The 57,321-nt window shown below is 73.5% G+C and carries 46 protein-coding genes and 2 pseudogenes (2 of these 48 cut by a window edge); 30 read left to right on the top strand and 18 right to left on the bottom strand.

Translation table 11 applies throughout. The annotated features are described in order from the left end of the window. Positions 1–1,162, bottom strand: partial view of a cytochrome P450 gene (locus ACFYYJ_RS03625; RefSeq protein ID WP_389128142.1) — the 5' portion only. The gene continues 140 nt to the left of window position 1, outside the view; the window shows 1,162 of its 1,302 coding nt (coding positions 1–1,162); its start codon is at positions 1,160–1,162; its stop codon lies beyond the left edge, outside the window. 308 nt (positions 1,163–1,470) lie between these two features. On the opposite strand from ACFYYJ_RS03625, the gene ACFYYJ_RS03630 reads away from it, so the two are divergent. Both ACFYYJ_RS03630 and ACFYYJ_RS03635 read left to right on the top strand, forming a co-directional pair. Next, entirely contained in the window at positions 1,471–2,046 is a 576-nt protein-coding gene (locus ACFYYJ_RS03630) for a hypothetical protein (RefSeq protein ID WP_389128144.1), read from the top strand. Then, the gene (locus ACFYYJ_RS03635) at positions 2,046–2,969 is read left to right on the top strand and encodes a 2'-5' RNA ligase family protein (protein ID WP_389128146.1); all 924 of its coding nucleotides are present in this window, start codon (positions 2,046–2,048) and stop codon (positions 2,967–2,969) included. The genes ACFYYJ_RS03630 and ACFYYJ_RS03635 overlap by 1 nt, the downstream gene beginning before the upstream one ends. Before the next feature lie 2 nt (positions 2,970–2,971). On the opposite strand, the gene ACFYYJ_RS03640 is transcribed toward ACFYYJ_RS03635, so the two are convergent. Beyond that, positions 2,972–3,658, bottom strand: a complete 687-nt coding sequence (locus ACFYYJ_RS03640; RefSeq protein ID WP_389128148.1) for a hypothetical protein — start codon at positions 3,656–3,658, stop codon at positions 2,972–2,974. 129 nt (positions 3,659–3,787) lie between these two features. Continuing rightward, positions 3,788–4,204 (bottom strand): hypothetical protein, encoded by a 417-nt coding sequence (locus tag ACFYYJ_RS03645; protein WP_385357837.1) that lies wholly within the window; start codon positions 4,202–4,204, stop codon positions 3,788–3,790. A 73-nt stretch (positions 4,205–4,277) separates the two neighbouring features. On the opposite strand from ACFYYJ_RS03645, the gene ACFYYJ_RS03650 reads away from it, so the two are divergent. The 6 genes from ACFYYJ_RS03650 (at position 4,278) to ACFYYJ_RS03675 (ending at position 12,380) form a co-directional block, all read left to right on the top strand. After that, entirely contained in the window at positions 4,278–4,619 is a 342-nt protein-coding gene (locus ACFYYJ_RS03650; RefSeq protein WP_389128150.1) for an alkylmercury lyase, read from the top strand. A 326-nt stretch (positions 4,620–4,945) separates the two neighbouring features. Next, positions 4,946–5,350 carry a hypothetical protein gene (locus tag ACFYYJ_RS03655; RefSeq protein WP_389128152.1) on the top strand — a complete coding sequence of 135 codons (405 nt, stop codon included), beginning with the start codon at positions 4,946–4,948 and terminating at the stop codon, positions 5,348–5,350. 122 nt (positions 5,351–5,472) lie between these two features. Continuing rightward, entirely contained in the window at positions 5,473–6,552 is a 1,080-nt protein-coding gene (locus ACFYYJ_RS03660; RefSeq protein ID WP_389128154.1) for a sulfite exporter TauE/SafE family protein, read from the top strand. Next, entirely contained in the window at positions 6,549–6,833 is a 285-nt protein-coding gene (locus ACFYYJ_RS03665) for a heavy metal-associated domain-containing protein (protein ID WP_389128156.1), read from the top strand. Before ACFYYJ_RS03660 ends, ACFYYJ_RS03665 begins: the two co-directional genes overlap by 4 nt. Before the next feature lie 175 nt (positions 6,834–7,008). Then, on the top strand, positions 7,009–10,998 hold the full coding sequence (locus ACFYYJ_RS03670) for a Pls/PosA family non-ribosomal peptide synthetase (RefSeq protein WP_389128158.1): 3,990 nt from the start codon (positions 7,009–7,011) through the stop codon (positions 10,996–10,998). Positions 10,999–11,054: 56 nt separating this feature from the next. Next, on the top strand, positions 11,055–12,380 hold the full coding sequence (locus ACFYYJ_RS03675; protein ID WP_385125297.1) for a M1 family metallopeptidase: 1,326 nt from the start codon (positions 11,055–11,057) through the stop codon (positions 12,378–12,380). On the opposite strand, the gene ACFYYJ_RS03680 is transcribed toward ACFYYJ_RS03675, so the two are convergent. After that, on the bottom strand, positions 12,377–12,664 hold the full coding sequence (locus ACFYYJ_RS03680; protein ID WP_389128160.1) for a SpoIIE family protein phosphatase: 288 nt from the start codon (positions 12,662–12,664) through the stop codon (positions 12,377–12,379). The genes ACFYYJ_RS03675 and ACFYYJ_RS03680 overlap by 4 nt on opposite strands. Positions 12,665–12,816: 152 nt before the next feature. Between ACFYYJ_RS03680 and ACFYYJ_RS03685 the strand changes: the two genes are divergently transcribed. Continuing rightward, complete coding sequence (locus tag ACFYYJ_RS03685) at positions 12,817–13,053, top strand: hypothetical protein (protein ID WP_385125295.1); 237 nt, start codon at positions 12,817–12,819, stop codon at positions 13,051–13,053. A 22-nt stretch (positions 13,054–13,075) separates the two neighbouring features. Further along, positions 13,076–14,101, top strand: a complete 1,026-nt coding sequence (locus tag ACFYYJ_RS03690) for an arylamine N-acetyltransferase (protein WP_389128162.1) — start codon at positions 13,076–13,078, stop codon at positions 14,099–14,101. Here ACFYYJ_RS03690 and ACFYYJ_RS03695 read toward each other — a convergent pair. Next, on the bottom strand, positions 14,095–14,577 hold the full coding sequence (locus ACFYYJ_RS03695) for a plastocyanin/azurin family copper-binding protein (protein WP_389128164.1): 483 nt from the start codon (positions 14,575–14,577) through the stop codon (positions 14,095–14,097). The two genes, ACFYYJ_RS03690 and ACFYYJ_RS03695, sit on opposite strands and share 7 nt — an antisense overlap. 147 nt (positions 14,578–14,724) lie before the next feature. Here ACFYYJ_RS03695 and ACFYYJ_RS03700 point away from each other — a divergent pair, with 147 nt between their 5' ends. The 14 genes and pseudogenes from ACFYYJ_RS03700 to ACFYYJ_RS03765 all read left to right on the top strand — a co-directional run bounded on the left by ACFYYJ_RS03700 (position 14,725) and on the right by ACFYYJ_RS03765 (position 32,854). After that, the gene (locus tag ACFYYJ_RS03700; protein WP_385125290.1) at positions 14,725–15,312 is read left to right on the top strand and encodes an RNA polymerase sigma factor; all 588 of its coding nucleotides are present in this window, start codon (positions 14,725–14,727) and stop codon (positions 15,310–15,312) included. Further along, the gene (locus ACFYYJ_RS03705) at positions 15,309–16,007 is read left to right on the top strand and encodes a hypothetical protein (RefSeq protein WP_385125289.1); all 699 of its coding nucleotides are present in this window, start codon (positions 15,309–15,311) and stop codon (positions 16,005–16,007) included. The genes ACFYYJ_RS03700 and ACFYYJ_RS03705 overlap by 4 nt, the downstream gene beginning before the upstream one ends. 16 nt (positions 16,008–16,023) lie before the next feature. Beyond that, the gene (locus ACFYYJ_RS03710) at positions 16,024–18,120 is read left to right on the top strand and encodes a SpoIIE family protein phosphatase (RefSeq protein ID WP_389128166.1); all 2,097 of its coding nucleotides are present in this window, start codon (positions 16,024–16,026) and stop codon (positions 18,118–18,120) included. 74 nt (positions 18,121–18,194) lie between these two features. Then, on the top strand, positions 18,195–20,264 hold the full coding sequence (locus ACFYYJ_RS03715; protein WP_389128168.1) for a SpoIIE family protein phosphatase: 2,070 nt from the start codon (positions 18,195–18,197) through the stop codon (positions 20,262–20,264). 176 nt (positions 20,265–20,440) lie between these two features. Continuing rightward, positions 20,441–22,306 carry a glycoside hydrolase family 3 protein gene (locus ACFYYJ_RS03720; RefSeq protein ID WP_389128170.1) on the top strand — a complete coding sequence of 622 codons (1,866 nt, stop codon included), beginning with the start codon at positions 20,441–20,443 and terminating at the stop codon, positions 22,304–22,306. Positions 22,307–22,516: 210 nt separating this feature from the next. After that, positions 22,517–24,148, top strand: a pseudogene (locus tag ACFYYJ_RS03725) (AMP-binding protein); the annotation flags it as partial. A gap of 111 nt (positions 24,149–24,259) precedes the next feature. Then, positions 24,260–24,634 (top strand): annotated as a pseudogene (locus ACFYYJ_RS03730) (acyl-CoA thioesterase); the annotation flags it as partial. Positions 24,635–24,704: 70 nt separating this feature from the next. Then, complete coding sequence (locus ACFYYJ_RS03735; RefSeq protein ID WP_389128172.1) at positions 24,705–27,113, top strand: bifunctional salicylyl-CoA 5-hydroxylase/oxidoreductase; 2,409 nt, start codon at positions 24,705–24,707, stop codon at positions 27,111–27,113. 12 nt (positions 27,114–27,125) lie between these two features. Further along, complete coding sequence (locus ACFYYJ_RS03740) at positions 27,126–28,166, top strand: carbon-nitrogen hydrolase family protein (protein ID WP_389128174.1); 1,041 nt, start codon at positions 27,126–27,128, stop codon at positions 28,164–28,166. Beyond that, positions 28,163–29,275: a cupin domain-containing protein gene (locus ACFYYJ_RS03745; protein ID WP_385357798.1), complete on the top strand. Its 1,113-nt coding sequence runs from the start codon at positions 28,163–28,165 to the stop codon at positions 29,273–29,275. Before ACFYYJ_RS03740 ends, ACFYYJ_RS03745 begins: the two co-directional genes overlap by 4 nt. 97 nt (positions 29,276–29,372) lie before the next feature. After that, a complete protein-coding gene (locus tag ACFYYJ_RS03750) occupies positions 29,373–30,284 on the top strand; it encodes a fumarylacetoacetate hydrolase family protein (protein ID WP_389128176.1) in 912 nt (303 codons plus the stop codon). A gap of 9 nt (positions 30,285–30,293) precedes the next feature. Next, positions 30,294–31,052, top strand: a complete 759-nt coding sequence (locus ACFYYJ_RS03755) for an Asp/Glu racemase (RefSeq protein WP_385125277.1) — start codon at positions 30,294–30,296, stop codon at positions 31,050–31,052. A gap of 117 nt (positions 31,053–31,169) precedes the next feature. Then, positions 31,170–32,009 carry a PaaX family transcriptional regulator C-terminal domain-containing protein gene (locus ACFYYJ_RS03760; RefSeq protein WP_389128178.1) on the top strand — a complete coding sequence of 280 codons (840 nt, stop codon included), beginning with the start codon at positions 31,170–31,172 and terminating at the stop codon, positions 32,007–32,009. 35 nt (positions 32,010–32,044) lie between these two features. Beyond that, positions 32,045–32,854 carry a crotonase/enoyl-CoA hydratase family protein gene (locus ACFYYJ_RS03765; RefSeq protein ID WP_389128180.1) on the top strand — a complete coding sequence of 270 codons (810 nt, stop codon included), beginning with the start codon at positions 32,045–32,047 and terminating at the stop codon, positions 32,852–32,854. 77 nt (positions 32,855–32,931) lie between these two features. On the opposite strand, the gene ACFYYJ_RS03770 is transcribed toward ACFYYJ_RS03765, so the two are convergent. From ACFYYJ_RS03770 to ACFYYJ_RS03795, 6 genes are all read right to left on the bottom strand, one after another. Further along, complete coding sequence (locus ACFYYJ_RS03770; RefSeq protein ID WP_389128182.1) at positions 32,932–34,842, bottom strand: beta-galactosidase; 1,911 nt, start codon at positions 34,840–34,842, stop codon at positions 32,932–32,934. After that, positions 34,839–35,876 carry a zinc-binding dehydrogenase gene (locus ACFYYJ_RS03775; RefSeq protein ID WP_385125269.1) on the bottom strand — a complete coding sequence of 346 codons (1,038 nt, stop codon included), beginning with the start codon at positions 35,874–35,876 and terminating at the stop codon, positions 34,839–34,841. The genes ACFYYJ_RS03770 and ACFYYJ_RS03775 overlap by 4 nt, the downstream gene beginning before the upstream one ends. Next, the gene (locus ACFYYJ_RS03780; protein WP_389128184.1) at positions 35,873–36,856 is read right to left on the bottom strand and encodes an inositol monophosphatase family protein; all 984 of its coding nucleotides are present in this window, start codon (positions 36,854–36,856) and stop codon (positions 35,873–35,875) included. The genes ACFYYJ_RS03775 and ACFYYJ_RS03780 overlap by 4 nt, the downstream gene beginning before the upstream one ends. Beyond that, positions 36,853–38,121: an aspartate aminotransferase family protein gene (locus ACFYYJ_RS03785; protein ID WP_384733689.1), complete on the bottom strand. Its 1,269-nt coding sequence runs from the start codon at positions 38,119–38,121 to the stop codon at positions 36,853–36,855. Before ACFYYJ_RS03785 ends, ACFYYJ_RS03780 begins: the two co-directional genes overlap by 4 nt. Before the next feature lie 244 nt (positions 38,122–38,365). Continuing rightward, positions 38,366–38,962 carry an HAD family hydrolase gene (locus ACFYYJ_RS03790; protein WP_389128186.1) on the bottom strand — a complete coding sequence of 199 codons (597 nt, stop codon included), beginning with the start codon at positions 38,960–38,962 and terminating at the stop codon, positions 38,366–38,368. Positions 38,963–38,988: 26 nt separating this feature from the next. Next, positions 38,989–40,215 carry an MFS transporter gene (locus ACFYYJ_RS03795; RefSeq protein WP_385357784.1) on the bottom strand — a complete coding sequence of 409 codons (1,227 nt, stop codon included), beginning with the start codon at positions 40,213–40,215 and terminating at the stop codon, positions 38,989–38,991. A gap of 170 nt (positions 40,216–40,385) precedes the next feature. Here ACFYYJ_RS03795 and ACFYYJ_RS03800 point away from each other — a divergent pair, with 170 nt between their 5' ends. Both ACFYYJ_RS03800 and ACFYYJ_RS03805 read left to right on the top strand, forming a co-directional pair. Next, positions 40,386–41,153 carry a DeoR/GlpR family DNA-binding transcription regulator gene (locus tag ACFYYJ_RS03800; protein ID WP_385357782.1) on the top strand — a complete coding sequence of 256 codons (768 nt, stop codon included), beginning with the start codon at positions 40,386–40,388 and terminating at the stop codon, positions 41,151–41,153. Between the two features lie 392 nt (positions 41,154–41,545). Then, complete coding sequence (locus ACFYYJ_RS03805; protein WP_385125263.1) at positions 41,546–42,604, top strand: LuxR C-terminal-related transcriptional regulator; 1,059 nt, start codon at positions 41,546–41,548, stop codon at positions 42,602–42,604. A gap of 33 nt (positions 42,605–42,637) precedes the next feature. Here ACFYYJ_RS03805 and ACFYYJ_RS03810 read toward each other — a convergent pair whose 3' ends face one another. The 4 genes from ACFYYJ_RS03810 to ACFYYJ_RS03825 form a co-directional block, all read right to left on the bottom strand. Then, positions 42,638–43,783 (bottom strand): ABC transporter substrate-binding protein, encoded by a 1,146-nt coding sequence (locus ACFYYJ_RS03810; protein ID WP_389128188.1) that lies wholly within the window; start codon positions 43,781–43,783, stop codon positions 42,638–42,640. 129 nt (positions 43,784–43,912) lie between these two features. Next, complete coding sequence (locus ACFYYJ_RS03815) at positions 43,913–46,579, bottom strand: SpoIIE family protein phosphatase (protein WP_389128190.1); 2,667 nt, start codon at positions 46,577–46,579, stop codon at positions 43,913–43,915. A gap of 290 nt (positions 46,580–46,869) precedes the next feature. After that, positions 46,870–47,568, bottom strand: coding sequence for a sigma-70 family RNA polymerase sigma factor (locus ACFYYJ_RS03820; protein ID WP_385125259.1), 699 nt, complete (start codon positions 47,566–47,568; stop codon positions 46,870–46,872). A 145-nt stretch (positions 47,569–47,713) separates the two neighbouring features. Continuing rightward, complete coding sequence (locus ACFYYJ_RS03825; protein WP_389128193.1) at positions 47,714–48,355, bottom strand: hypothetical protein; 642 nt, start codon at positions 48,353–48,355, stop codon at positions 47,714–47,716. A gap of 253 nt (positions 48,356–48,608) precedes the next feature. Between ACFYYJ_RS03825 and ACFYYJ_RS03830 the strand changes: the two genes are divergently transcribed. Next, on the top strand, positions 48,609–49,832 hold the full coding sequence (locus ACFYYJ_RS03830) for an MFS transporter (protein WP_389128195.1): 1,224 nt from the start codon (positions 48,609–48,611) through the stop codon (positions 49,830–49,832). Beyond that, positions 49,829–50,932 (top strand): sugar ABC transporter permease, encoded by a 1,104-nt coding sequence (locus tag ACFYYJ_RS03835; RefSeq protein WP_389128197.1) that lies wholly within the window; start codon positions 49,829–49,831, stop codon positions 50,930–50,932. Before ACFYYJ_RS03830 ends, ACFYYJ_RS03835 begins: the two co-directional genes overlap by 4 nt. 28 nt (positions 50,933–50,960) lie before the next feature. Here the strand turns inward: ACFYYJ_RS03835 and ACFYYJ_RS03840 are convergent, their stop codons facing one another. Beyond that, complete coding sequence (locus tag ACFYYJ_RS03840) at positions 50,961–52,124, bottom strand: acyl-CoA dehydrogenase family protein (protein WP_385125320.1); 1,164 nt, start codon at positions 52,122–52,124, stop codon at positions 50,961–50,963. Between the two features lie 188 nt (positions 52,125–52,312). On the opposite strand from ACFYYJ_RS03840, the gene ACFYYJ_RS03845 reads away from it, so the two are divergent. Both ACFYYJ_RS03845 and ACFYYJ_RS03850 read left to right on the top strand, forming a co-directional pair. Beyond that, a complete protein-coding gene (locus tag ACFYYJ_RS03845; protein WP_389128199.1) occupies positions 52,313–54,097 on the top strand; it encodes a CoA transferase in 1,785 nt (594 codons plus the stop codon). After that, positions 54,094–55,782: a class I adenylate-forming enzyme family protein gene (locus ACFYYJ_RS03850; protein ID WP_389128201.1), complete on the top strand. Its 1,689-nt coding sequence runs from the start codon at positions 54,094–54,096 to the stop codon at positions 55,780–55,782. The genes ACFYYJ_RS03845 and ACFYYJ_RS03850 overlap by 4 nt, the downstream gene beginning before the upstream one ends. Positions 55,783–55,851: 69 nt before the next feature. On the opposite strand, the gene ACFYYJ_RS03855 is transcribed toward ACFYYJ_RS03850, so the two are convergent. Beyond that, entirely contained in the window at positions 55,852–56,658 is an 807-nt protein-coding gene (locus ACFYYJ_RS03855; protein WP_389128203.1) for a metal ABC transporter solute-binding protein, Zn/Mn family, read from the bottom strand. Then, a protein-coding gene (locus tag ACFYYJ_RS03860; protein WP_389128206.1) for a metal ABC transporter permease crosses the window boundary here: on the bottom strand, positions 56,616–57,321 show its 3' portion. Its footprint extends 170 nt past the window's final position; only the last 706 of its 876 coding nucleotides appear in the window; its start codon lies beyond the right edge, outside the window; the stop codon is at positions 56,616–56,618. Before ACFYYJ_RS03860 ends, ACFYYJ_RS03855 begins: the two co-directional genes overlap by 43 nt.

Consider the following 57,321-nt stretch of genomic DNA (forward strand, 5'->3'; position numbering starts at 1 on the left):
GCGCCATCCCGGGGAAACGCCGCAGGAGCGCGGAGAGCGCGACCTCGAGTTCGAGCCGGGCCAGCGGCGCGCCCAGGCAGTAGTGCGTGCCGTGACCGAAGCCGAGGTGCGCGCTCTGGAGGCCCTCGCGCGTCACGTCCAGGACGTCGGGACGGTCGAACTTCTCCGGGTCCCGGTTCGCCGAGGAGATGGCGATCTGTACGAGTGACCCCTTGGGGATCCGCGTTCCCCGGATCTCGGCGTCCTCGGCCGCGTACCGGAAGGTCGACGTCTCCACCGACCCCTCGAACCGGACGCTCTCCTCCACCGCCTGCGGGATCAGCAGCGGGTCCGCGCGGAGCCGCTCCAGCTGATCGGGACGCAGCAGCAGGTTGAGGACCGTGTTGCCGATCTGGAACGCGGTCGTCTTGTGCCCGGCGAAGAACACGACCCACAGCGAGGACAGGAGCTCCGTCTCGTCGAGTCCCTCCTCCGCCCGGATCAGGTCGCTCAGGAAGCAGTCCGACGGGTGCTCGCGCGTGTACGAGATCAGCCGAGCGAAGCGGCCGCGCAGCCACTCCTCGGCCGCCAGCAGCTCGGCCTTCAGCCGGGGATCGAACCGGGAGCGCGCCACGATCGAGAACTGCTCCGTGATCTCCGCGCGTTCGCCGTCGGGGATGCCGATCAGTTCGCACAGCACCGCGATGGGCAGCGGGAACGCGAACTGCGACATCAGGTCGACCGGCTCGCCGCCCTCGCACGCGTCGAGGAGGCGCTCGGCGATGCCGGTGATCCCCGCCCGCATCTCCTCCACCCGGCGGGGGGTGAACGCGGTTCGCAGGCTGCGCCGGAGCCGGGTGTGCCGGGGCGGGTCGGCGAACAGCACGTTGTCGTCCAGTGCGTCGAAGACGCTGCCGTACACCGCGTGATAGGTGTCGAGGGCTCCGTGCATGTCCTTGCTGAACCGCGGGTCCGACAGGGCGTCCCGGGCGTCGTCGTAGCGGGTGATGAGGTACGTGTCGATCCCGTGCGGAGGCGTCAGCCTGCACACCGGCGCCTGCTCGCGCAGGGCGGCGTAGGCGGGATGCGGACACGTCCGGTATCCCGGAGCCCCGCCGGCCACGGCCGCCACGATCCCGTCGAGGGTGTCGCCACCCGCCGGTGCCGTCTTCTCCTGCGCCATGCTCCGCACCTTCCGTCACGCTCGCGTTTTCGGCGACACACCGGTTCCCTGCGCGGACGGCCCGCGAAACGTCGGCGGTCCCGTTCGAGTGGTCTTGTCCGCGCCGGATGCGGGCCCTTCGCGCGTGGTGGCCCGCGAGGGCACGCGCCCGGCGGTCGGCCGATCGGCCGTCGGCCGTCCGGTCGGGCGGTGTGGCACGCCGGGCCGGCCGGGGACATGCACCCAGTCCACCCGCCCCACCCGCCCCCGTCCCGTCCGCCCGGCTCGACCATCCCCTTCGTTCGGCCGGCGTCCCAAGGAGTCCGCGCATGCTCCGAAGCCTCGCCCTGGTGCTCACGACCGCCGCCTCGCTCGCCCTGCCGGCACCCGCCGCCAACGCCACCGTCTCCGCCGCCTCCGACGCGGACGCCGCCCGGGCCGCCGCGGCCCGCGCCGCCGTCTACGGGGCGACCGCCCGCTATCAACGGCACTCCGAGGCGGTGCGGGCCGGCTACGTACCGGACAAGTACTGCGTCGCCAACCGCAGCGGTGCGGGCGCACTCGGCTACCCGCACTTCAACCACGCCCACGACAACTCCGTCGACCCGACCAATCCCGCCGCGCTGTACTACGAGGACGACGGCCACGGCGGCAAGCGCCTCGTCGGCGTCCAGTGGGTGGTCTACGACCGCGACCAGAACCCGGCGACGGACGACGACCGTCCCGCCTTGTTCGGAAAGTCCTTCACGGGCCCGCACCGCGGCAACTTCCCCGGCCAGCCGGTCCACTACGCCCTGCACCTGTGGCTCTGGAAGAAGAACCCCCTGGGGGCGTACGAGACCTTCAACCCGGCGGTGACCTGCCTCCCCGGAACCACGCGTCCCGCACCCGCGCCCCCGGCGTAGTGCGGCTCCCGCGGGGAGCGGCGGACGTCCTCGCGGCCGGCGGCACACCGAGGACCGCCGTCGCCTGGATCCCGCCGGCGGAGCTGTGGCCCGTGATCCAGCGCATCCGCGAGGAGCACGATCCGCAGATCCGCCGGTGGCCCCCGCACGTGAACCTCCTCTTCGGCTTCGTCCCGGAGTCGGACTTCGAGGCGGCCGCCGCCCCGCTCGCGGCCGCGGCGGCCGAGTGCGCGCCGTTCGGCGCGCGGCTCGCCGGGGTCCACAGCTTCCGGCACCGCGCCTACTCGACCGTCTGGCTCGACCCGGCCGCGGCCGGCCCGGCCCCCTGGACCGGGCTCGAACGCGCGCTGGTGGAACACTTCCCGCTCTGCCGGGGCCGCGCTGCCCGCTTCACCCCGCACCTCTCCCTCGGCAGGACCCGGGATCCCCGCCGGTTGGCCGCCGAGTGCGCCGCACGGCTGGGCGGCATGCCGGTGCGGGTCGACGAGCTCGTCGTCCTCTCACGCCGCGGCTCCGAGCCGATGCGCTCCCGCGCCACCGTCGTCCTCGGTACGGGAGAGGTGCGATGGGTGGAGCCCGCCCCCGGCGCCCCGGGCGGACCCCCCTCCCACCGGCACCATGCCGCATGGGCCGTACTGACCGTGCGTACGGGGCCGGGCGAGGAACCCGGCGCGCGCCTGGACCTCGTACGGGAACGGCTTCCCGAGCTGCTCGCCGCTCTGGCGGGGGCGGGAACGGCCGACGCCGACGCGTGGCCCCGGCCGTTCGAGACCGGCCCCGACGGGGCACTGTTGGCGGTCGGCCTGGGCCGGACCCCGCCGGACGGGGCCCGGCTCGCCGGGATCACCGCCGACTGGTTGGGGCGGCTGCCCGGCGTGGAGATCGGCTGGGCCGAGGGCGGAGCCGTCCCGACGCTCGGCTGACCTCAGTGGCCGTGGCCGGGACCGTCGTCGTGGGCCGCCGGCGTCGGGGCGGGCCGGGGCGACGGGGATCCGGGGGCCGCAGGGGCCGCGGGGGCCGTCGGTTCCCCGGGTTCGGCGGTGCCGTGGCTGTGGCCGCCCGGGGCGGTTCCGGCGGTCTCCATGGACGCGGCGATCTGGCGCAGGCCCACGAAGGCGAGGGCGGCCGAGATCAGGACCGCCAGGCCGATGAGGCTGAAGACCCGGTGCCAGGGGGTGTCGGCGTCCTTCACGACGTAGGCGACGAACGAGACGACGAGGCCGAGCGGTACGAGGACGGCGCCGCGGGCCGGGAAGTCGTCGAAGTGCTGGAGGCCGCCGCTGAGCATGCCGATGCCGAAGGACAGCAGCAGCGAGGATCCGATGACGAGCAGCACGCGGGGGAGTCCGGGCCGCTCCCGGGTGAGCAGGAACTCGTTGAGCACGGTCGCGGCGAGGAAGACGAGCGCGCCGTAGCCCGCTATGCGGGTGTAGCGGTCGGGGTCCAGGGGGTGGTGGACGACGGCGCCGCTGATGAGGCCGGCGCCGACGAAGTAGCCGACGTATCCGAGGTAGCGGGCGGCGAGCGAGCGCCGGTGGGTGCGCTGGGCACGGCGGCGGGAGGTCCGGCCGGTGACGGCCGTCGGGGCGTGGACGAGATGGTTCGCGGTCACGTGTGCGTGTCCTTCGGTGGTGCGAGAGGCGTGGCTCATCACCCGGTCCGCCCGCGATCGAGGATCGGCGGCGGCCGGGGTCGGCGATGAGTTTTCAGGTCGGATCCGGGCGGAACACCTGGACGGGACCTATACGCGCTGCACCATGGAACCGACGGAACTCCGCAGGGCGGGCAGTGCGGCCGGCGAGGTGCGGGCCCACGGCCACGGCGTCCTCGCGGCGCGGTCGGCGGCGGCCGGTTCCCCGAGGGGTGCCGACGGCGGCTCGGGGAGGTCCACGCCTTGCGGCGGGTGGCCCGAGGCGCACGCCTCGGCGGGGTGGCCATGGCCGTGGCCGCCGTCCTCCTCGCCCGCGTCGGGCGCGGGCTCGCCGTACACCTCGGCCGCGGTCACGGCGCCGCCGGTGACGTGCGCGGAGGCGGTGTCGGCCCCGGCGGCGTGGGTGTAGAGGAAGGCGAAGAGCAGGGCGGCCGCCCACAACAGCCGCAGCGGGCCCGCCGGACGGCGGGTCCGGGGCGCGCGGGATGCAGCACGGGCCGTGACCATGCGGTGACCATATCGGGCTGGGGTGAACGACCGGCGGGCGGGGCGCCGGAGAACGCCGAAGGACCGGGAGGACGTGACGATGCGGATCAGGGTGCTGGTCGTACCGGGGTGCCCGAACGCCGGGCCGGCCGTGGAACGCGTCGTGGCGGCGACGGCCGGCCGGGAGGCCGAGGTGGAACTGGTCGAGGTGCGCGACCGGACGGGGGCTGCCGCGTACGGGATGAACGGCTCGCCGACGATCCTGCTCGACGGCGTCGACCCGTTCGCCCCGGCGGACGCGGAACCGAGCCTGTCGTGCCGGCTGTACCGCGGGGCGGACGGCACCCTGTCCGGCGTACCGAGCGAAGCGGCCCTGACCGAAGCCCTCGCCGCCGCCGGCCTGCCCCCGCCCTTCGCCCCGCCGAGCACTCCCTGATCCGCGCGGTCCGGCGGCGCGACGTGCCGGTCCTCCGCGAGCCCGCCCCGGGGAACGCCCCGTCGGCCGGCCGTCGGCGACGGCTGCCTGCGCGGGAGGGAGGTGGGGACGGGTCGGTGGGACCCGCTCGGGAGGGGCGCGGCGGCGGTGTCTAGTGCTCTGGCCGGAAAGGTTTGCCGGCTCGCGGCGTCCGGTGCGGTGCATCGCAAGGCGGAGGGCCACGCCTTGTACTGGACGTACTTGCGTGGCGCTACAACACGGCGAGGTGCCGTGCCGGGCGTCGTGAGGCGGTGAACCTTTCCGGTCAGAGCACTAGCATGGCGCGCATGCCGCGACGTCCGCTCCTGTCGCTCCGGGCCTGGACCGGAGCGCTGTTGGCGTGCGCGGTGTTCCTGTGCGTGGCCGGGGCGGCGCGTCCGGCCATGGCGATGGACATGCGCGCGCCCATGGCGAAGACGATGGCGCAGACGCCTACGGCCCGGCACACCGCCGAGGAACAGGGGTCGACCGTGGCTCGGGTGCCGGACCGGCGTCCCGACTGCCTGGCGGCCGACCACCAGTGCGTGGCACCCAAGGTCACGCTCGGCCAGGAGATCTCACCGACGCACGTTCCGGCGACGGCCTCCGCCACGGCCGAAGCAACTCCCCGGGCGCGGGCCGCGTGGCCGCACGCCCCGCCGTCCACGGCGGGCCCTCCCGACCTCCACCGGTTGTGCGTGTCACGGACGTGACGGCCGGCCACCCGCGGTACTGAAGTGCTGCGGGACGCCGTCCATCCCACGTCCTCTTCGGCACGCCCGGACCCAGTCGTCCGCGTGCGCGTGCCGTCGTCGCAGAACAGGAGCAACGACGCATGCCGTCGTCCGCCGCTTTGCTGATCACCGGTGTCACCACCGGTCTCTTCGCCGGGGGTGCCTCGTGCGCCGCCGTACAAGGGGGTCTGCTGGCCGGTGCCGTCACCCGCCGCCGCACCCCGACCCCCGAAGCGCCCGCCCCGCTCGCGCCCGTCGTCGCGTTCCTCGGCGGGAAGCTGCTCTCGCACACCCTCCTCGGCGCGCTGCTGGGGGTGTTCGGCAACGCCCTCCGGCCGAGCCCCCGCGCCCAGGCCGTACTGCTGCTGGCCGCCGGCGGGCTGATGGTGCTGTTCGCGCTGGACCTGTTCGGCGTGAAGGCGGTCGGACGGATCCTGCCGCGCCCGCCCGCCGCGTTCGGGCGGCTGATGCGCCGCAGCGCGAAGACCGACTCGGCCGTCACCCCGGCGCTGATCGGCCTCGCCACGGTGCTGGTGCCCTGCGGGGTGACGCTCTCCATGGAACTGCTCGCCGTCACCGCCGGGTCCCCGGAGGCCGGGGCCGCGGTGATGGCCGGATTCGTACTGGGCACCGCCCCGCTGTTCGCGCTGCTCGGCTACCTGCTGCGCCGCGGCAGCCAGGCCCTGTCGGGCCGGCTCGCGGGTCTGACCGGCGTGGTGGTGCTGGCCGTGGCCGCCTGGACCATGACGTCCGCGCTCCAGGCGGGCGGCTGGGTCTCCTTCGACGCCCCAAGTCGCCCGGCCGCGGCGGGCGGCGGCCCGTTCGTCGTCGAGGGCGGCGACGGCAGCGGAAGCGGGGGCGGCGGGGCGGCCGAAGCGGTGACGCCCGTCCGCACCGATGCCTCCGGGCGGCAGATCGTCACGCTCACCGTGACCGATTTCTACGCCCCCACGCGGTTCGCAGCGCGAGCCGGAGTGCCCACCACGCTCGTGCTGCACGGCCGGGACTCCGGGGGCTGTGCCCGGGCGTTCACCATCCCCGAGCTCGGAGTCCAGGAGATCGTCAAGCGCGACGGCGACACCGAGATCGACCTGGGCACGCGCAAGCCGGGCACCCTCCGCTTCTCCTGCGCCATGGGCATGCAGACCGGTGACATCGAATTCACGAAGGACCCGCGATGAACGCGTTCGGACTGTTCGGCCGCAAGGCCGCCCGCCGTCGGCCGGAGACGGGCGGCCCCGGCCGGAGCCTGGAGCTCCTGATCGAGGGCATGCACTGCACCGCCTGCGGCCTGCTGATCGACGACGAACTGGAAGAGGTCCCCGGAGTCGCCTCGGCCGCCACGGACACGCGTTCCGGGCGCTGCGTGGTGCGGTTGGAGGGAGCGACCGACGTCGATCCGGCGGCCCTGACCGCCGCGGTCGAGGCGGCGGGGGAGTACACGGCGCGGGTCGTCGGCTGATGTGCTCGCGGCGCCTCATTACCGTCCTTTCCCAGCCACGCGCAAGGTGTCGACGAGGATTTCCGTGATGACGGACTAAAATGACGGGCTGTTTGGCGCTGGATCGGAACAACCCGGGCAGACCCGGCCTCCGGCCGGCGACCCGGACGTTTCCGGGAACGAGACGCGAGGGCCGATGGCAGCCACACCTCAGAGCGGTGCGCTCACTCCGCTCAACGACGGGGAAAACCACGAGGAGTCCGGTAAATCGGCCCGGTTCTTCGCCGGGCCCGCCGCCCCGAAGCGCACTCTCGTCGACATCTTCGAGGCTTCCGTACGGGACCACCCCGAAGAACCCGCCCTGGACGACGGCACCACCCAACTGACCTACCGTGCGCTCGCCGTCGAGGTCGAGCGCCGGCGGGTCGCCCTCGCGGCCGCCGGGGTCGGGCTCGGCGACCGGGTCGGCGTCCGCGTGCCGTCCGGGACCAACGAGCTGTATGTGGCGATCCTCGCGGTGCTCGCCGCGGGCGCCGCGTACGTCCCGGTCGACGCCGAGGACCCGGACGAGCGGGCCGAACTGGTCTTCGGCGAGGCCCGGGTGCAGGCCGTGATGGGCGCAGGACAGCGCATCGACGCCACCGGCCCGGCCGAGGCCGGCGGTCGCGCCGGCGCCAACGGGGCCGACGGGGCCAACGGGGCCGACGGGGCCAACGGCGCCAATGGCGCCAACGGATCCGCCGGGGCCCGGATCGCCGCGCGGCCCGGGCCCGAGGACGACGCGTGGATCATCTTCACCTCCGGCTCCACCGGCAAGCCCAAGGGCGTCGCCGTCACCCACCGCAGCGCCGCCGCCTTCGTGGACGCCGAGGCCGCGCTCTTCCTCACCGAGGAGCCGATCGGCCCCGGCGACCGCGTCATGGCCGGACTGTCCGTCGCCTTCGACGCCTCCTGCGAGGAGATGTGGCTGGCCTGGCGCTACGGCGCCTGCCTCGTCCCCGTCCCCCGCTCCCAGGTCCGCAGCGGCGCCGACCTCGGCCCCTGGCTGGTGGAGCAGGAGATCACCGTGGTCTCCACCGTGCCCACCCTGGCCGCGCTGTGGGAGCCCGAGGACCTGGCCGAGGTCCGGCTGTTGATCTTCGGCGGCGAGGCCTGCCCGCCCGAACTGACCCAGCGCCTGGTCACCGAGGGCCGCGAGGTCTGGAACACCTACGGCCCCACCGAGGCGACCGTCGTCGCCTGCGCCTCGCTCCTGACCGGCGAGGAACCCATCCGGATCGGGCTGCCGCTGAACGGCTGGGAACTCGTCGTGGTCGACGAGTCCGGCGAGCCCGTGCCCATGGGCGGCAGCGGTCAGCTCGTGATCGGCGGCGTCGGCCTCGCCCGCTACCTCGATCCCGAGAAGGACGCCGAGAAGTACGCCCCGCTGGAATCCCTGGGCTGGGACCGCGCCTACCGCAGCGGTGACCTCGTCCGCGCGGAGCCCGAGGGGCTGGTCTTCCTCGGCCGCGGCGACGAGCAGGTCAAGCTCGGCGGCCGCCGCATCGAACTCGGCGAGGTGGACGCGGCGCTCCAGGCCCTGCCCGGCGTCGCCGGCGCGGCCGCTGCCGTGCGCACCGCCCGCAGCGGCAACCAACTGCTGGTCGGCTACCTGGTCACCCAGGACGGCTGGGACCACGCGGAAGCGGTGGAACGACTCCGCGCCGCACTGCCCGCGGCCCTCGTCCCGCTGCTCGCACCCGTCTCCGAACTGCCCACCCGCACCTCCGGCAAGGTCGACCGCGACGCGCTGCCCTGGCCGCTCCCCGACCTGGAGACCGCCGGCCCCGCCGAGCAGCTGTACGGCACCGAGGCCTGGCTCGCCGAGCAGTGGAGCGAGAGCCTCGGGGTGGCCGTCACCAGCCACGCCGACGACTTCTTCGCGATCGGCGGCGGCAGCCTCTCCGCCGCCCAGCTCACCACCAGGCTGCGCACCCGCTACCCGAGCGCCGCCGTGCTCGACATCTACCAGCAGCCCGTACTGCGCAAGCTGGCCCGGCGCCTGGAGAAGTCCGTACAGGAGGACGGCGCCGCCCGCACCGTGGCCCCGGTGCCGCGCCGCGCCCAGGTGGTGCAGTCGCTGCTGCTGCTCCCGCTCTTCACCGTGGTCGGGCTGCGCTGGACACTGGCGCTGGTGGCTCTGGGCAACGTACTGGACCTGCTCGGGCCGTACCCGTGGGCGCCGACCGCCTCGTGGTGGCTGATCGCCGCCGGCGCCGTCGTGCTCTTCAGCCCGCCCGGCCGGCTCGCCGTCGCCGCGGGCGGCGCGCGCCTGCTGCTGCGCGGGGTGAAGGCCGGACGCCACCCGCGCGGCGGCAGCGTGCACCTGCGGCTGTGGACGGCCGAGCGGCTCGCCGAGTACGTCGGAGCGACCTCGCTCACCGGCTCCTGGCTGGAGCGGTACGCCCGGGCGCTCGGCGCCAAGGTCGGCCCCGAGGTGGACCTGCACTCGCTGCCCCCGGTCACCGGCATGCTCAAGCTCGGCCGCGGCTGCGCCGTGGAGTCCGAGGTGGACCTCTCCGGGTACTGGCTGGACGGGGACCGCCTCGTGATCGGCGCCGTCAAGGTCGGTGCGGGCGCCGTGGTCGGCACCCGCAGCATGCTCTTCCCCGGCGCCCGGGTCGGCAAGCGGGCCGAGGTGGCCCCCGGCTCCGCCGTCGTCGGGCAGGTCCCCACCGGCCAGCGCTGGGCCGGGGCGCCCGCCGTCAAACTGGGCCGGGCCAAGCACAACTGGCCCAAGGAACGCCCGCCGCGCGGGCTCGCCTGGCGGGCCATATACGGGCTGACCGGCTTCTGCCTCACGGCCCTGCCCGTGCTCGCCGCGCTGCCCGCCCTGCTCGTCGTGAGCCGCTTCGTACCCTCCGACGCCGTGCTCGCCGACGCCACGCGCGGAGCGCTGATCGCCGTGGTGCCCGCCGCGCTCGCCTACGGATGCGCGTACGCGCTGCTCCTGCTGGTCTCCGTACGCCTGCTCAGCCTCGGCCTGCGCACGGGCAGTCACCCCACCCACAGCAGGGTCGGCTGGCAGGCCTGGACCGTCACCCAGCTGATGGACCTCTCCCGGGAGACGCTCTTCCCGCTCTACGCGGGGCTGATCACCCCGGTGTGGCTGCGGCTGCTCGGCATGAAGATCGGCCGCGGCGCGGAGGTCTCCACCGTGCTCGCCCTGCCGAGCCTCACCACCGTCGGCGAAGGCGCCTTCCTCGCCGACGACACGCTGACCGCCCCCTACGAACTGGGCGGCGGCTGGATGCGGATCGGGCACTCCGAGATCGGCCGCCGCGCCTTCCTCGGCAACTCCGGAATGACCGCCCCCGGGCGCACCGTGCCCGACGACGGGCTGGTCGGCGTGTTGTCCGCCACGCCGAAGAAGGCCAAGAAGGGCAGCTCGTACCTGGGCCTGCCCCCGGTCAGGCTGCCCCGCTCCGCGGCCGACGCCGACCAGAGCCGGACGTACGACCCGCCCGCCCGCCTGCTGTGGGCGCGCGGGATCGTCGAACTGTGCCGACTGGTGCCGGTCTTCTGCTCGGCCGCGCTGGCCGTGCTCACCGCGGCGGCGCTCTGCGCGCTGATCACCGACGGCCCGGGGACCTGGGGGGCCGCGCTGTTGTCCGGGGCCGTCCTGATCGCCGCCGGCCTCGCGGCCTGCCTGGTGTCGGTGGCCGCCAAATGGCTCCTGGTCGGCCGCCACCGTACGGGGGAGCACCCGCTGTGGAGCGGCTTCGTCTGGCGCAACGAACTCGCCGACACCTTCGTGGAGGTGCTGGCCGTGCCGTGGCTGGTCGGATCGGTCCCCGGCACCCCGCTGCTGGGCCTGTGGCTGCGCGCCCTGGGGGCCCGGATCGGCCGCGGCGTGTGGTGCGAGAGCTACTGGCTGCCGGAGACCGACCTGGTCTCGCTGGGCGACGCGGCCGGAGTGAACCGGGGCTGTGTGTTGCAGACCCACCTCTTCCACGACCGGATCTTGAGGACGGATACTGTGGTTCTCCGCGAGGGCGCCACCCTGGGCCCGGGCGGCATCGTCCTGCCCGGGAGCACGATCGGGGCCCGCAGCACGCTGGGGCCCGCATCGCTCGTGATGGCCGGGGAATCGGTCCCCGCCGACACCCGCTGGCTGGGCAATCCGATCGAGGCGTGGCGCTCCTGACCGGGCGGCCCGCACCAGCACGTCGTACGAGCACAGCGCAGGGAGCGGAACCGGCAGTGAGCGGCCAGCAGACAGCGGTAGCGGACCCGTACTTCCCGGCCAACGGCGATGCCCGTTACCGCGTGCACCGGTACGAACTCGCTCTGGAATACCGTCCCGGCCCGAACCGGCTGGCCGGCACGGCCCGACTCAGCGCGATCGCGGGGCGGGCGCCGCTCACCGAGTTCCACCTGAACCTGGCCGACTTCAAAATAGGCCGCGTCCTGGTGAACGGCAGGGCCCCGCACTACACGCACCGGGGCGGGAAGCTGCGCGTCCGACCGGCCAAGCAGGTGCCCGCCGGCGCCGCCTTCACCGTGGAGGTGCACTGGGCGGGCAACCCCAAGCCCGTGCGCAGCCCCTGGGGCGGCCTCGGCTGGGAGGAGCTCACCGACGGCGCGCTGGTGGCGAGCCAGCCCGTCGGCGCGCCCTCCTGGTACCCGTGCAACGACCGGCCCGCCGACAAGGCCTCGTACCAGATCTCCGTCAACATCCCGTCCGCCTACACGGTGGTCGCCGGAGGCCGGCTGCTCACCCGCACCACGAAGGCCAGCACGACCACCTGGGTGTACGAGCAGTCCGCGCCGACCTCCAGCTACCTGGTCGGCCTGGCCATCGGCATGTACCAGACGGTGCTGCTCGGCGACCCGGGGCTCGGCGGGGTCCCGCAGAGCGCCCACGTACCGGCGCACCTGCTGCCGCGGTTCTCCCGCGACTTCGCCCGGCAGCCCGCCATGATGCGATTGTTCGAGGAGCTGTTCGGGCCCTACCCCTTCGGCGAGTACGCGGTGGTCGTCGCCGAGGAGGAGCTCGACGTCCCCGTGGAGGCCCAGGGGCTCTCCCTGTTCGGCGTCAACCACGTGGACGGAGCGCGCGGCTCGGAGCGCCTCATCGCGCACGAACTCGCCCACCAGTGGTTCGGCAACAGCGTGAGCATCGCCGACTGGCGGCACATCTGGCTGAACGAAGGCCTCGCCAAGTACGCCGAATGGCTCTGGTCGGAGCGCTCCGGCAGCCGCACCGCGCAGGACATGGCCTCCATCGCGCACCGGCTGCTGTCCACGCAGCCGCAGGACCTGAAGCTGGCCGACCCGGGCCGCAAGCTGATGTTCGACGACCGGCTGTACGAGCGCGGAGGCCTCGCCGTGCACGCGGTCCGCGTCGCCCTGGGCGACGGGGCCTTCTTCCGCATGCTGCGCGACTGGGCGTCCGTGCACCGGGGCGGAGCGGTGACCACGGCCGGCTTCACCGCCCACGCGGCCCGCTACGCGGACGAGCCGCTGGACGACCTGTTCAAGGCCTGGCTGTACGAGCCGTCCCTGCCTGCGCTGCCCGTGGCCTAGCCGCCGGCGCCGGCGCCGGCGTCCGCGTCCTGGGGCCGGCGGGGGCGCGGGCGGGCGGCGACGACCGCGACGTCGTCCTCGGCGTGCAGGGCGTCGAGCCCGTCGCAGACGGTGTCCACCACGTCCGGGGGCCGCGCGCCCGCGCTCATGCGGAGCGCGGTGAGCCGGGCCGGCGAGGTGTCGATGTCCTCACCGCGGCGTTCCACCAGGCCGTCCGTGTACAGCAGCAGGGTCTGCTCTTCCATGGCCCGCGGCCGCGCTGCCGGCCCGTCCCGCTCGGACATTTCACCAGCGTGCACCAGTTCCGCCGGATCAGCAGTGCGCGCACCCCCGGCCGTCCCGGCGGCACCCGGCCGACCCACACGGATCGGTCATAGGGCGGCAAAGTCTTCTCCGGGTCGCGTGACCGGGCTCCGGCCTGCGCGTTTCCCCCGACGTGACGCTCGACGACCTGTACACCAGCATCGTGGCCGAGGAGATCGAATCCCCGGCCGAACCCGAACGCCTGCCCCTCCTCACCCGCGCGGAGGCCGACCTCGCGCTCGCCGTGCTCGACGTCGTCGCGGACGGTCCCATGGACGACGAGGTACGGTCCACCGCCCGGGCCCTTCGCTCCCGGCTCGGCCTGCGGCTGTGCACCGAAGGCCCGTATTCCGGTTTGACCTCGACGTAGGTGGAGGTTGCAGGCTTGGATCATGAACATCCTGCCGGCAGAGACCGGGGGCGTGCCGACCGCCGCCCCCACCACCGACCACCCGACCTCCGGGACCCGCCCGGAGGAGCGGCCCGCGGACTTCGTCCCCGTCCCCGACCCCAGCCCGACCGACCACCGGCCCGACCGGTGGTCCGGCGAACTGCTCGACCTCGACGCCTATCTGGCCCGGATCGGCTACGACGGCCCCCGCGAGCCCACCCTCGCCGTCCTGCGCGACCTCCAGCGCGCCCACACCACCGGCATCCCCTTCGAGAACGTGCACGCGGTCCTCGGCCGGGACCTGCCGCTCGACCTGCCCTCCGTCGAGGCCCGCCTCGTCCGCGACCGCCGCGGTGGCTACTGCTTCGAGCACGTGCTCCTCTTCGCCGCCGCCGTCGAACGCCTCGGGTTCCACGGCACCGGCATGATCGGGCGGGTCAGCCTCGGCGCGCCCAAGGTCCTGCCCGCCACCCACGGCCTGCTCGCCGTGACCGCCCGCGACGACGACCGCGAGTGGCTGTGCGACGTCGGCTTCGGGGCCGGTCCGCTCGGCCCGATCGAACTCGCCGACGGCGCCCAGGTCGCGTACGACGGCTGGCGGCACCGGCTGGAGCGCAGGCCCGGTGCCCACGGCATCGACCAGTGGTGGCTGTACCAGACCGCCCCCGGCCCGTCCGGCCCGGACGACGACCCCGAGCGGGTCCCGACCCCCTGGATCGACCGGCACACCTTCACCCTCACCGCCCAGTACCCGATCGACTACGTCGTCGGCAGCCACTTCGTGGGCACGCACGCGCGCTCCCCGTTCGTCCGCAGGCTCTTCGCGCAGCGCATGACCCCCGCCGCGCACCACAGCCTGGACGACCTGAAGCTCGTCACCACTCGCCCCGACGGGACGAACGTCACCGAACACCTCGCGCCGGAGGCCCTGGACGGGACCCTGCGCGAGGTGTTCGGGATCGCCCTCACGAAGGAGGAACTCCACGAGATCGCCGCCCGCCGAGCGGACACCGGTCCCGCTCAGTAGCCGCTGCCCGAATCGGACGGCGGGGCCGGAGCCGGGGTCCGGTCCGTCGGGGCTCCGGTGGCGCCCACCGTGATCTCCGTCTTCATCCCCAGGTCCCTGTGCCCGTCGACGGGGCAGTAGACCTCGTACGAGCCGGGGGCCAGGGTCACCGTGACCGTGTCGGAGGCACCGGGGGAGAGCGTCTTGGTGCGGTGCTCCCCGGACGGGCCCTCGATCTCCAGCGCGTGGTCGTGCCGGCCGTCGTTCTTCGCGACGAAGGCGTAGGCGCCCGGCGCGAACGTCGTCCGCGACAGCGCGATGTGGAAGTCGGTCAGGTCCGCGGTCACCCGCGTGACCCCCGCTCCGGTCGCCGGGGGAGGCACGGAAGCACCGGAGTGCCCGCCGGAGCCCCCGGCGCCGCAGCCGGCCAGCACGCCCGCGAGGGCCCCGGCCGCCAGTGCCCGTACGACCCGGCCGCGTGTGGATGTCGTCGTCATGGCTCGGCCCTCCGCAGTCGATCGGTCCCGCAGTGGATACGGCCGGACGGCGCGGACGGATTGCGTGCGGCGGGGGAGGAGGATGGGCCTGTGAACCACCGCGGCCCCCGCGCAATCCCCCTGGGCGGCCCGTTCGTATCCACTGGTATGCGGAGAATGGGCCTTCCCCTCGGGAACGCTCCCGACGAGGCGCTGCTCACGGGCCTGACGACGGGCGATCCGGACATCGCCGTCGCCTTCGTGCGCCGTTTCCAGCGCACCGTCTACGGCGTCGCGCTCGCGGTCGCCGGTGATCCCCGGCTCGCCGAGGACATCGCCCAGGAGACCTTCGAGCGGGCCTGGCGGCACGCCCAGGTGTACGACCCGCGCCGCGGGTCGGTGAAGACCTGGCTCACGACCATCGCGCACAACCTGGCCATCGACGCGGTGCGCGCCCGCAGGGCCAGGCCCGTCGCGCCCGAGGACCTGGACGCGCTCCTCGACGTCGTGACCGCCACCCCCGAGACCCCCGAACAACGGGCGCTCGCCGAAGAGACCTCGGCCGGGGTACGGGCGGCCGTGGCCGCGCTGCCGCGGGAGCAGGCCCGGGCCCTGGTCATGGCGGGGATCTACGGGATGCCCGCCCAGCAGATCGCCGAGTTCGAACACATCCCCCTGGGCACCGCCAAGACGCGGATCCGGACGGCGATGGGCAGACTGCGTACGTCCCTCGGGGCCGAGGAGAGCCGACCATGAGCGGGATGACCTGCGAGCGGCTGCGGGAGCTCGGTGCCGAGCTGGCGCTCGGCGTGCTGCCGGGCAGGGAGCGGGCCCTGGCCATCGCCCACCTGGACCACTGCTCCGACTGCCGCGAGCACGTGGAGGGGCTGACCCTCGCCGGAGACCGCCTGCTGGCCCTGCTGCCGGGCGCCGAACCCCCCGTCGGGTTCGAGACCCGCGTCATGGACCGGCTGCGCCCGGCCCGGCCGGCGCCCCGCCGCCGCCTCCACCCGCACCTGCCCCGGCGGGTGGGGCTCGCGGCCGCCGGGGCGGCCATGGCGCTCGCCGCCGGGTTCGGCGGCTGGGCCGTCGGCACGGCCTTCGACGACGCCCGCGCGCCCGCGTCGCAGACCCGCGAGGACCAGGCGCTGCTCCAGGCCGCCCTGGTCGCGGACGGCCACGAGGTGGGCCGGGTGTACGCGCACCCCGGCGCGCCGGGCTTCGTCTACATGTCCGTCGACCTGGAGGGCGGCGCCGGCCGCCAGGTCCACTGCCGCCTCGTGCGTTCCGACGGCACCACCGTCGACGTGGGCGCCTTCCCGCTCAGGGTCGGCTACGGCCACTGGGGCGCCCCGGCCCCCGTGGACCCGGCGACCGTGACCGGGGCGCAGCTGGTCGGCGCCGACGGCTCCGTCCTCGCCTCGGCGCACTTCCCGCCGCGCAACTCCTGAGGTCTTCGCATAATGGATGGAGAGATCGGCGGGTGGAAGGGGACGTCTCGTGCCATCGGCTCGGCCGGGGGGCGCGCAGGCTCACGGTCCGCTCCGGTCCGAACCGGGGACGCTGCTCGAACGCGTGCCCGTGGCCGTCTTCGGCCTCGACGACGACGACCGCGTCTGCTACTGGGGCCCCGGTGCGAGCGAACTCTTCGGGTACGACTCCACCGACGTCCTGACGAAACCCGGCGCCGGCCTCTTCGCCGACGAGCGGCACGGCTCCTCGGCCGCCTGTGTCAGGCTGACGGAGCGGGGCCGGACCCTGGGCTACTGGCGGGGCCGGCTGAACGCGCGGGACAGCGCCGGCCGCGTCTTCCCCTGCGGCTTCCGCTCCTTCTCCGTGACCGGGGCCGGAGGGCCTTCCGTGGTGATGGTCCTGGCGAGCCGCAGCGACGAACTCGACCGGGTGAAGACCAACCTCGCCTTCCTCGACGCCCTCTTCGAGACCTGCCCGATCGGCCTGGTCATGCTCGACCCCGACCTGCGCTACGTCCACCTCAACCAGGCGCTCGCCGACATGGACGGACTCTCCATCGAGGCGCACCTCGGGCGGCACATGGACGAAATCATGATCATGTCCGACGGCGGCGAGTACGAGCGCATGCTCCGTGCCGTCGCCGGGGGCGGCGCGCCGGTCGTCGGCGCCCTGGTGGGAACGCGCCCGCGGGGATATCCGGACCGGGACCAGGTCCGCTCGGTCAGCTTCTTCCCCCTCAGCCAGGCCGTCGGCTCCCGCCCCGGGGTGGGCGGGCTGATGGTCGACGTCACCGACCGGGAACGGGCCATCCTCGAAGCCACCGCCGGCCGCCGGCGCCTGGCGCTGCTCGACGGGGCCTCCGCGCGCATCGGGACCACCCTCGACGTGAACCTCACGGCCCAGGAACTGGTCGACGTGTCGATGCCCGACTTCTGCGACGGCGCGGTCGTCGAGATCGTGGAATGGATGGACGAGTCGGAGGCGTTCGACCCGGAGCTGCCGCTGATCACCCGCAGGATCGCCTCCGGGACGATCCTGCCCCCGCCGGCCGTGGAACTCGTCAGCGGGGTGGGCAAGGTGCGCTATCCGCCCGGCTCCGTCATCCACGACATGCTGAGCACCGGCCGCGCCATCTCCGCCGAGGTGAACCCCGAGTTCCTGGCCCGGACCGTCCTCACCGAGTCACGCACCCGGATCATGGCCGAGAGCGGGGTGGCCTGCGTGCTCGTCGCCCCGCTCATCGCCCGGGACACCGTCCAGGGGATCGCCATGTTCGGCCGCTCCGCGGAGCGGCCCGCCTTCACCCGGGACGATGTCCTCCTCGCCGGCGAACTCGCCTCGCGCGCCGCGATCTGCCTGGACAACGCCCGCCTGTACAGCCGCGTCCAGGACATCGCCCTCACCCTCCAGCGGGCCCTGCTGCCACGCGCCCTGGAGACCGGCCCGCACATGGAAGTGGCCCACCGGTACGTGCCCGGAAGCCGGATCACCGAGGTCGGCGGCGACTGGTACGACGTGAGCAGCCTGCGCGACGGCCGGGTCGCGCTCGTCGTCGGCGACGTGATGGGGCACGGGGTGTCGGCCGCCGCCTCCATGGGCCGCCTCCGCATCACCGCCGACGCCCTGGCCGGGCACGTCGACGACCCCGCCGAGCTGCTGGCCGAGCTCGACTCCTGCGCCCAGGTGGCCGGGATCGACCTCGCGACCTGCCTGTACATCGTCTACGACCCGACGAACGGCCGAGCCCGGGTGGCCCTCGCCGGCCACCCACCACCCCTCGTGCTGCGCCCGGACGGCACGGTGGAGACCGTCGACGCGGATTCGGGCGTCCCGCTCGGCGTAGGCGGCTTCCCCTTCCGCACGACCGAGATCGAACTCCCCGCCGGCGCGATCCTCGCCCTCTACACCGACGGCCTCATCGAGGCACGCGGCCGGGACATCGAGACCGGACTGGATGCGTTGCGCGCCGAACTGGCCGGACCTCCCGGGACGTTGGAAGCACTGGCGGACCGCATCCTCACGAACCTGCTGCCGATCCCGCCGACCGACGACACCGTCCTCGTCCTGGCCCGCGTCCGACGATCCCCTTGAGGCGGCCACCGGGTGCCCGGTCGCCGGGCGTCCCACCCGGGGCGATACTGGATGTCACGCCGCGTGGAGGCGACATGCGCGAAACGGAGCACGGCGGCCCGGGCCGGGCCCCGGCGTCCGCCGGGGGCACGGCAGCGGTCGTACTGGACGACGCGGGTGTGGTCCTGGCCTGTTCCGAAGCGGCCGCGAAGCTGCTCGACTGCTCGCCGGGCCGGGTGTGCGCCCCGCTGCTCGCGCTGATCCCGTTCGGGGAAACGGGGGCGGCCCCGGGCGGGCGCCCGGTGTCCCCGCCCGGCGCGGACCCGCCGGCTCGCCGGGCCGGTCCGGCGTTCGATCTGGTCCGGCTCACGGCGCGGGCTCCGGACGACGCCGCCGCGCGGGGACAGTGGCTGGTGCTGCTGACGCCCGCCGCGTCGACGGCGGACACGGCCGAACGGGACGCGGAGCGACGCCGGACCTCCCTCGCCCGGGCCGCGGCCGCGACCATCGGCGCCACCCTGGACGTGACGGTGATGGCCGAGACCCTGGTGAACCTGATCGTCCCCGACTTCGCGGACCTGGCGACCGTCGACCTCGCCGAGCCGGTACTGGTGGGCGACGAACCGCCGCACCTCGACTCCGGCGGTGACGTCCGGCTGCGCCGGGCCGCCGCCGCGCAGAGCCCGGGGATCTCCGCGGAGGAACTCCTGCCCGTCGGAGAGGCCGTCCCGCCCGTACCCGACAACGAGCTGATGAGTCCCTTCATGGAGGGGCGGGCCGTGCTGGTCCCCGACGTGTCCGTGCTCCGTACGGACCTCGGAGTGGCCCCCGCGGCCCTGCCGCTCCTCATACCCGGCGGATCGCACTCGTCCGTGGCGGTACCGCTCTACGCCCGGGGCCTGGTCCTCGGCTGCGTCACGGTCTGGCGCAGTCAACTGCCGTCCGCCTTCGCCGAGGAGGACGCCATCCTCCTCCAGGACGTCGTCTCCAGGGCGGCGATCGGCGTGGACAACGCCCGCCGCTACACCAAGGAGCACCGGTCGGCGGTGGCCCTCCAGCGGAGCCTGCTGCCGACCTCCGCCGTGAACACGCCCGCCGCGGACGCCGCGGGGATCTACCAGCCGGCGGGCGGCGGCGTGGGAGTCGGCGGGGACTGGTTCGACGTGATCCCCCTGCCGTCCCTGCGCGTGGCGTTCGTCGTCGGCGACGTCGTCGGCCACGGACTCGACGCCACCGCCGGCATGGCGAGGCTGCGGACCGCGGTGCGGACCCTCGCCGACCTCGACCTCGATCCGGGTGAACTGCTCACGCACCTCGACGACCTGGTGCTCGGCTTCTCCGACGAGCACGCCGGCGGCGCCTCGCCCTCCGAACGGGCGGTGCTCGGAGCGACCTGCCTGTACGCCGTGTACGACCCGGTGGCGAAGACCTGCGCCGCCGCCACGGCCGGCCACCCGCCGCCCGCCCTCCTGCCACCGGACGGGGAGCCGGTCTTCGTCGGCATGACGCCGGGCCCCCCGCTCGGCGTGGGCGGAGTGCCCTTCGAGCTCACGGAGTTCGCGGTGGAACCCGACAGCCTGCTGGCGTTCTTCACGAACGGAGTCGTGGGCAGTCGCGGCGGCGACATCGAGGAGGGACTGGAGCGGCTGCGGACCTCACTCGCCGGCGCCGACCGGAGCCGGCCCCTGGAGGAGATCGGCCAGGGCGTCTTCGACGGAGTGCTCCCCGAGGAACCCGCCGACGACGTCGCCCTGTTGCTCGCCCGCACCCGCGCGCTCCCGGCCGACAGGGTCGCCGAATGGCAGCTCGAAGCCGATCTGTCGCTCGTGGCACGCGCCCGTGAGCTGGTGGTACGGCAGCTGTCCTACTGGGAGTTGGACGAACTGGGCTTCGTGACGGAACTCGTCGCCAGCGAACTCGTGACGAACGCCATCCGCTACGCGGGCGGCCCGGTCGGGCTCCGGCTGATCCGCGACCGCGTCCTCGTCTGCGAGGTCTCCGACCCCAGCAGCACCCAGCCCCGCCTGCGCCGCGCGCGGGAGACGGACGAGGGCGGGCGCGGCCTCTTCCTCGTGGCCCAGCTCGCCGACCGCTGGGGCAGCCGCTTCACCGGCACGGGAAAGACGATCTGGACGGAACAGACCATCGGCGGTCCCCAGGTCTAGGGAGCGACGGGGAGCGACGGGGAGCGACGGGGCGCGGCGCGGCGCGCCGCCGGGAGTCGGTCGCCAGGAGTCGGGTCGCTACGGGAAGTGTGCGTTCCGCGGGTCTGTTCCGCGAGTGGTTACACGTGTAATCTCCGGCCGTACGACTCGTGAAGTGAAGCTTCGAGGAGCATTCGATGGCAGACACTCCGGCGGCCCGGCCGCGCATCCTGACCGCTCCGGACGGTACGTCGTTCCGTGATCTGAACGGCAACGGCGTCATGGAACCCTACGAAGACCCCCGTCTGCCCGCCGCCGAGCGGGCCCGGGACCTCCTCATGCGCATGACGCTGGAGGAGAAGGCGGGACTCCTCTTCCAGACCATGATCACCATCAATCCGGACGGCTCGCTGGTGGAACCGGGGCCGGGAGCCCCCGGCGACGACCCGATGCACGCCTCCACCTCCGCGATGGTGACCGGCAAGCTGATGAACCACTTCAACCTGCTCGGAGCGGCGGCGCCGCGCCGCATGGCCGAGTGGAACAACCGGCTCCAGGACCTGGCCGCAGCCACCCGCCTCGGCATCCCGGTGACCCTCTCCACCGACCCCCGCAACGGCTTCGTCGACAATCCCGCGGCGAGCGCCCAGACCGAGGGCTTCTCGCTGTGGCCGGAGCCGCCGGGCCTGGCCGCCGTCGGCGACGAGGAGCTCGTGCGGGAGCACGCCGACATCGTCCGCCAGGAGTACCGCGCGGTCGGCATCCGCCTCGCCCTGCACCCGACGGCCGACCTGGCCACCGAACCCCGCTGGCCGCGCGTCCTCGGCACCTTCGGCTCCGACGCCGAAGTGGCCGGCCGCATGGTCGCCGCCTACGTCCGCGGGCTCCAGGGCGAGAGCCTCGGCACCGACAGCGTCTCGGCGATGACGAAGCACTTCCCCGGCGCCGGGCCCCAGCTGAACGGCGAGGACGCGCACTTCCCGTACGGGCGCGAACAGGTCTACCCCGGCGACAACTTCGACTATCACCTCATCCCCTTCGAGGCCGCGTTCGCCGCCGGCACCTCGCAGGTCATGCCGTACTACGCCATGCCCGTCGGCACCCCCTACGACGAGGTCGGCTTCGGCTTCAACAAGGGCGTCGTCACCGGCCTGCTACGTGAGAAGTACGGCTTCGACGGCATCGTCTGCACCGACTGGGGCCTGGTCACCGACACGCAGATCTTCGGGGCGCCCTTCCCTGCGCGCGCCTGGGGCGTGGAGGACCTGGACCGGCTCGCCCGGGTGGAACTCATCCTGGAGGCCGGGGCCGACCAGCTCGGCGGCGAGGCGGCCCCCGAACTCGTCGTGGAACTCGTCCGCAGCGGCCGGGTGGCCGTCGAGCGCGTCGACCGCTCCGTCCTGCGGTTGCTGAAGGAGAAGTTCGTCCTCGGCCTCTTCGACGATCCCTACGCGGACCCCGACGCCGCCGCCCGTATCTGCGGGAACCCGCGGTTCACCGCGGCCGGCCTGGCGGCCCAGAGCCGCTCGGTCACGGTCCTCAAGGACCGCCCGGAGGGTGCCGACCGGCCCCTGCTGCCGCTCGCCCCCGGGGTGCGGATCTACACGGAGGGCGTGGACCGCGCCGTCGCCGCCGAGTACGCGACGGTCGTGGACGCGCCCGGTGAGGCGGACGTCGCGCTGCTGCGCATCGCGGCACCGTACGACAAGGACCGTACGACGGGCTTCGAGTCCTTCTTCCGGGCGGGCCGCCTCGACTTCACCGAGGAGGAGCTGAGGCCCGTGCTCGACGTCGCCGCCGCCGTGCCGACCGTCGTCGACGTCTTCCTGGACCGGGCGGCGGTCCTGCCCGAGATCGCGGACCGGGCGGGAGCCCTCGTGGCGAACTTCGGCGCCTCGGACCGGGCGCTGCTGGACGTGCTCTTCGGCCGGGCGGTGGCCGAGGGGCGGCTGCCCTTCGAACTGCCCCGCTCGATGGAGGACGTCGTCGCGGGCCACGAGGACGTGCCCAACGACTCGGGCGACCCGCTCTTCCCCTACGGCCACGGCCTCCGACTGGGCTGACCCCGGCTCCGCGCGGGGTGGCGGCCCGGCAGCCGCCGCCACCCCCGACGGTCGGAGCGGATTCCGTCGGCCCGTACTCCCCGCGACGCATGAGGTCATACGTATAACCCCTCGTTATCAAAATCAGATATCGCGTGTTGTTGACGGTCGCAATTTTGACGAGATACTTGCTCCACTCTCCCCGCTGCCCCGAGATTGAGGTGCCGCCCCATGGAGCTCTCCCCGTCTGCGCACGTCGACACGTTCTGCCGTGATCGGCTCCCGCCCTTCCCCCTCTGGCCCGAACTGCACTTCGATCTGCCGGAGTTGCGTTACCCGGACCGGCTCAACTGCGCCGAGCGCCTGCTGGACGAAGCCGTCCGGCGCTGGGGCCCCGACCGCCCCTGTCTGCTGACTCCCACCGAGCGGTGGAGCTACGGCGACCTGCTCGAACGCGCCAATCAGGTCGCGCGGGTGCTCACCGAGGACTTCGGTCTCGTCCCCGGCAACCGCGTCCTGCTGCGCGGCCCCAACAACCCCTGGCTGGTCGCCACGTGGCTGGGCGTGCTGAAGGCCGGCGGCGTCGCCGTCTCCACGATGCCGCTGCTGCGGGCCGCCGAGCTCGCCGAACTGGTCGACATCGGTCGCCCCGCCCTCGCGGTGTGCGACCACCGCTACCTGGAGGAGCTCGCCGCCGCCGCGGGCGAAGCGTCCGCCCCGCCGGTCGTGCTGGCCTACGGAGGCCCGGACGAGGCCGATCTGGTGGCGCGTTGCGCGGCCAAGGACGGCCGCTTCACCGCCGTGGCCACCGCCGCCGACGACGTGGCCCTGATCGCCTTCACCTCGGGAACGACCGGCCGGCCGAAGGCCACCCTGCACTTCCACCGCGACGTACTGGCCAACGCCGACACCTTCTCCCGGCACGTCCTGCGGCCCCGCCCCGACGACGTCTTCACCGGAACCCCGCCGCTCGCCTTCACCTTCGGGCTCGGCGGACTGGTCGTGTTCCCGCTCGCCGTGGGCGCCTCGACCCTGCTCGTCGAGCAGGCCTCCCCCCGACGGTTGGCCGCGCTCGTGGAGGAGCACGGCGTCACCGTGCTCTTCACCGCGCCCACCGCCTACCGGGCGATCATGGCGGCGGGGGAGGTCGGCCGGCTGGCGGGCCTGCGGCGCTGCGTGTCCGCGGGGGAGGCGCTGCCGGCGGCGGTGTGGGAGGAGTTCCACGCGGCCACCGGCCTGCGCATCATCGACGGGATCGGCGCCACCGAGATGCTCCACGTGTTCATCTCGGCCTCCGACGGCGACATACGCCCCGGCGCGACGGGCAGGCCCGTGCCCGGCTACCGGGCCCGCGTGGTCGACGAGGAGGGCGAGCCCGTCCCCGACGGGCAGCCGGGCCTCCTCGCCGTCACCGGCCCCACCGGCTGCCGGTACATGGAGGACCCGCGGCAGACCGCGTACGTCAGGAACGGCTGGAACATCACCGGCGACACCTACATCCGCGATGCCGACGGCTACTTCTGGTACGTGGCCCGCAGCGACGACATGATCGTCTCCTCCGGCTACAACATCGCCGGCCCCGAGGTCGAGAAGGCCCTCGCCGCCCATCCCCACGTCGAGGAGTGCGGTGTCGTCGGGGCTCCGGACGGCGAGCGCGGAATGCTCGTCAAGGCGTACGTGATCCTGCGCCCCGGGGTCGCACCCGACGCGGCCACCGTCAAGGAACTCCAGGACCACGTGAAGCGGACCGTCGCGCCCTACAAGTACCCGCGCGCCGTCGAGTTCGTCACCGAACTCCCGCGCACGAGCAACGGCAAGCTCCGGCGCGCCGAACTGCGCAGGCTCGCCGGGTCCGCCGGTCCGCACCAGGTGGTCCCGGCGCCGGCCCCGGAGGAGAGCTGCGCCGCCGGCAGCCCCGAGGCCCTCGTGCGGAACCTGCCGAGCATCGTCGTCGAGCGGCGCGTCGAATGGCAGGACACGGACGCGGCCGGTCACTACCACCACTCCACCGTCGTGCGCTGGGTCGAGGCGGCCGAAGCCGTCCTGCTGCGGCGACTGGGGCTCTCGCACCTCTTCGGCAGTACGCCCCGGGTCCACTTCGAGGCCGACTACCGGGCCCGGCTGTGGTTCGGCGAGAGCGTCCGCACCGAACTGCGGGTCACCAAGGTCGGTACCGCCTCGCTCCACTACGCCTTCACCGTCCGAGGGGAGGGGGAGGGCGTGGCCGCGACCGGCCGGATGGTCATCGCCCACTCGGCCGCGCGCGCCACCGGCTCCACGGCCTGGCCCGACGACGTGCGGGAGGTCCTCGCCAAGGCCGGGCCCCAGGCGCCCGAGCTCTTCGCGTGATGTGTTGGTTTCTTGACGGTCGCCAAATCTGCGACATATTCTTTTGCCCGGAACCACTTGGAGGAACACCGTGCGCGTAGCAGTCATCGGAGGGGGGCCGGGCGGGCTGTACTTCGCGGCCCTGGCCCAGCAGCTCTCCCCGGAATGGGAGATCACGGTGTGGGAGCGCAACGCCCGCGACGACGCGTTCGGCTTCGGCGTCGTCTTCTCCGACGAAACGCTCGACGGCATCGCGCAGGCCGACCCGGTCGTGTTCGCCGCCATGTCCGCGGAGTTCGCCCGCTGGAGCGACATCGACGTCCGCTACGAGGGCGAGGTCCACGTCTCCGGCGGCCACGGCTTCGCCGCCCTGGACCGCAACCGGCTGCGGGAGATCCTGCAGACGCGCTGCGCGGAACTCGGGGTGAGCGTCCGCTACGGAACCGAGGCCCCGCCCGTGGAGGAACTCTCCGCCGGCTACGACCTGGTGGTCGCCGCGGACGGGATCCGCTCCGCGGCCCGCGAGACGTATCAGGGCAGCTTCCGACCGGAGTTGGACGAGCGCCACTGCCGCTACATGTGGTTGTCCACCGACCGGGTCTTCGAGGCCTTCACCTTCATCGTGGAGAAGGGGGACTTCGGCAGCGTCCAGGTCCACGCCTACCCGTACGGCGGTGAACGCAGCACCTTCATCGTCGAGATGGCCGAGGAGGACTGGCGGCGCGCGGGCTTCGAGGCCTTCGCGGACCGGGAGTTCGCCCGCGGCGAGAGCGACGAGGCGAGCGTCCGCCGGTGCGAGGAGATCCTGGCCGGCCACCTCGACGGCCACCGGCTGATCCCCAACGCCTCGAAGTGGATCCGCTTCACGACCGTCCGCAACGCCTCCTGGAGCCACGGGAACGTCGTCCTGCTCGGGGACGCGGCCCACACCGCCCACTTCTCCATCGGCTCCGGCACCAAGCTCGCCATGGAGGATTCCCTCGCCCTGGTCGCCTGCCTGCACGAACACCCCGACGTGCCCTCGGCGCTCGCCGCGTACGAGGGCGAACGCCGGCCGGTCGTCGAATCCACGCAGCGCGCCGCCCAGGCCAGTCTCGAATGGTTCGAGAACATCGGCCGCTACACCGGCCAGGACCCGAGGCAGTTCGCCTTCAACCTCCTCACCCGAAGCCGCCGCGTCACCTACGACAACCTGCGCGTACGGGACGAGCGGTTCACCGACGCGGTCGACTCCTGGCACGCCGCCCTGAGCGCGCCCCCGGCCATCCGGACCGGCGGCGCGGACACCGCCCCCGGAGCCGTGCCGCCGATGTTCCGTGCGTTCCGGCTGGGCGGCCTGCACCTGCGCAACCGCGTCGTCGTACCACCCACCGCCCTGTACGCGGCGCGCGACGGCGTCCCCGGCGACTTCGAACTCGTCCACCTGAGCACCCAGGCGCTGGGCGGCGCCGGGCTGGTCCTCGCCGGCATGACGGCGGTGAGCGCCGACGGCCGGGCCACCCCGGGCTGCCCCGGCCTGTACACGGACGAACAGGAGGCCGCCTGGCGGCGGATCACCGACTTCGTGCACGGCCAGTCGGACACCTGCCTGGGCGTCCAGCTCACCCACGCCGGCCGCCGCGCCGCGACCGCCGTGCCCCGACCCGACGGCAGGGCCGCGCCCCTCGGCCCCGCGGGGTGGCCGCTCGTCGCCGCCTCCCCGCTGCCCTGGAGCGAACTCTCCGCCGTCCCCCGCGAGGCGACCCGCCAGGACATGGACGCCATCGCCGCCGATTTCACGGCCGCCGCCGAACGCGCCCACCGTGCCGGTTTCGACGCCCTCGAACTCCAGTACGGACACGGTCACCTGATGTCGGGGTTCCTGTCCCCGCTGACCAACACGCGCACCGACGACTACGGCGGCGGCCTCGCGGGCCGGCTCCGCTTCCCCCTGGAGGTGCTGCGCGCGGTGCGCGCCGTCTGGCCCGAGGGGAAGGCGCTCGTGGTCCGGGTGTCCGCCGCGGACTGGGCCGAGGGCGGCACCAGCGAGGCCGACGCGGTGGAGATCGCCCGGGCCCTGGCCGCGGCCGGAGCCGACGCGGTCGACGTGTCCACCGGCGAGGTCGTCCCGTACGAGCGGCCCCGTTACGGCCGCAGCTACCAGACCCCGTACGCCGACCTGATCCGCAACGCCACCGGCGTCCCCACCATCGCCGTCGGCGCCATCTCCACCCACGACGACGTGAACTCGATCGTCCTGGCCGGCCGGGCCGACCTGTGCGCCGTGGGCCGCGCCCACCTGCACGACCCCCTGTGGACCCTGCACGCCGCGGCCGCCCAGGGCTACAGCGGACCGGCGGCGCCCTGGCCGGCCTCCTGGAAGGCGGGCAGCGGCCGCCCGCCGGGCGCCCGTACGGACCGCGTCCCGCCCCGCCTCCAGCTGCTCCGCGAGGCCGCGCCGCCCGTGCACCAGCGCTGGGTACCGCCCGTTCCGGCCGCCGCCGCGGCGGCCGGCCGCTGACCTGGAGACCCGATGGACCATCTGCCACGCTTCACCGCCGCCGCCGTGCAGGCCGCACCCGTCTACCTGGACCCCGCGGCCACCGTCGACAAGGCGATCGCGCTGATCGCCGAGGCCGCCGCGGCCGGAGCCGAACTCGTCGTCTTCCCCGAGGTGTTCGTACCCGGCTACCCCTACTGGAACTGGACGATGAACCCGGTCCAGGGCTCGCCCTGGTTCGAGCGGCTCCAGCGCTCCGCCGTCGACCTCCCCGGCCCGCACGTCGACCGGCTGCGCGAGGCGGCCCGCCGGCACGGCGTCGTCCTCGTCATCGGGGTCAACGAGCGCAGCCCGTACAGCCTCGGCGTCCTCTACAACACCCTGCTCACCATCGGACCCGACGGCGAACTCCTCGGCGTCCACCGCAAGCTGGTGCCCACCTGGGCCGAGAAGCTCACCTGGACCGGCGGCGACGGCAGCTCGCTCAAGGTCCACCGCACGCCCGTCGGCCCGCTCGGCGCCCTGGCCTGCGGCGAGAACACCAACACCCTGGCCCGCTTCACCCTCCTCGCACAGGGCGAACTCGTCCACGCCTCCTGCTACATCGCCCTGCCCGTGGCCCCCGCCGACTACGACATGGCCGACGCCATCGCCGTCCGCACGGCGGCCCACAGCTTCGAGGGCAAGGTCTTCTCCGTCGTGGCCTGCTCCACGATCTCCCCGGAGATCGTGGACCTGCTCGCCGGGGACGACGAGGAACTGCGCAAGCAGTTCACCCGCCCCCGCAGCGCCCTCTCCGGGATCTTCGGCCCCGACGGCCGCCCCGTCACCGAACCGCTCGTCGACGACGAGGGCATCGTCTACGCCGAGATCGACCTCGCCCGCTGCGTCCAGCCCAAGCAGATGCACGACATCGTCGGCCACTACAACCGCTTCGACGTCTTCCGGCTGCACGTCGACGACCGCCCCCGCCCCCCGGTGACCTTCGCGACCGACACCGCGGCCGGCACGACACCCCCGCCCACCGCACCTCTCCGCACCGGTACGGCCGGCCCCATCGAGGAGGACTCATGACCACCGAGTACGACGACAGCCGGCTGGGCCGCGCCCGGGTGACGACCAGCCCGGAACTCACCGCCTACTACGGCGAACTCGCCGAGCTCGAAGCGGGCGCCCTGTGGACCGTCGCCAACGACATCGAGCCCTGGTACCCGCAGCCCAAGTCCGTGCCGGTGCTGTGGCGTTACGAGCAGCTGCGGCCGCTCGTCCACAAGGCACTCCCGCTGGTGAAGGCCGACGACGCCGGCCGCCGCGTGGTCATGCTGGTCAACCCCGGCCGCAAGGACGTCAGCGCCGCCGTGGGACTGCTCTACACCGGCCTCCAGATCATGGGACCCGGAGAGGCCATGACCGCCCACCGCCACCAGGCGGCCGCGCTGCGCTTCGTACACGAGGGCACCGGCGCGTGGACCATCGTGGACGGGCAGAAGCTGAAGGTCGCACCGGGCGACTTCGCCATCACGCCGAACGGCACCTGGCACGAGCACGGCAACGAATCCGAGGACGCCCCCGTGATCTGGCAGGACGGCCTGGACATACCCCTGGTCAACGCGCTGGACGCGGGCTTCTACGAGGTCCATCCCGAGCTGTACCAGACCCCCGGCAAGGTGATCAACTCCTCGGTCCTGACCTACGGCGGCAACCTGCTCCCGTACGGCACGGAGAAGTGGACCCGGCCCTACTCCCCGCTCCTCGCCTTCCCCTGGGAGCCCACCTACGAGGCCCTCCGCGACCTCGCGAAGGCCACCGAGGGCTCCCCGTACGACGGGGTGATCGCCGAGTACACCAACCCCCTCACCGGCGGCTCCGTCATGCCCACCATGAGCGCCCACATGCAGCTCCTGCGCCCCGGCCAGGCCACGCTCGCCCACCGCCACACCGGCTCGGTCGTCTACACCGCGGCCAAGGGACGGGGCGTCTCGGTGATCGCCGGGCAGCGCTTCGAGTGGAAGCGGGGCGACATCTTCTGCGTCCCCTCCTGGGCCTGGCACGAGCACCACAACCTCGACCCGTCCGAGGACGCCTGCCTCTTCTCCTTCGACGACTTCCCCGTGATGCGCTCCCTGAGCTTCTTCCGGGAAGAGGCGTACCCCGACAACGGCGGCCGGCAGCCCGCCGCCTGAGCCGCTCCGCCGCACCGGCGCCCGCCGGCCCTGACACCGGCTCCGGTGCGGCGGAGCACCCCCTCCCCGTCCCTCCCCCCAACCGCAAGGAGCAGCCATGCGCCTGGTCACCTACACCCCCACCGCACACGACGCACCCCTCCGCCTCGGCGCCCGGATCGACGACCGTGTCGTCGACCTCGCCGTCCTGGCGAGCCGGGCCGGCGTGCGTCTCCCGCTGGACCTGCTGTCGTTCGTCCAGGCCGGTACCCCGGCCCAGGAGGCCGCTCGGGAGCTGCTGGCCGGCGGCCCCGCGACCTGGCCGGCCGACGCCGTGCACCGGATCGACGAGGTGTCGCTGCACGCCCCGCTGCGCCCCGGCAAGATCATCGGGGTCGGGCTGAACTACGTCGAACACGTCGAGGAGTCCAGCCGCAGCCTGGACACCGACAAGGAGCGGCCCACGCGCCCGGTGCTGTTCAGCAAGCCCGCCACCGCCGTCACCGGCCCCGGCCGGCCGATCCTGCACAACGGCGACCTCACCTCCCAGCTGGACTGGGAGTGCGAACTGGCCGTGGTCATCGGCCGCACCGCGTTCCGCGTGAGCGAGGAGGACGCGTACGAGCACGTCTTCGGCTACAGCATCCTCAACGACATCAGCGCCCGCGACCAGCGCCGCTCCGGCCAGTGGTTCTTCTCCAAGGGCCAGGACTCCTACGCGCCGTTCGGCCCCGAAGTCGTCACGGCCGACGACATCCCCGACCCGATGGACCTCGACCTCTCGCTGCGCGTCAACGGCGTCACCAAGCAGAAGTCGAACACCCGCCACATGCTCTTCCCCATCGCGCGCCTCATCGCCGACATCTCCTCCGGTGTCACCCTGGAACCGGGAGACGTCATCGCCACCGGATCGCCCGCCGGCGTCGGAGCGGGCATGGTCCCGCCGGAGTTCCTCGTCCCCGGCGACATCGTCGAGGCCACCGTCGAAGGCATCGGCACCCTGACCAACCCCGTCGTCGACGCCCGCTGAGGAGCGCACATGTCCCCCCGCACCTACCGCATCGGCCAGATCGTGCCGAGCTCCAACGTCACCATGGAGACCGAGGTCCCGGCGATCCTGCGGGCCCGCGAGTCCATCGCCCCCGAACGCTTCACCTTCCACTCCAGCCGGATGCGCATGACGCACGTGACTCCGGAGCAGCTCAAGGCCATGGACGCCGACTCCGACCGGTGCGCCGTCGAGCTGTCCGACGCGCACGTCGACGTCCTCGGCTACGCCTGCCTGGTGGCCATCATGAGCATGGGGCTCGGCTACCACCGCACCTCCGAGGAGCGCCTGCACCTGCGCACCGTGGAGAACGGCGCCCCCGCCCCCGTCGTCACCAGCGCCGGAGCCCTCGTGCACGGCCTGGAGACCCTCGGCGCGAAGAAGATCGCACTGATCGCCCCGTACATGCGGCCCCTGACGAAGACCGTCGTCGACTACCTCACCCACGAGGGCGTCGAGGTCCTCGACTACGAGGCCCTGGAGATCCCGAACAACCTCGACGTCGCCGCGCACGACCCCGCCCGGCTCCCGGGCCTCGCCAGGGCGCTGAACCACAGCGACGCCGACGCCGTCGTGCTCTCCGCCTGCGTACAGATGCCCTCCCTGGGCGCCATCGAGGAAGCCGAACAGCTCCTCGGCAAGCCCGTGGTCTCGGCGGCCGTGTGCACCGCCCACCAGATGCTGCGGGCCCTGGACCTCCCGGCGGTGGCCCCCGGCGCGGGGCACCTGCTGTCCGGTGCCTACGCCTGACCGGCGCCCACGCCCGACCGCCGGCGCGCCGCAGCCCGCCGAGCCGTACCGCGACCTGGACGGGGCCCCACCGCCCCGGCTGGGTAGGATCGCGTCCGCACACGACGGAAGGCGATCATGGCGGACACTCCGATTCGACCCAGTTCATTGATCAATACGGTCTACGGAGCGTTCCTGCGGCGCCTCGGTGGGTGGATCTCCGTCGCCGACCTGATCACCCTGATGTCCGAACTGGACGTCGACGGCCCGGCGGCGCGCTCCGCGATCTCCCGGCTCAAGAAGAAGGGCGTCCTGGAACCGGAGCGCCGCGGCGCCACCGGCTACCGGCTCAGCCCCGCCGCGCAGCCCGTCTTCGACGAGGGCGACCGGCGGATCTTCGGCAGCCTGGAGCCGGCGAAGCTGAGCGACGGCTGGGCCATGGCCGTCTTCTCGGTCCCGGAGTCCGAGCGCTCGTACCGCTACCAGCTGCGCACCCGGCTGACCTGGCTCGGCTTCGGGAACATCGCCCCGGGTGTGTGGCTGGCGCCGGGCCGGCTCCTCGGCGACGCCCGCGACATGCTCGTCCGGCGCGGGCTGAGCGACTACGTGCACCTGTTCGCCGCGGACTACGCAGCCTTCAGCGACCTGCCCGGGACGGTCAGCTCGTGGTGGGACTTCCCCGCGATCCAGGAGCAGTACGCCGGCTTCACCGAGGCGTACGGACCCGTCGCCGCGACACTGGCCGAGCAGGGCACCATCGACGGCGCCGAGGCGTTCCGCCACTACGTCCCGATGCTCACCCGGTGGCGCCGGCTGCCCTACCTCGACCCGGGCCTGCCCGCCGAACTGCTGCCCGCCGACTGGAACGCGGTCGCCGCGCGCCAGACCTTCCAGCGGCTGAACGACGTACTGGCCGCGCCGAGCCTGCGGCACGTACAGGAGGTCACCGGGGTGGCGGAGGAGACCCCGGAAGGGTAGGGATGCCCTGCGCCTGCCGGCATCCGACCGCACCCATGGACCCCTGGAGTTCCGCTGTGGCCACGACCTCCGAACCGCCCGCCGTCCGGATCGAACGCGACGGCCCCGTCTTCACGGTGATCCTCGACCGCCCCGGGGTGCGCAACGCGGTCGACGGCCCGACGGCGGCCCTGCTCGCCGATGCCTTCCGTGAGTTCGAGGAGGACGAGGCCGCGTCCGTCGCCGTGCTGTGGGGCGAAGGAGGCACGTTCTGCGCCGGCGCGGACCTCAAGGCCGTCGGCACCGACCGCGGCAACCGGGTGGAGGCCGAGGGCGACGGGCCGATGGGCCCCACGCGCATGAACCTGACCAAACCCGTCATCGCCGCGATCAGTGGCCACGCGGTGGCGGGCGGACTCGAACTCGCCCTGTGGTGCGATCTGCGCGTGGCCGAGGACGACGCCACGTTCGGGGTGTTCTGCCGCCGCTGGGGCGTGCCGCTGATCGACGGCGGCACGGTACGGCTGCCACGCCTGATCGGCGAGAGCCGGGCGATGGACCTGATCCTCACCGGTCGGCCCGTGACCGCCGCCGAGGCGCACGCGATCGGCCTCGTCAACCGGCTCGTGCCGCCGGGGGAAGCCCGCCGCGCGGCGGAGCGGCTCGCCCGCGAGATCGCCGGGTTCCCGCAGCTGTGCCTGCGGCACGACCGGCTCTCCGTACGGGAACAGCACGGTCTGGGGGAGCGGGAGGCCCTGGCCGTCGAACACCGCCACGGCCTCGTCCCGCTCACCGCGGGGGAGACGCAGGCCGGCGCCGACCGGTTCGCGAACGGCGCCGGTCGCCACGGCTCCTTCACCGGGTGAACGGCACCGGCCCACAGCGGATGTGAGCGGGCGGCGGAAGGCGCGCTGTCAGGTGCGTCCTTCCGCCGCCCGCGTTCTCAGGAGGCCCGGACGCGTGCCGCGTCGGCCTGTTGGCCGCCCCAGGTGAGGGCGACGGGGGTGGTGGACGGTGGCTCGGGGGTGGCCAGCCAGCCCAGGAGTTCGCCGTCGCGGCTGACGATCACGGCGGCGGATCCGGCGGGCAGCTCCAGGGCCCAGCCGCCGCCGTCGCCGGTGACCCGGTCCTCGCCGTCGGTCGGGTTGAAGGCGCCGAGGACACGGACGCCCGCCGGTCCGGAGCGGCTCAGTACGCGCGCCCTGCCGTGGGCCGTCGTCCGGCGCGGCGCGTCCGGGACCGGCAGCGCGGAGGCGAACGAGGCCACGAAGGCCGCGACCGCGCCGTCGGCGGACTCCCCGGCGGGGAGCGTCAGCACACCGGGGCCGTCGGAGCCGTCGGGGTGGCCGGCCCGCAGCACGGCCACGGGGAGCCCCGTGCCGTCGGCGACCGGTCCCGGGGGCGCGTCGAGCCAGGCCGGGGCGATCAGCCGGCCGGAGCGGGCCAGCTCCCCGTGGACGGCGTCGGCGAGTTCCGCGAGGACGGTACGGCCCGTGCGCTGCCAGGCGCCCGCCTCCGGCAGGGTCCGGTCGACGAGGACCACCCCGTCGTGGTCCGGGGTACTGGCGAGCAGCACGTCGCCGAAGCGGTCGAGGAACGCGGCGAGCAGGCGCAGGCCCTCGGCGTTGGCCTGGTGGGCGCCGGACTCGGCGAGCGGCGCCCCGGGGCTGTACGGCGGTGCGTGGAGGGCCGGGTCGACGCCTTCGGAGCGCAGTCCGTCGGGGTCCATGTCCACCAGGTCGCCCCAGTTCCCCGTGGCACAGGCGGTGTAGACGCTGACGGTGGTGGAGCCCAGCAGCAGGGCCAGCAGGGCGTTGAAGACGGGGGCGGCCGGCTCGGCGAAGGTCTCGTCGGTCCAGGTGAAACCCCAGTTGGCTTCGACCACGTCGGTGCCGCCGAGCAGGATCCCGGTCAGGTGGGAGCCGAAGGCGCCGGTGTCGCGGGCCGGGTTGCCGACCCACTCGGTGTGCCCGATCAGGTGCGCCGAGCCCTGGACGGCACGCTGCCGGGCCGCCCAGGCGTCGAGGGCGGCGCGCGGCGCGGCGGTCCCGGTCAGGGGCACGTTGGCCAGCCGGACCGGTCCCTGCGGGAAGAGCTCGGAGATCCAGTCCCACACGCCGACGATGGCGTGCCCGGACCACTGCGACCACAGCCTGCGCAGGGCGCTGGTCCACCGGGTGACGTCCTCGCCGGTCCGCGCGGCCTCGTCGGGCAGGCCGCGTCCGGCCAGCCAGCGGGCGAAGGCCTCGCGGGCGGCGGGTGAGGCGTCCTGCGCGTCCACGGGGAGGTGGGCGTCGCCCGCGGTGCCCTCGTTGCCGAGCTGCAGGGCGACCACGGGGCCGCCGGGGGCGACGGCCCCGGCGACGACCTCGTCGGCGACGGCCTTCAGCCAGACCTCCGTCTCGGCCCGCACCACCGGGTCGAGGAGGCTGGGCAGGGGGCTGCCCTGGGAGGTGAGGACGCTGCCGTCCAGGCCCCGGTACGGGGTGTGGTCCGGGCCGCACAGCCGGTCGGGCAGCCCGCCGAGCTGGACCTCCGCGTGGATGAACGGGCCCGGTTTGAGCAGCACGCCCAGCCCGGCGCGTTCCGCCAGCTCCAGCAGTGCGACCACGTCGCGCTGCGGGTCGGTCTTCCCGGTGAAGTCGAAGGAGCGGCCGTCGCCCTCACCGGTCTCGTGGAACCGCCACGGCAGGTAGCAGGAGACGACGTCCACGCCCAGGGCGCGCAGTTCCCGCAGGTTGGACGCCCAGTTGGCGGGATCGGCCCGGTAGTACGGGTACTCGCCGACGACGACCGGCCGGGCCGTCCCGGGAACGAGCGCACCGGCCAGCCGGGTGCGCGGGGCGGGGCTCATGCGTCGGCCCCGGCGTACGGAGGTACGAGGACGACCTTCAGCGCGGCGTACTCGGCGCCCGGGACGGCGGCCAGGGCCTTGAACGCCTCCTCGTGGTCGGCGAGGGCGAAGCGGTGGGTGACCACCCGCTCCAGCGGCAGCCGCCGGGCCAGCTCCACGGCCCTGGGGAAGATCATGCTGTTGTAGTCGCCGGCGCCGATGATCTGCAGCCCGCGCTGGAGGAGGGTGAGCGGGCGGACGGTGGCGGAGGCGTTGCTGTTGAAACCCATCACGACGACCCGGCCGCGCACGGCGGCGTAACGGATGCCCTGCTCCAGGAGGTTGCCGACGGAGTCGACGACCAGGTCGCCGCGTGCGGCGAGTTCGGGGTCGTCCGGGGTGTGGAGGGTGACGCGGCCCGCGAACTCGGGGGCGTCGAAGACCTCCTGCGCGAGCCGCCGCCGGACCGGGTCGGGCTCGACGAGCAGGACGCCGGCCCCGTAGAGCTGGGCGGCCATGGCGGTGACGACGCCCATCGGGCCCGCGCCGACGACCACGGCGGTCTCGCCCGGCGCCAGCCGGCCGGCCTCGATGTTGTTCAGCGCGCAGGCGAGCGGCTCGACGACGACGGCGCGGTCGAAGCTCATGCCGTCGGGTATCGCGTGGCAGAACAGCTCGGGGAGGCGGATGAACTCGGCGAAGGAGCCGTCGTAGTCCAGTCCGACCTCGGTGCCCGCCTTGTGGCCGCAGAAGTTCCAGTGCCCTTCGAGGCAGGTGGAACAGGTGCCGCAGTACAGGGTGGGGTTGACGATGACCCGGTCGCCGACCGCGAAACGGGTGACGCCGGGGCCGGTGGCGTCGACGACGCCGACGGCCTCGTGGCCCATCACCACGCCGGTCTCGGCGGGGAACTTGCCGACGAGCACGCTGCGGTCGGTGCCGCAGATGCCGCTCTGGGTGACGCGGATGACGACGTCGTCGGCGGCCACGGGTTCGGGCTTGGGGTGGTCGACCAGGGCGAGCGTGCGGTCGGCGGTGAGCGTCAGGGCCTTCATGATGCCTCCCTCGCGGACGCGACGGCGGCGCGGCCGAGGTCCCAGCGGATGGATTCGAGGAGCTGCTTGTGGAGTTCGGGGGTGGCCGCGGCGATGCAGGACTTCTGGTTCATCGGGCCGAGGTCCACCAGGGAGGTGCTGCCGAGGCCGTCGCCGTAGGCGTCGGTGATGACGACACCGGCCAGCCGGGCGAGGTACACCACGGCCGCGATGTCGTAGGGGAAGAGGTGCAGGATCGAGCCGCGACCGACCCGCAGGAACGCCTCCTCGGTGTCCGGGTGGTCGCGCAGGACGCGGTTGCCGATGTCGACGTACGCGTCGAGCTGGCCCGTGATGATGCGGGAGATGGAGAAGGTGCTGCTGTTGAAGACGAAGATTCCGCCGGTGTTCGCCGACCGGTCGACGAGGTGGCCGTAGGCCTCGGTCATCAGGTCCATGGGGTGGCCGTTGAACTCGATCGACCAGAACATGCGGGTCAGGTCGGTGTTCCGGCTCAGCTGCGGCACGGGGGCGGGGAAGCCGCCGCTGTCGAGGCCGCCGGTCTCGTCCCCGTAGAGCCACGCACCGCTCTTGATCTCCACCAGGCACGCGGCGTCGACGTCTGCGAGCGTGGGGGCCCCGTCGCCGTAGGGGGCGGCCGCGATGGACACCATGCCCATTTCGAGTCCGGCGGAGGTGGGGCGGGTCCCGTCGATCGGGTCGACCACGAGGAGGACCTCGGGATCGGGCGCGAGCTCCACGTAGGAGCCGTCCTCGGTGTACAGGGCGGTCGGGACGGTGGCGTGGGCGCGGAGGTAGTCCAGTACGGCCTGCTCGGCGACCTCGTCGACGTCGAACTGGGCGTCGCCGCCCGGGGAGTCGCCGTGGACCGACCGCTCGCGCCCGTGGGCCTCGTAGGCCAGCAGTTCGGAGCGGACGTGCTGCCCGAGGGAGGTGAGCAGCTCCTTCATCGGGTTCGCGCTCGGGTTCGCGGTGGTCATCGGGCCAGCTCCGCCAGGAAGAGGTTCTCCAGCTTGTCGCAGATCTCCTCGGCCTGGTCCATGGTGAGGATCAGCGGCGGACGGATCTTCAGGACGTTGCCGTAGCCGTAGCGCGAGGTGCGCAGGATCAGACCGTGGTCCATGGCCTTGGCGGCGAGGTGGTTGGTGAGCTTCACGGCCGGCTTGCCGTCCGCCTCGGCGATCTCGAAACCGATCATGAGGCCGACGCCGCGGACGTCCACGATGGCCGGGTAGCGGCGCTTCATGTCGTGGAGGCGTTCCATGATGGAAGCGCCGGTCCGCGTCACATTGGCCAGGAATTCCGGCTGCCGCACGATGTCGAGCGTGACGTTCGCCGCCGCGGCGGCCAGCAGGTTGGCCCCGTAGGTGAAGGAGTGGTGGCTGGCGGGAAGGCCGGCGAGCCGCTCGTTGGTGAGGATCGCCGCGACCTGGGCGCCCGAACCGCCGAGTCCCTTGGCCGTGGTGATGGCATCGGGCTCGACGCCGAAGTACTGGGCCGCGAACATGTGGCCGGTGCGGCCGATGCCCGTCTGGATCTCGTCGAATATGAGGGCGATGTTCTGCTCGTCGCAGAAGGCCCGCAGCTTCTGCATGTAGCCGTCGGGGGGCACGATGTTGCCGCCGTTCCCGGATATCGGCTCGATGAGGACGGCCGCGACGCGGCCGGAACTCGCGTAGTCGACGAAGTCCTCCAGCCGGTCCACGCACATCAGCCCGCAGGAGTCCTTCTGCTGCCCGTAGAAGCAGCGGAAGCAGTACGGGTCGGGTACCTGGAGGCTGCCGGGGAAGAGGTTGGGGAAGGGCTCGCGACGGAACGAGTTCCCCGACATCGACGTCATCATCATCGTCTGTCCCACATGGCTGCGGAACAGCGTGATGACCTCGGATTTCCCGGTGGCTAACTGGGCCATCTTGATGGCGCCCTCATTGGCGGCGGACCCGCCGGACACCTTGGGGTGCACCTTGGTCAGGCCGGCCGGGGACACGTCCACCAGCCGTTCGACGAGCCCGTTGACCGGGTCGCTCTGGTACGAGGAGGTGATGTGGACGACCTTGTCGAGCTGGTCCTTCATGGCGGCGATGACGGCCGGGTGCGAATAGCCCAGGCTCAGGTTGAACGTCGCCGAAGCGCAGTCGAGGTAGCTGTTCCCGTCCTCGTCGTAGAGGTAGACACCCTCGCCCCGCGCCATCTTGAAGTCGCTGACGGGGTAATAGATGTGATCGGTGACGTCTTTGGTATCCATGGTTCTCTCTCACACGGGTCGGGAAAGCATCACGGTCGTGGACGGTGAGGGGAACTCACGTCCGACGGGAACACGTGGTGTGGAATGGGAGGGGAATACGGCTCGAAGCCGGTGGCGGCGGCCCGGAATACTTCACCCGTCACGGACGGGGATCTCGTGGCTGCGCTTTCTCGATCATCCGATCACATTCCAACAGGCCTTGACAAGAGGCGAATTGTGGACGTGAATCTCATCGCATCGTGATTCATGGCCGGAAAAGCACGGCTTTCAGCTCTTCCGGGGACGTGAACAGATGTCCCTGGAGGCCGAGTTCGCGCGCCGCCCGGACGTTGTCGGACCGGTTGTCGACGAACAGGATCTCGCCCGGGGGCAGTCCGAGTGCGCGGACGCACCACCGGTAGGCGGCGGGCGCGGGCTTGGCGCTGCCGATCCGGCAGGAGAGGCCGCGGACCGCGAACCCCTCCAGCCAGGGCTGGGTGGCCTCGTAGTGGGCGGCCAGTTCCTCGGGGATGTTGGAGAGGAGGCCGAGGACGAGGCCCCGCTCGGCGAGGAGGCCGAGCAGGTCCACCATGCTCCGGTCGATCTCGCTCCAGCTCGCGATGTCGGCGGCGATCAGATCGGCGGTCAGCCGGTCGTCGAGCGGGACCCCCAGCTGTGCGCAGACCTTCTGCCAGTAGCCGGGGCCCGCCACCTCACCCCGGTCGTAGGGGGCGCGGTGGGACCAGTACGCCTCCCAGAAGGGACGGGGATCGCCGCCGAGCGTGCGTTCGAGTACGCCCCGGGACTCGGCGGACTGGACGCGGGCGATCACACCGAACATGTCGAAGAGAACGGCTTTCATGCTTCCGGTTCCTTACGTCGTTCACGTCACGGGGCGGCGACGGCATCCGTGCGCCCCGACGTGCGGGGGCCGCCCGCCCCACCGGGATCGGGGGCGCCCCGCCGCAGCCACAGGCTCAGGACGCCGCACACCACGGCGAGCGCGAACAGCACCAGGGGCACCGTCTTCACCTCCATCGTGTCGATGACGCCGCCCAGCAGCGGCGGGAAGGCCACGCCGCCGATCATCGAAGCGGCGATCACGTAGGCGCCGGCCGCGGACACACCGGGGACGGCGCGGTTCAGCCAGGGCAGGCAGGTCGGGAAGATCGGCGCGATCATCAGGCCGACGCCGAAGTACGCGTACGGGGCGAGGGCCGGCACGGTCGCCAGCAGCAGGAACCCGGCCATGCCCGCGCAGCAGACGATCAGGATCGAGGGCGCGGACCAGCGCAGACTGAGGGGCGCGACGACGAACCGGCCGACGGTCATGGCGGCCCAGTAGGCGGAGGTCGCGGTGGCGGCGGTGGCGGCGCCGTATCCGACGGCTTCGAGGTGGGTGGGCTCCCAGCCGCCCACGCCGGTCTCGATGGCCACGTGCAGGACGTAGATGCCGATGAACGCCGCGATGATCGGGAGCACGCGGGCCCCGCCCGCCGGGGCGCCCTCCGCCGGCTCGGGCCGGGGTTCGCGGGCGGCCACTCCGCCCAGGGTGACCAGGATCAGCAGGCTGACCACGCCGATCCCGACGAAGATCTCCGGGTAGTTGTCCGCCCCGAGCCAGCCGATCAGGGCCGGGCCCGCGATGGCGCCGATGCCGAAGTGCCCGTTGAGCAGGTTGAGCATGGCGGTGCTGCGGCGGCCGAAGCCCACGGCGAAGAGCTGGTTGAGGCCGTAGTCGATGCCTCCGAAGCCCAGGCCGATGACGAACGTCCCGGCGAGGGCCAGGGTCCAGTTCGGCGAGAAGGCGAAGACCGCGGCGCCCGCGGCCATCAGTACGTAGGAGCCGCCGAGCAGCGCCCGGTTGTTCAGGCGGCCCCGCAGGAGGTGGTAGATCAGCACGCCCGCCAGCGCGCCGACGAAGTGGGCGCTGAGGCTGAGCCCGGCCACGGCCGGGCTGATCCCGTACTCCTCCCGCAGGGCGGGGATCGCGGGCCCGTAGAGCGCCTGGAGGGCGCCGATCACCACGAACGCGACGCACGAGGCGGTGATCGCGACGGTGGTGAGGAGAGGCCTTCCCGCTTCGGGCAGGTCGGCCTCACTGGTGGCGGACATGGCTCTCCTCATCGTCCCTGGGCGAATGAACAGATCCAACGTTCATTGTGGCCCTAAATGCACACTGTGCCGGTCACAGTACTCAGGATGAATGTTCGTTACAACAGATCGGATGTGCGAAACGCTCACGGGAGGCCTCTGACGGCTTCATCTGTGCTAAAAGCAGACACATGAACGTGATGGAGAGGCACAAGTTCGTCGTGGGACTGCTCGTGCGGCAGAACCGCGCGACCGTGGCCGAGCTGGCCCAGGCCACCGGGGCGTCGGAGATGACCATCCGGCGGGACCTGGAGGTACTGGAATCCCGGGGCGCGCTGCGCCGGGTCCGCGGCGGTGCCGTCAGCAGCCTGCCCGGCGGCGTCGAGCCGCCCTACGCGATCCGGGCCATGTCCGGGGCGCGGGCCAAGGAGCGGCTGGCGCGCGCCGTCGTCGATCTGCTCACCGACGGCGAGACCGTGGCCCTCGACACCGGCACCACCGCCGTGGCCGTCGCGAAGGCCATGGCCGGCCGCCAGTTCACGGTCACCCCCCTCTCCCTGCACGCCGCCTTCGCCCTCTCCGGGCAGTCCGGCGTCCAACTGGTGATGCCCGGCGGACAGGTGCGTCCCGAGGAACTCTCGTTCTACGGCCAGACCCCCGTGCAGACCTTCAAGGAGCTGTGCTTCGACACGTTCGTCCTGGGCTGCTGCGGCGTCGACCCGGTCCAGGGCGCCACCGCCTACAACCTCGACGACGTCCAGGTGAAGCGGGCCGCGGTGGCGGCGGCCCAGCGGGTGATCCTCGTGGCCTCCGCGGACAAGATCGGCCGCACCGCGCTGGGCCGGATCTGCTCGATGGAGGAGATCGCCCTCGTCGTCACGGACGCCCCCGGCGACTCCCCGGGGGTCGAGGCGCTGCGGGAGCGGGGGGTCGAGGTGGTCCATCCGGCGAACGACTGACCGCGCGGCCATGACGATTCATGTGGGGCGCCCTTCCTGTGCGGCGCGCTTCCGGGACCGGCGCGCCTCGTCCAGCTTCGGGGCGCGGACCGCCGCCTTCCAACGGGGTCCGACCGTCGTGTTGTGGACTGTCGGAAAGACGACAGCAAGTGCTTGCAGAAATTTCCGGCCTCTTCTGTGAGCGCCTCGACCGGCCGCGCGGCGCCCTCCCGTCCGGCGGGCCGTCGTGCGGCCTCCCCCAAATCCCGGCAGCGGGAACACATTTGGCGCCGCCGTCGGGCATCCGTGGTCCCCGGACAAAGCGTGTCCGATACACGTTCCCGCTGCCCCGCCGCTGCCCCGGACTCTTCTAGCATCGCGATCGCGACGGATGCGAACGAGAGAGCGGCGACATGGACACAGTCAGACTGCAGCGCCCGCAGGACCGCCACCGGCCCCGGGGGCTCACCTCCGCGGAGATGGGCCTCTACCGTGAGTTCGCTGAACACGGCCCCCTCCGCAGAAGCCGGTTATCGGCCCGCGAAGATCCCGACGCCGTCATGCGGGCCCTCGAAGGCCTCCTCGCCAACGGGCTGGTCCGGCCGATCGGTGCCGACTGCTTCGCGGCCGCCAATCCGACCGAGGTGGCGGAGGAGTTGCTGAAACGCTGGCAGGAGCGGGTGCAGGGCGCCCAGCTCGACCTGCTGCGTATGCGTGGGCAACTGGCGGAGCTCGCCATCGTCCACGCCGCCCGACGGCGCGCCCTCCAGGGGCCCCCGCTGGAACGCGTCGAGTCGCCCGCGGAGTTGCGACGCATCCTCGACCAGCAGGCCGCGGAATGCCGCCGCGAACTGCTCAGCGCCCGGCCCGGCGGCCCCCGCCCGGCCGCCGACCTGAGCCGCGCACGCGACCGCGACCGGGACCTGCTCGCGCGCGGAGTGCGGGTCCGCACCCTGTACCAGCACTCGGCGCGCTTCGACCCGCCGACCATGCGGCACGAGGCCGAACTGGCGGACCTCGGAGCCGAGGCCAGAACGGTCCCGGGCGGCCTCGTGCGCTGCCTGGTCTTCGACCGGACCCTGCTCGTCCTTCCCCTCGACGACGCGGAGGGCGGCGCACTGCTCGTGCGCAGCCCGGAGCTGGTCGAGTTCGTCGCCGAGATGATCGAACTGCTCTGGGTCACGGGCGGGCACATCACCACGCCGCGCGAGAAGGCCTTCGTCCAGGACGTCGCCGATCAGGTGAAACGATCCATCCTGCGGCACCTGGCCCAAGGCGAGGACGACCGGGCCACGGCCCGCGCACTGGGCATCTCGGTGCGCACCTGCCAACGCCATGTCTCGGCCATCATGCGCCAGTTGGGAGCGACGAGCCGGTTCCAACTCGGCTACCTCGCGCAGCGGCACGAGCTGCTCGCACCCGACGGCCCCGAGGCGGCGAGCACGAACCCGAACCCGATGGCATCGACGTGAACGCCGCCCGACCCCCTTCCGGACGCGCGGCCCTCAGCCCGTGACGGCCCCGGCCCAGTTGCGGATGACGGTCTCCCGCGCCTTGTCCCGCTGTGCCTCCGTCGGGAAGGTCGGCGTGCCCTCCACCGTCGGCAGGTTCTCCGCGGCGGCCTTGTCGATGGTGCCGTCCTCCTTCATGGCGTCCATGAGCACGGGGCGCGCGTAGGCGCGGAGTCGGATGTTCTGCCCCTCCGGGCTGAAGACGTACTCCTGCCACAGGCGCGCCGCCGCGGGGTGCGGGGCGTCCTTGTTCACCCCACTGGCGTAGTACTGGGCGAAGCTCCCGTCGAACGGGATGGCGGTCCGCCAGTCGACGTCCGCGCCCTTGTCGCGGAACTCGTCGGCGTACCCGAGGTTCAGGAAGTCCCAGTCGATGCTGATCGGGGTCGTGCCGTTCTCGATCGTGGCCGGGGTGGATTCGACCGGGATGAAGTTGCCGCTCTTGGCCAGCTCGGCGAAGAAGTCGATGCCGGGCTGGATGTCGTCGAAGGAACCCCCGTTCGCGAGGGCCGCGGCCCACACGCCGGCGAAGGCGGAGCCGGACTTCGTCGGGTCGCCGTTGAGGGCGACCTTGCCCTTGTACTCGGGCTTGCGCAGGTCGTCGAAGGTGGAAGGGCAGGTCGTGACGCGCTTGGCGTCGCAGCCGATCGAGACGTAACCGCCGTAGTTGTTGTTCCAGCGGGCCTTCGGGTCCTTCTGGTCCTTCGGGATCTCGTCCCACGCGGCGACCTTGTACGGGGCGAGCAGCCCCTGCTGGGCCGCGGACCGGGCGAACGGGTCCCCCACGTCGATCACGTCCGGGGCGAGGCCCCCGCTCCTGTGCTCCTTCAGGGCGTTGATCTCGTCCTGGCTGGTGCCCTCCGGATTCTCCACCGTGACCTTGATCCCGTACTTCTTCTGGAAGCCGTCGATGAGAGCGCCGTAGTTCGCCCAGTCGCTCGGGAGCGCGATCGTGTTGAGCGCGCCCTCCTTCTTGGCCGCAGCCGTCAGCGCCGCCATGCCGCCGGCGTCGGGGGCGGAGGTGGCCACCGCGGGCGCTCTGGGAGCGGAGACGGACTCGTCTCCGCAGGCGCCGAGGGCCGCCGCCGTGAAGGCCAGGGAGGCGGCGACGGCTGCTGTCCGGAGACGAGGTGCGGGCACTAAGGCTCCATGGCGGGCGATCGCGTACCGGTCGACTCCAGCGTACGTTCACCGGACCGGGAGGCGCAGTCCCAGTGGGCGGTGTCCCCCCGTGGTTCTCCGCTGCCGGCCTCCTTCGTCGGCGCGTTCTCACAGCGGCTCGTCGTCCCACCCGGCCAGCAGTTCCTCCTCCCCGACCTCCTCGGACGGCGCGCCCCCCTCGTGGAGGGCCTGCTCGCTCCAGATGATCTTGCCGCGAGGGGTGTAGCGGGTGCCCCAGCGCTGGGCGAACTGCGCCACGAGGAAGAGCCCGCGGCCGCCCTCGTCGGTGTCCTCGGCCCGGCGTACGTGCGGGGACGTGCTGGACCCGTCGGAGACCTCGCAGATCAGGTGGCGGTCGTACAACAGCCGCACCCCGATCGGCTCGGTCCCGTAGCGGATGGCATTGGTCAGGAGCTCGCTGAGGATGAGCTCCGTCGTGAACGCGATGTCGTCCAGGCCCCACTCCGACAGGCGCCGGGCGCAGGCGTTGCGGACCTTCGAGACCTCCGCGGGATCCGGGGGCACCTCCCACTCGGCGATCCGGGCGGGGTCCATCAGCCGGGTACGGGCCACCAGCAGCGCGATGTCGTCCGTGGGCCGGGTGGGCAGCACCGCGTCGATCACCGCGGTGCAGGCCTCCTCCGGGGTCCGGGCGGGCCCGGCCAGGGCGGCGCGCAGCGCGGCCAGTCCCGCGTCGGGATCACGGTCCCGGCCCTCGATCAGCCCGTCGGTGAAGAGCGCCAGCGTGGAGCCCTCGGGCAGGGTCAGCTCCGCGGTCTCCCTGGGCAGACCCGCGCCCAGCCCCAGCGGCGGGGAGACCGGCACCTCGGGGAAGGACACCGTGCCGTCCGGGAGCACCAGGGCGGGCCCCGGATGACCGGCGGTCGCGGCCGCCACCCGCCCCGAGACGGGATCGTAGACGGCGCACAGGCAGGTGGCCCCGGTGATCCCCTGCCACTCCTGCTCGTCGGCGTCGATGTGGGCCACCAGCTCGTCCAGGTGGTTCAGGAGCTCGTCCGGAGGCAGGTCGAGCATCGAGAAGTTGTACACGGCGGTCCGCAGGCGACCCATGGTGGCCGCGGCGTGCAGACCGTGCCCGACGACGTCCCCGACCACCAGCGCCACCCGCGCGCCCGGCAGCGGGATCACGTCGAACCAGTCACCGCCCACACCGGCCTGGGCCGCCAGATAGCGGTGCGCGACCTCGACGGCGGTCTGCTCCGGTACGCCCCGGGGCAGCAGGCTGCGCTGCAGGGTGTCGGCCACGGTGTGCTCGCGGGTGTAGCGGCGTGCGTTGTCGACCGACAGCGCGGCCCGGGCGGTCAGCTCCTCGGCGAAGGACACGTCCTCCTCGTCGAACGGCGGGGAGTCCTGCCCCCGCCAGTACCCGGCCATCCCCAGCGCGACGCCCCGGGCCCGCATGGGCACGGCGATCAGGGAGTGGAAGCCGCGGTCCAGGATCCTCTGTGCGTTCCCCGGGTCCTGGGCCCGCCAGTTCTGGGCGGTGCGCAGGTCCGCCTCCAGGACCCCGTGGCCCGCGGCCAGCCCGGCGGCCATGGGGGTCGACGGTACGAACCGGATCAGCCGGCCGACCGGGTAGAGCGGGTGGTCGCCCCGCAGGCCGACGCGGGCGGTGCGGCGCATCTCGGTGGTCGCCTCGGGCGGCTCCTCGCCGCGCAGCACCGGGTCCAGCAGGTCGATCGTGACCACGTCCGCGAAGCGCGGGACCGCCACCTCCGCCAGTTCCTGCGCCGTGCGCTCCACGTTCAGCGTCGTCCCCACCTGCACCCCGGCGTCGTACAGCAGGTTCAGCCGCTCGCGGGCCACCTCGGCCCTGCCGGACAGCGCCCGCAGCTCGGTGGTGTCCCGCAGCGTCACGACCGTGCCGGTCGACCCGAAGGGGGCGGTGGGCCGGATGTTCACCGCCAGGAGCCGGTCGGCCGCCATGTGCACCTCGTCCGTCGCGGCCCGGCCCGACGCCAGCCGCTCGGCGATGCCCTCCTCCAGCCCCAGACCCGTGACGGGGCGCCCCTCCGCGTCCGCCGGCAGGTCCAGCAGCCGCCGCGCCTCGTCATTGGCCAGCAGCAGCCGCCCGCCGTCGCCGACGATCAGCACGCCTTCGCGGACCGCGTGCAGCACCGCGTCGTGGTGCTCGTACATCCTCGTCATCTCGGCCGGCCCCAGGCCGTGGGTCCGGCGCAGCAGCCGGCGGCTCACCAACGCGGTGCCGCCCGCGGACAGCGCGAGCACCACGGCCGCGCTGCCGAGGACGACGGGCAGCTGCCGGTTCACCATGCCCTTGACGTTCTGGACCGTGACGGGGGAGGAGACGATGGCGATGACCTCGCCCCGGGCGTCCTTGACCGGGACCACCGAGACCACGGACTGCCCCAGCGACCCCTTGAACGTCTCGGTGAACGACTTGCCCGCCGCCGCCTTCGAGAACGGGCCGACGACGTGCCTCCCGAGCTGCCGCGGGTCGCTGTGGGTGATGGTGACCCCGTCGAGCGTGTACGTGTTGATGCCGTCGACCCCGGCGATCTTCCGGGCCGCCTCGGCGCTCGGCTGGAGCAGCGCGGTGGGATGGGGGCTGCGCAGGGCGGCGACGATCCCCGGGGACTCCGCGAACGTCCCGGCGGCGGCGAGCGTACGGTGCCGGGCGTCGTTCATGGCGGCGCTGCGGCCCTGGACCACGAGCACCACGACCAAGGCGGCGACGAGAAGGACCACGAGGGCCAGCTGGACGAGGAACACCTCACCGGCCAAGCTGCGCACACTCAGCAGGGAAGACAGCCGCTGCGCCCGCCCCGCCCCTCCCTTGGCGGGAGGGGCGGGCTCCTCGTGCTCCCGTTGACCGTCCGTGCCCGGACGCCGGGGAGCGGCGGAAGGTCTCGCGGCCGAGCGGAGCAGCCGGCGCCTGAGTCCTCCCAGGTAGTTGCTCACCCGTCCATTTTCCAACCTCTGCGGCTTGTCGGCAGCGCGCGGCGAGGGTCCGGCGGCGGTGCGGCGCCGGCGGCGCCGCGCGACCGGCCGGGTCGGCCCCTCCCTCGCGCACCTGCGCGTGATCAGACCGGCGACGGTGCGAGCGCGGCCGGTCGGACCGCAGGGGAGACGCGCCCCGCGTCATGGAGGGGCGGTCGGTTCGGCGGGGTCGCGGGCGCCTCGGTGTCCGTCAGGAGCGCGATCAGCGTGATCCGGGCGCGGGCCACCCGGGAGCGGACCGTGCCGATGGGACAGCCGACGGCGACGGCGGCCTCGGCGTACGGGAGGCCGAGGAGCTGGGTGAGGACGAACGCCTCGCGCCGCTCGGCGGGGACGGCCGCCAGCAGTTCCGCGAGGGCGACGCCGTCGTCGAAACCGGGAAGGCCGTACGGCTGGCTCTGCTCGGCGGCGGCCTGCCAGTCGTGCCGGTCCGACAACCGGGGGCGGGCAGCGGCATGGCGCACGCTGTCGACGACGGTGCGCCGGGCGATGGACAGGAGCCAGGTACGCGCGGAGGAGCGGCCCTCGAAACGGGGGAGCGCGGCGAGCGCCCGCAGGAACACGTCCTGCGTGAGGTCTTCGGCCGCCTGGGGATCCGCGCCGAGGTACGCCACGTACCGCCAGACGTCGCGGTGCAGGGCCCGGACGAACCGGTCGGCCTTCGCGGGGTCCCCGTCGCGCGCGGCGAGGGCCAGTCGTGTCACCTCCGCGTCGGACTCCGGGGTGTGCCGGGCCGGCCTTTCGCCGGCGGGACGGTGCTGGGTGGGCAGGGCAGGAGTCATCGCCACAGGTCCTTAGGGGCAAGGTGTCCGGCACCGCACGCGGCGGGGCCGGTGAAGGGGGTACGGCCCGCCGGAGGGCATGGCCGATGCCCGAGGCGCGACAGGCGGGAGAAGGGCCGTCAGCGCACGCTCGGGGAACCTGCTGTCACAGGACAGCGGTTCCCGGCGGCGGGCCCCGCTGGGTGATGGCGTGGACGAGGAACAGCTGCGGGAGCGCGGGGCCCCGCCGCGGCCGACGTACGGGGACGCGCGGCCGGGCAGGAGCCGGAGCGAGGCCGAAGAGCAGCCGAAGCGGTGTCCAGAGCCGGCCCGCGACGGCGCGCAGGATGCGGAAGGCTCCCCTTTCGCCGTGGGCCAGCCACAGGCCGCAGAGCAGAGCGGCCAACAGGTGCGCGGCGATCATGCCGATCGGGGACATGCCGATGGAGGACGCGTCGAGCGGGGGCGGGTCGAGCGTGGTCATGCCGGCCATGCCCGGCATCTCGTGCGTCCCGGCCATGGCGCCCATGTCGTGCACGTCGTGCATGCCGTGGTGCGCGTGCGAGGTGCCGGACGGCGGGGAAGGGCGCAGGACCGACTGGGCCAGGGAGAAGCCGGAGTGGAGCGCCCCCTGGACCGCGACCGTCGCCGCGATCACCGCGAGCGGCCCGCGTTCACGGCTCGCGAGGGACCAGGCGGCGATCGCCGTGCCCACGAAGCCGGCGGACATCGCCCACCAGGGCACGGCCGTACCGGACATGAGCACGTGGCCGACCGACGCGAGCAGCACGCAGACGGCTGCGAACATCGCAGCCCGTACCGCTCGTAAACCGTGGCCTGGCGTCATGGCGGTTCATCCTCGCATCGGCCTTCAGGGCTGTGCAGGGGGGTGCGCACTTCCTGACAAGTTCTCGACCGCGGGTGCGGCACCCCTTGAAATCCGTACGTCCGCGAGCCGGTTGTGGCGCAGGGCACAGAGGGAGGAGGGAACTCCGGCACCGGTCCATCCGACTGCCTTCCCGGTCGGTCGTGCGGTTCAACATCCGGGAACGGAGATTTCTGTGACGTCAGGGAGGACGGAGGCGGCGACCGCTCCCGCGGCGGGCGGTCCGGCCCGGGAGGCTCGACGCCTGACCGCGCTGCTCACCTGCGCCATGGCGTTCTCGATGCTCCAACTGTTCCTGATCGGCGCGCTGGGGCCGCGCCTCGTCGACGAACTCGGCATTTCCCCGACGGTGTTGGGGCTGACGACCACGGTCGGATTCGGGACGGCCGCCGCGCTCTCCCCGGCCGGCGGCCGGATGGTCGACCGCGTCGGGCCCCGGCGCTCGCTGGCGCTCCTGCTCCTCGTCTCCTCCCTCGCGCTCGCCCTGATCGGTTCCGCTCCGGGCGCGCCCCCGCTGCTGGGCGCGGTCGCGCTGGGCGGCGTACCGCAGGCCCTGGCCAACCCCGCCACCAACAAGGCGATCCTGGCCGTGGTCCCGCAGGCCCGGCGGGGTGCGGTGACCGGCCTCAAGCAATCCGGTGTGCAGTTGGGCGCGTTCGCGGCCGGACTGCCGCTCGCCGCCCTCGCGGGCGCACTCGGCTGGCGGGGCGCGGTGTGGACGGCCTCCGGGGCGGCACTCCTCGCCGGAGCGTGGGCGCTGCGCGCGCTGCCCGCCGACCCGGCCGTCCGGCCGGCCCCTTCCGTTCGTACGGCGTTCACACCGCGCGGGATGGTGGCCTGGTTGGCCGGCTTCTCGGTGTTCCTGGGAGCCGGGATCGCCTCCGTCAACACGTACCTCGCCCTGTACGGGGTGCGCGGCCTGGGCATGGGCCCCACCGTGGCCGGCGGCCTGGTCGCCGTCCTCGGCGTCGCGGGCGTCCTCGGGCGGGTCGGGTGGTCGCAGGCCGCCCGACCGGGGCGGGCCGAGTGGCTGCCGGCTCTGCTGGCCTGCGGCGCCGTGGGCGCCGCGGCCCTGCTGGCGGGCGGGCTGTCGGCGCGTCCGCTGGTGTGGGTCGGCGCCGTCGCCGTCGGAGTGTTCGCCGTCTCCGGCAACGCCGTCTCGATGGTGCTGGTCGTACAACGCGCGGCCCCGGGCCGGGCGGGACGGGATTCGGCGCTCGTCGCGGCGGGGTTCTTCGCCGGATTCGCCGCGGGACCGCCGCTGTTCGGCCTCCTCGCGCAGAGCGGGCGGTACGGGGCCGGATGGCTGTTGGTCGGGGTCGAGTTCGCGGCGGCGGCAGCGGTCGCGTTCCTCTGGGCCGTACGGGACCGGCGCGCGGGGACGGGGAAGACGGCATGACCTCCGACGACTGGGCCGGCCGGGCGCTCACGGCCGTCATCGACCGGGTCACGGTGACCGAGACCGAGGTCGGCAACCGTTTCCCGCTGTACGCCGACCCGGCCGACGGGCGGTGGAAGACCACCGGCCGCGGCTCGTGGACCGGCGGTTTCTGGGCCGGGCTGCTGTGGCTCCGCGCCCGCCGCACCGGGGACCGGGCACACCGGCGGGCCGCCGTGGAGTGCACGGCCCGGCTCGCGCCGTGGGCCGGGGCCGACACCGCCACCCGGGGGCTGATCTTCTGGTACGCGACGGCCCCGGCACCCGACGCGGCCGAAGCGGTCGCGCTCCGGGCGAGGGCGGCCCGTGCCTGCCTGGACTCCTACGATCCAGGGGCGGGCGTCGTCCCCTGGGGCGCGGCCCTCGGCGGCCCCCGCCTCCTGGCCCGCGCGGACGCGGTACCGGGGCTGGTACCCCTCCTGGCCGGGGCGGGACCCGAGGGGCCGGCCGTGGCGGCGACCCACCTCCACCGGCACCTGGACCTCTGCCTCGGCGCGGAGGGAGCGGGGAACGGCGGCCGGCCGCGGCCCGCCTGGCGGTTCGACCCGGCCACGGGGTGGCACCCCCACGAGGACCCGCCACCCGGCTGGAGCCGGGGCGAGGCGTGGCTGCTCCTGGCCGTGGCCGACGCGCTGCTCCACCCCGAGGTGGCCGGCCACCGGCCCGAGCGGCTCGCCTTCGCGGCGCGACAACTGCTGGTGCGGGCGGAGGTCCTGACCGGGCGGCTCGTCCCGCCCAACGAGGCGTCCCGGCCGCTGGGGCCCGTCGACACCTCGGCCGCCGCCATCACCGCCGTCGCCCTGCTCAAGCTCTCCCGGGCACGGGCGCCCAGGGCCGCGGCGTGCTCCTCCCGGGCCGCGGCCATCCTGCGCCGACTGACCGAGGCCCACCTCACGGGACCGGGCCCGGACCGCCCGGCGGGCATGCTGCTGGACGGCTGCTACGACGCGGCCAAGGGCCTGGCGGTACGCCACGAACTGATCTGGGGCGACTTCTTCCTGGCCCTCGGCCTGGCCGCACTCGACGACCAGGACGACCTCGTCGACATCACCCGCGTCTAGACCGACCTCACGCCCCCTCAGGCCTCCCTCAGGCCCCGTGCCCGGAGCCGTGGCCGTAGCCGCGCAGCACCCGGCGGGCCACCGAGGTGATGTGCAGCTCGTCCGGACCGTCGAGGATCCGGGCCGCCCGCCCGACCCGGAACAGGGCGGGCAGTGCCGTGTCGGGGCCGAGTCCGGCCGCCCCGTGGACCTGGATGGCGGAGTCCGTGACCTGCTGCAACATCCGCGCGGCGGCGACCTTGGCCAGACCCACTTCGGTACGGGCGTCCGCTCCGGCCGCGATCAGGGCGACGGCCTCGTGGACCAGGGGGCGGGTGGTGCGCAGCGCGAGCAGCGCGTCGAAGACGTGCTGCTGGACCAGCTGCCGGCCGGCCAGGGGCCCGCGTGACCCGCCGCGCGTGGCGGCGCGTTCGCACATGAGGTCGAAGGCCCGCTGTGCCTGGCCGAGCCAGCGCAGGCACCGCAGGGTGCGGCCGAGCGCGAGCCGCTCGCCCGCGATGTCCAGTGCGTCGCCGCCCGCGCCCAGGAGGTGGTCGGCGGGCACGGGCACCCGGTCCAGTTCGATCTCGTACTGGTCCGCCGCGCCCAGTACGGGCAGTCGGCGCACGACCCGGAATCCGGGCGAGCCGGTCGGTACGAGCAGCAGGGACAGCCCCTCCCGGTCGCCCGTCGCCCCGGCCGTCCGCGCCATGACGGTGACGAGGCCCGCGCCCGCGGCGCCGGAGGTGAACCACTTGCGGCCGCTGACCCGCCAACTGCCGTCGGGCCGGGCCTCGGCGCGGGTGCCGGTGAGGAGCGGGTCGGTACCCGGCACGTCCGGTTCGGTCATGGCGTAGCAGGCACGCAGCTCGCCCGCGACCAGCCGCTCCAGGTACTCCTCGCGGACCCGGGCGCCACCGTGACGGTTGAGCATCGTGACGTCGAGCAGGGGTGCCGAACCCAGCGCGGCGGGACCGTGATCGCTGGCACCCTCGGCCTCGGCCAGCGCCGCGTACTCACGGAAGGTCAGGCCGCCGCCGCCCAGGTCCGCGGGGAGCGGCAGGGCCCACAGCCCGGCGGCGCGCGCCTCGGCCCGCAACTCGGCCAGGGCGGCGACGGCCTCCCTTCCGCCCGTGTCCAGCACCGTCTCGGACGGGAACACCCTCGTGCGGACGAACGCGCCGATCCGCTCCTCCAACTCGCTCGTCCGCATGCCGGGTCGCTTCGATCCGTCGTGCACCGCACCCGAAACCGTCACCGCGTACCTCCTCGTTCCCGGGAACCCGTGGGAACTGCTGTCCGACTCCCTGTCCGAGGAACTGGTCGGGTGCGCACCCCCGGGAGTTCCCGCGTTCCGTTCGACCTGGGCGACGGCCACCGCCGCGCCGGGAGAGGAGAGGCATGGCGTCCCCCGCAACCACGCAGACGGTCCGGCCGCTCGACGCACTGGGCTTCGGCACCTCGGGGCCCCCGCAGATCACCGACCTCGTCACCGCGCACCTGCGGCTGCTCGGAGCGAGATCCGACGGGCTCGCCGACGACGACCGGTCGGGCCGCGTCACGCTACGCGGCGGCGGCTTCGAGCCGGGGCGCGCGACCACCGGCTGGGCGAGCCACGGGAGTGGGCTCGTCGACGAGGCGACCGTGCAGGCCGCCACCGGCATGATGGCCGTCCACGGCCGGCGCGACGGAGCGCCGCGCGGCCTGGCCGCCGACTACGCGGCGACCGCGACCGCCGTCCTCACCGTCCAGGGACTGCTCGCGGGCCTGGTCGGTCAGGCCCGCGGAGTCGAGCCCACCCACGTCACCGTCGGCGCCGACCGCGCCGGGCTGCTCGCCGTGTCCCAGTACCTCGCGGCGGCCGGGGCCGATGAGGGTGAAGCCGCCGAACTCGCCCCGGGAGGGCCGCCCTTCGCCTCCGCCGAGGGGGTGCTGTTCGAGCTGGAGACCCTGGACCCGGGAGCGTGGGCCGCGTTCTGGCGGGCCCTGGAAGCCCCGGCCGACGCGATACGCGCGGGATGGCGGCCGTTCCAGTTCCGCTACGCCACCGCCTGCGCGCCCTTCCCCCGAGCGCTCCACGCCGTCACCCGTTCACACCCCCTCCCGCGGATCCGACGGGCCGCGCTGGCCTCCGGCGCCGAGGTGTGCGTCCTGCGCACCCTGGCCGAGCGCGCCTTGGAGGCCGACGGCGCCGCACCCTGGTCGCTGCGGCCACTGGCCGACGGCCTCCTGCCCGGGAGCCCGCGCAGGCCCGCCGGCCCCACCGCCCGCCGGCCGCTGGCCGGACTCACGGTGCTGGAGGCGGGCCGTCGCATCCAGGCGCCGCTCGCGGCCCACCTGCTCGGGCTGCTGGGGGCCGAGGTCATCCGGATCGAGCCGCCGGGCGGCGACCCGCTGCGGGGCATGCCGCCCGCCTGCTCCGGGATCTCGGCGCGCTGGCTCGCCCTCAACCGGGGGAAGAAGGCCGTCGAGATCGACATCAAGTCCGAGTCCGACCGGCGCCGGCTGCGGGAGATGGCGGCGGAGGCGGACGTCTTCCTGCACAACTGGGCACCGGGCAAGGCCGCCGAGCTCGGGCTCGACGCCGAAGACCTCGCACCCGTCAACCCGAGCCTCGTGTACGCCTACACGAGCGGCTGGGCCGACCGCCTCCGGGACGCCCCCATGGGCACCGACTTCATGGTTCAGGCCCGCACCGGCGTCGGCGAGGCCGTACGCCCCGAGGGCGAGCCCCCGGCACCTTCGCTGATGACCCTGCTCGACGTACTCGGTGGCCTGCACGGCGGCGAAGCCGTGCTCGCGGGACTGCTGCTGCGCGAACGCACCGGCCGCGGCGTCCGGGTGGACTCCTCGCTCCTCGGCGCCGCCGACACCCTGACCGGCCCCGCCCTGCGGAGGGCGGCGCGCGGGGAGAACCCCCGACGGCCCGCCGGTTTCCGCCGCCCCCTGCCGACGGCCGACGGCTGGATCGCCCCCGCCGACGAGAGCGCGGTCGCCGCGGCCGCGTACGACCTGCGCGACCTCTCCACGACCGACGCCCTGGCCCGGCTGGGTGCCCACGGCCTCACCGCCACCGCCGTCACCACCGACCTCGCCGACCTGCACCACGACCCGCGGTTCGCCGGCTCGATCGGCCGCGACGCGCACGGTGCCCCCGCCGTTCCCGACCCCTGGAGCTACGCATGACCGTCGAACTGCACGACCTGCTGCCCGCCGGACTCCGACGCTCCTGGGTGGTCGACGGCACCTGCCCCGACCTCGACCTCTACAGCCTCTTCCGCGCCCGACAGATCGCCGACCTGCACCGCACGGCCGTCCTGGATGCCAAGGGAAAGCTCTGCTACACCGCACTGGACCGCAAGGTGCGATGTCTGGCCACCGGCCTGAGAGGTCTCGGCATACGCGAGGGTGACGTGGTCGGCGTACAGCTCCCGAGCAACCGGAACGCCGTCATCGCAGACCTGGCCCTCGCCGCCCTCGGCGCCGTCGCCCTGCCCTTCCCCGTGGGCCGCGGCACGGTCGAGGCCGAGTGCCTGCTCCGCCGGGCCGAGGCCGTCGCCGTCATCGCCGCGATCGAACACCGCGACTTCCGGCACGCGGCCGACCTGCGCACGCTCTCGCGGACCCTGCCCGCCCTCCGGCACGTCGTCGCGGTCGGCCCCGGTACCGCCCCCGAGGGAACGGTCCCGTGGTCGGCGCTCGTGCGCCGCGACCTCGGCGGCTTCGTCCCCGCCCGCCCGGACCCGGACAGCGCCGCCCGGATCCTCGTCTCCTCGGGCTCGGAAGCCGAGCCGAAGATGATCGCCTACTCGCACAACGCGCTGGCCGGCGGACGGGGGAACTTCCTCGCCTCCCTCATCCCCGACGCGGCGCCCCCGCGCTGCCTCTTCCTCGTGCCGCTCGCCTCGGCCTTCGGCTCCAACGGGACGGCCGTCACCCTCGCCCGGCACGGCGGCACCCTGGTCCTGCTCGACGAGTTCTCGCCCGGGGCCGCCATCGCGGCGATCCGCGAGCACGAGCCCACCCACGTCCTCGGCGTGCCCACCATGGTCCGGATGATGATCGAACGCCTCGACGCGACGGGCGAGCGGCTGCCCGCGCCCACCGCGCTGGTCCTGGGCGGTGCTCCGCTCGACGCGGCGACCGCCGGCGCCGCCGCGAAGGCGTTCGGCTGCCCCGTGGTCAACCTCTACGGGTCCGCCGACGGGGTCAACTGCCACACGGGACTGGCCCATACGGTCCCCCCGACCGACGCGGCGGGCGTCGTCGCGGGCCACCCCGACCCCAGGGTCGCGGAGATCCGCATCGCCGACCCCGACACCCACGAGCCGCTGCCCCGCGGCGACATCGGGGAGATCATCTCCCGGGGTCCCATGACCCCGCTGTGCTACGTGGGCGCCCCCGATCTGGACGCCCGCTACCGCACGCCCGACGGCTGGGTCCGCACCGGAGACCTCGGCCACCTCGACGCCGACGGCGTCCTGCACGTCGTGGGCCGCCTGAAGGACATCGTGATCCGCGGCGGCGCCAACATCAGCCCGGCCGAGGTCGAACGCGAACTCCGCTCGCACCCGCAGGTCCGGGACGTGGTCTGCGTGGGCGTCCCCGACCCCCTGATGGGGGAGCGGCTGGCGGCCTGTGTCGTGACGCGGGGCCCGCAGCACCCGACCCTGGACGCCCTCGGCGCCCACCTGACGGCGCGGGGTCTGGAGCGGCGCAAGCACCCCGAGCGGCTCCTGGTGATGGGGGAGGTACCCCTGACGGCGGCGGGCAAGCCGGACCGGACCGCCCTTCGGGAACGTCTGGGCGGGGTCCTGCCGCAGGCACCGTACGGACGCCCCGGGACGGTGCCCCTCGCCGAGGCCGGATGACCGACGGGCCCGGCAGCCGAGTGCTGCCGGGCCCATCGGGGTCACCGCGCGGCCATGGCGCCGCCCCGTTCAGGAGCCGCTCATGGCCTTCTTCAGCTCGGCGGCCGCGTTGCGGTACACGGGCAGCAGGTCGAGGTCCTCGCCCGGATAGTTGACGATGTCGACCTGCCTGGCGCCCGAGTCGGGCAGGACCGTACCGGTCGACATGTGCGCGTTGTCCAGTACGAGGGCCGGCTTCTTGGCGGACAGCTCAGCCAACTGCCCCGGTGTGACGGCCTCGGGGCCGTACGTGCCCACCGTGGTGGCGCCCGCGAGCCTCGCGGCCCAGGCGGTGAACACCTGCGTGACCGCGGAAGGGCTCTTGCCGCCGAGCCAGGCCGCCCGGACGTCCTCGGCCTGTTTCGCGTACTCGACGTCGAAGCCGCTCTTCCACCGCGTGGCCGCGTCCCGCGTGCCGAACAGAGCGGCCAGCCTGTCGACCTCGGCCTTGACCTTGTCGGGGTCGTTGTCGAGGTTCACCTCGACCGGCTTCGCCTTGGAGCCGACGGCCTCCTTGATCTTCGCGGCGTACGGCTCGAACGGCGCGTACAGCACGAAGTCGGCCTTGGCGACGGCGGCCAGATCGGAGGGCTTGGGGTCGTAGTCGGGGGCGTGGTGCACGGACTGAGGCACGATCACCTTGACGTCCTCGGCCCCGGCGGCCTTCGCGAACGCGCCCTCCCAGGTGGTGGTCACGACCACCACGGGCCCGTCTTTCCCGGCGGCCGGAGCGCCGTCGGCGGTCTCGGGCCCGGTGCCGTTTCCGCAGCCGGTGACGAGGGCGAGTGCCGCGCTCAGTGCGACGGGGGAAGTGATGCGGACGCGGGTGCGCGCCATGAGCCGATTCTCCGTTCGGGGATGAAGTGCACCGCGAGGACGAGCGCCCCCGCGGTCAGGACGAGTACGGGGCCGGGCGGCCAGTCCAGCAACAGGGCCAGCAGGAACCCGGTCGCGTTGACGGCCACGCCGATGCCGACCGCCCAGAGGGTGATCGACTTCAGCGAGTCGCCGAGGCGGCGCGCGGCGAGCGCGGGCAGCAGGGTCAGGGCGTCCACGAGCAGGGCGCCGGTGAGCTTGATGGCGCCGGCGACGCCGACGGCGACGAGGACCAGGAGGGCGGCCGTGAGGACGCGTACCGGCACGCCGGAACACTGGGCGAGCTCCCGGTCGTACAGGAGCAGCCCCACATCCCGCCTCCGCCACCAGAACAGGCCCGGTACGACGGCCGCGAGCACCCCCAGCACGACGAGGTCGGGCGTGCCCACGGAGAGGATCGACCCCCACAGCAGGGCGAAGGCACTCGACGCGTTCACCCCCGACACGGCGAGCAGCAGCAGCGCGGCGGCGATGGCGAGGCTCATCAGCAGGCCCATCGCCCCGGACAGCCCGTCCGGGGTGCGGGCGAGAGGTGCGACTCCTGCGCCGGCCAGTGCGCAGGCGACGAGCGCGCACAGCATCGGGTCGAGTCCGGTGAGCAGTCCGACGGCGATGCCGAGCAGG

This window comes from Streptomyces sp. NPDC002467 (genome assembly GCF_042889825.1).
Taxonomy (GTDB): domain Bacteria; phylum Actinomycetota; class Actinomycetes; order Streptomycetales; family Streptomycetaceae; genus Streptomyces.

Bases quoted from the DNA above. Each gene is read 5' to 3' on its own strand.
- ACFYYJ_RS03630 (WP_389128144.1), top strand. From the start codon at position 1,471: ATGCTCCGAAGCCTCGCCCTGGTGCTCACGACCGCCGCCTCGCTCGCC.
- ACFYYJ_RS03645 (WP_385357837.1), bottom strand. From the start codon at position 4,204: ATGGTCACGGCCCGTGCTGCATCCCGCGCGCCCCGGACCCGCCGTCCG.
- ACFYYJ_RS03655 (WP_389128152.1), top strand. From the start codon at position 4,946: ATGCCGCGACGTCCGCTCCTGTCGCTCCGGGCCTGGACCGGAGCGCTG.
- ACFYYJ_RS03660 (WP_389128154.1), top strand. From the start codon at position 5,473: ATGCCGTCGTCCGCCGCTTTGCTGATCACCGGTGTCACCACCGGTCTC.
- ACFYYJ_RS03665 (WP_389128156.1), top strand. From the start codon at position 6,549: ATGAACGCGTTCGGACTGTTCGGCCGCAAGGCCGCCCGCCGTCGGCCG.
- ACFYYJ_RS03670 (WP_389128158.1), top strand. From the start codon at position 7,009: ATGGCAGCCACACCTCAGAGCGGTGCGCTCACTCCGCTCAACGACGGG.
- ACFYYJ_RS03680 (WP_389128160.1), bottom strand. From the start codon at position 12,664: ATGTCCGAGCGGGACGGGCCGGCAGCGCGGCCGCGGGCCATGGAAGAG.
- ACFYYJ_RS03690 (WP_389128162.1), top strand. From the start codon at position 13,076: ATGAACATCCTGCCGGCAGAGACCGGGGGCGTGCCGACCGCCGCCCCC.
- ACFYYJ_RS03695 (WP_389128164.1), bottom strand. From the start codon at position 14,577: ATGACGACGACATCCACACGCGGCCGGGTCGTACGGGCACTGGCGGCC.
- ACFYYJ_RS03700 (WP_385125290.1), top strand. From the start codon at position 14,725: ATGCGGAGAATGGGCCTTCCCCTCGGGAACGCTCCCGACGAGGCGCTG.
- ACFYYJ_RS03705 (WP_385125289.1), top strand. From the start codon at position 15,309: ATGAGCGGGATGACCTGCGAGCGGCTGCGGGAGCTCGGTGCCGAGCTG.
- ACFYYJ_RS03710 (WP_389128166.1), top strand. From the start codon at position 16,024: ATGGAGAGATCGGCGGGTGGAAGGGGACGTCTCGTGCCATCGGCTCGG.
- ACFYYJ_RS03715 (WP_389128168.1), top strand. From the start codon at position 18,195: ATGCGCGAAACGGAGCACGGCGGCCCGGGCCGGGCCCCGGCGTCCGCC.
- ACFYYJ_RS03720 (WP_389128170.1), top strand. From the start codon at position 20,441: ATGGCAGACACTCCGGCGGCCCGGCCGCGCATCCTGACCGCTCCGGAC.
- ACFYYJ_RS03740 (WP_389128174.1), top strand. From the start codon at position 27,126: ATGGACCATCTGCCACGCTTCACCGCCGCCGCCGTGCAGGCCGCACCC.
- ACFYYJ_RS03745 (WP_385357798.1), top strand. From the start codon at position 28,163: ATGACCACCGAGTACGACGACAGCCGGCTGGGCCGCGCCCGGGTGACG.
- ACFYYJ_RS03750 (WP_389128176.1), top strand. From the start codon at position 29,373: ATGCGCCTGGTCACCTACACCCCCACCGCACACGACGCACCCCTCCGC.
- ACFYYJ_RS03755 (WP_385125277.1), top strand. From the start codon at position 30,294: ATGTCCCCCCGCACCTACCGCATCGGCCAGATCGTGCCGAGCTCCAAC.
- ACFYYJ_RS03760 (WP_389128178.1), top strand. From the start codon at position 31,170: ATGGCGGACACTCCGATTCGACCCAGTTCATTGATCAATACGGTCTAC.
- ACFYYJ_RS03765 (WP_389128180.1), top strand. From the start codon at position 32,045: ATGGACCCCTGGAGTTCCGCTGTGGCCACGACCTCCGAACCGCCCGCC.
- ACFYYJ_RS03770 (WP_389128182.1), bottom strand. From the start codon at position 34,842: ATGAGCCCCGCCCCGCGCACCCGGCTGGCCGGTGCGCTCGTTCCCGGG.
- ACFYYJ_RS03775 (WP_385125269.1), bottom strand. From the start codon at position 35,876: ATGAAGGCCCTGACGCTCACCGCCGACCGCACGCTCGCCCTGGTCGAC.
- ACFYYJ_RS03780 (WP_389128184.1), bottom strand. From the start codon at position 36,856: ATGACCACCGCGAACCCGAGCGCGAACCCGATGAAGGAGCTGCTCACC.
- ACFYYJ_RS03785 (WP_384733689.1), bottom strand. From the start codon at position 38,121: ATGGATACCAAAGACGTCACCGATCACATCTATTACCCCGTCAGCGAC.
- ACFYYJ_RS03790 (WP_389128186.1), bottom strand. From the start codon at position 38,962: ATGAAAGCCGTTCTCTTCGACATGTTCGGTGTGATCGCCCGCGTCCAG.
- ACFYYJ_RS03795 (WP_385357784.1), bottom strand. From the start codon at position 40,215: ATGTCCGCCACCAGTGAGGCCGACCTGCCCGAAGCGGGAAGGCCTCTC.
- ACFYYJ_RS03800 (WP_385357782.1), top strand. From the start codon at position 40,386: ATGAACGTGATGGAGAGGCACAAGTTCGTCGTGGGACTGCTCGTGCGG.
- ACFYYJ_RS03805 (WP_385125263.1), top strand. From the start codon at position 41,546: ATGGACACAGTCAGACTGCAGCGCCCGCAGGACCGCCACCGGCCCCGG.
- ACFYYJ_RS03820 (WP_385125259.1), bottom strand. From the start codon at position 47,568: ATGACTCCTGCCCTGCCCACCCAGCACCGTCCCGCCGGCGAAAGGCCG.
- ACFYYJ_RS03825 (WP_389128193.1), bottom strand. From the start codon at position 48,355: ATGTTCGCAGCCGTCTGCGTGCTGCTCGCGTCGGTCGGCCACGTGCTC.
- ACFYYJ_RS03835 (WP_389128197.1), top strand. From the start codon at position 49,829: ATGACCTCCGACGACTGGGCCGGCCGGGCGCTCACGGCCGTCATCGAC.
- ACFYYJ_RS03840 (WP_385125320.1), bottom strand. From the start codon at position 52,124: ATGCGGACGAGCGAGTTGGAGGAGCGGATCGGCGCGTTCGTCCGCACG.
- ACFYYJ_RS03845 (WP_389128199.1), top strand. From the start codon at position 52,313: ATGGCGTCCCCCGCAACCACGCAGACGGTCCGGCCGCTCGACGCACTG.
- ACFYYJ_RS03850 (WP_389128201.1), top strand. From the start codon at position 54,094: ATGACCGTCGAACTGCACGACCTGCTGCCCGCCGGACTCCGACGCTCC.
- ACFYYJ_RS03855 (WP_389128203.1), bottom strand. From the start codon at position 56,658: ATGGCGCGCACCCGCGTCCGCATCACTTCCCCCGTCGCACTGAGCGCG.